This is a genomic window from Prosthecobacter sp., assembly GCF_046154365.1.
In the GTDB taxonomy this organism is placed as follows: domain Bacteria; phylum Verrucomicrobiota; class Verrucomicrobiia; order Verrucomicrobiales; family Verrucomicrobiaceae; genus Prosthecobacter.
The window spans coordinates 1-50471 of the sequence record NZ_JBJXFV010000083.1 but is presented as its reverse complement, the minus strand read 5'-3'; the positions used below and the strand labels follow the sequence as shown (position 1 = coordinate 50471).

Sequence of the window (50471 nt, the reverse complement as noted above, 5' to 3'; positions counted from 1 at the left end):
CCTCGACGATGTCATCAGCGAGCCCACCGGCGGCGCGCACCACAATCACCAGGCATCCGCCGATGCTTTCCGCAAAACGGTGCTCGGCCACATTGCCGAGCTCTCGAAACTCTCCACCCACAAGCTGCTAGAGGAACGTTACGCCAAGTTCCGTGCCTTCGGCGAATGGCAGGGGAAATAATTTCCACGAACAAAAACACATGGCCATCAAAGTAGGAATCATCGGAGCAGGAGGAATGTTGCAGTATCATGCCGCTGGCTTCCGCCAAGCAGGTGCAGAGATCGTTGCCGTTGCGGATCCAGCGCCCGGCGCGGCCGCAAAAGCGTCGGAGAAATGGAGCATCGCCCAAGCGTACGAATCCGTCGATGCCATGCTTGCGGAGTGTAAGGAACTCGACGCCGTCAGCATCATTGTTCCCAACAAATTTCACGCCCCGCTGGCACTCCAATGCCTCCAGGCGGGCAAGCATGTCTTCTGCGAGAAGCCACCCGCACTGAAGGCTGCGGAAGTTTCCGAGATGATCACCGCCGCTGACAAGGCAGGGAAAAAACTGATGTTCAACTTCAACAACCGTGCCCGGCCCGAGTCGCAAGCGATGAAGTCGTATTGTGAGGATGGCACCGTTGGCACCATCAACTCCGCACAGGCGAAATGGATACGCCGCACAGGAATTCCTGGCTTTGGCGGCTGGTTCACCACCAAGGAACTATCAGGCGGCGGCCCGGTTATCGACCTGCTGCACATGATTGACCTCGCGCTCTACTTCATGGGCTATCCCGAACCGGCGCACGTGCTTGCCAACACCTTCGACACCTTCATCACCGACAAGAATTTCAAAGGCCCATGGGGCATTCCTGACCGCGCCGATGGCACGAACAACGTGGAAGCCGCCGCCCACGGATTTGTCACCTTCAAGACCGGCCAAGTTCTCACATTGCAAGTCTCGTGGGCGGAAATGGTCATGCGCGAGGAAGTCTCCGTTGTTTTCCAAGGCACCAAGGCTGGCGGCAAGGTTGAGCGCCTCTTCGGTCGCGACGGCCTCGATGAAACTGCCATCGACACCTGCGAACTCTACGTCCAGGAAAACGGCCACAGCGTGAACCGCAGCATCACCACCCCTGCCTGCGAAGACATGGGCCGCATCGGCTCCGCCGCGAACTTCATCCACGCCATCGAAGGCAAGGCCACCGCGCTGAACACGCCGGAGCAAGCATTGCGTCTGATGCAGGTCATCGACGCGATTTATGCTTCCGCCAACACCGGCAAGCCGGTGTCGATTTGAGCAATGGCATTTATGTCTCCGATGTCGAAGGGCATCGGAGGCATTGTGGCTTCATTCGGCGCAGTCATAACCCCAAGAGTTTATGAGCATCAAGAGAATCGTGCCCGACATCACTTCGGAGCGTATGGATGACAGCCGGAAGTTCTATGGGGACTTTCTTGGCTTGGATCTGGCCATGGACATGGGTTGGATCTTGACGTTTGTATCCCCCAGCAATCCGACGGCTCAGATCACACTGATGCAGCCGTCTGCATCGGCCGTCCCCAATCCGAATATCTCCATTGAGGTTGAAGACGTTGGCGCCGTGCATGCCAAAGCTGTCGAGCTTGGCCTGCCCATTGTTTACCCGTTGACGAACGAACCGTGGGGTTTGCGTCGCTTCTTCGTGGCAGACCCCAATGGCGTGGTCATCAATGTGGTGACTCATCTCAAATAGCGAAGCCCGATGCCTTATGGCAAAGAAGACGATAGACTTTGAAGTGGTCCGGGAAATTGCCCTGGCGCTGCCCGATGTCGAAGAGGGCACCCTTCACGGCACCCCTTCATGGAAGGTGCGAGGGAAGCTTTTCACATGTCCTGCTATCCACAGCTCAGCCGAGCCCGGCACGCTTGCAGTTACTCGATTTCGAGCAGCGCGACCGATTGATCGCGGCTGCGCCGGGCATCTACTATGTGACGGACCATTACGTGAAGCATCCCATCGTGCTCGTGCGACTGTCGCGCATGAATCGGAAGTCCTTGCGGGATTTGTTGGGCCTGGCGTGGCACTTCGTGAGTTCACAGGACAAGCCACGTGGTCGCAAAGGCCGGAACGAGACCCGATCAAGCACACCCGAACGCCAACCCACAGCATGAAGCACAGCGTCACAGAACTCCCGTTCAACAGCTTTCTCGGCATCGAGATGGCTTCCGACCCGGCGCAGCTTCTGCGGCTTCCGGCAGGCGCGCAGTATCTCAACCATCTCGGCACCGTTCACGCCAGCGCGCAGCTTGCGCTTGCTGAGGCTTCCAGCGGCGAGTTTCTGCTGCGGGCGTTTGGTTCTGCGTCGGGCGTGGTTCCCGTCGTCCGCCGCCTCGAATCCAAGTTTCGCAAGCCAGCCAACGGTGCAGTCACACCCACCGTTTCCACCCCGCGAGAGACGCTTGAGCAGGTTCGCGCCGACCTTGCGGCCAGGGGCCGGGCGATGATCAGCGTTGCCGTCGAGCTTCACGACGAGTCCGGTGCGCACACGCTGTCAGCCACAGTCGAGTGGTTCATCACACGAATCTCCAATGCGACCGGAAACGTCTAACCAGTCAACAACATGGAATCGCACGCAATCCTCTTTGATCAGCTTGAGTGGCAGTCGCCGCAGGTAGGTGCGCGCTTCAAAGTCTTTCGCGATGGCTCCAGGCAGGTGCGGCTTCTCGAGTTGTCTCCTGAGTTCGTGGAGTCCCATTGGTGTGAAAAGGGACATGCTGGCTTCGTGGTTGAGGGTGAACTCGAAATCGACTTCTCTGGCCGTGTCGTTCGTTTTCCGCAGGGCTCGGCACTGATGATCCCCGCAGGCGCCGCGCACGCCCACAAGGCACGGGCAGTCACCTCCTGTGTTCTCCTTTTCCTTGTTGAGGAGGTTTCTGCATGAGCAGTGAAACACCGACAAAGGATCGCCATCCATGACCGCCTACGAACCACGCCCCATCCGCTTCCTCGACGTCTGGCATGTGGACGACTGGCGCATCAAACTTTACGGCATCGCTTACGCCCGTTCTCAGCCGCGTCCCGAGTTGGTTGCGGCCGCCCAGCGCATCGCATCGCAGCATCTTCGCTCATTGCCGTCCGGCCTTCGCCACTGCCATCTCGGCTTTCTCGGCGTTCACGACGGACGCACTTCCAACTTCGTTTTTCTCGATTTCTGGGCTGACGAAAACGAACTCCATCACCACGTCTTTGTCTCTCCCACCGCACAGCCCGACGAATTCACCTACGTCACGCCCACCGGCCTTTCGGGGTGCGTCTGGGACTTGCGCCTCCAGGCATTCGAGCGCGACGCGTGGGTTACCCACGTCCTGCAGCAGAGCGCATCACCCGATTTCGACGGCTACCTGGCAGCCACGCTCAACGCTGATGTCTGAACACAAATGAACCGTCTCCGCTTCTCCACCATCGCCCATCGCGATCATGTCTTTTGCAGTCCATTGAGTTCAGCCAAGGCCGACCAGTTGGTCGATCTGCTCGATTTGCCCAAGTCGGCGCGGGCGCTGGATGTCGGGTGCGGCAAGGCTGATCTGTTGCTCCGTGTCATTGCACGATACGGGGTGGCCGGGGTCGGCGTGGATCCGAACGCCGAACTCGTGAGAGCCGCGCGTGCCAGCGCTGAATCCCTTGGCATCAGCGGATGCGTGGAGTTGCACGAGGCTCGGGTGGCCGACGTGGCCTTGGAGCCTGAATCCTTCGATGTGGCGCTGTGCATTGGCTCCACTCACGCTTACGGCAAGTTTGACCAGGCTCTCACGGCTCTGTCGCATCTGGTGCGTCCAGGTGGTCAGGTGCTCATTGCCGATGGTTATTGGAAGCGGGAACCGGCAGCGGAGTATCTCGCGTTCCTCGGTGCCAGTCTGACGGACTACTACAACCATCAGGGCAACGAGTCCGCAGGCATCGCCGCCGGTTTGGTGTCGCTTTACTCGTGCGTGAGCAATGACGATGAATGGGACCACTACGAGGGGCTGTATTGCCTTTCGATAGAACGCTTCGTCCGCGACCATCCGGAAGACCCGGATGCAGCGCCATTTCGGGAGCGCATTCGTGCCTGGTGTGACGCCTACCGCCGCTGGGGCCGCGATACGCTCGGCTTTGGCTACTATCTTTTTGGCAAGCCGCGATAATCTCAGATGGATGCCTGTGTGGCACCTTCGACTTTCCAGTAGCATCACACACCTATGACCTCCACGCGGTGGTACCCAACATGAAACAGTCGCTCGGACAAATTGCGCTCGTCGTGCGCGACTACGATGAAGCTATCCAATTCTATGTGGGCAAGCTTGGCTTCACGCTGGTGGAAGACACCTACATTCCAGAGCAGGACAAACGGTGGGTCATCGTCGCTCCACCGGGCTCGGCGGAATCAAGGTTGCTTCTCGCGCGAGCGACCAACGAAGAGCAGGCGTCACGCATCGGCAATCAAACCGGAGGCCGGGTGTTTCTGTTCCTTTTCACCGATGACTTCTGGCGCGACTTTCACGCTTACAAAGCCCGGGGTATCGTTTTTGTGCGAGAGCCAAAGGAGGAGCGCTTCGGCACAGTGGCCGTGTTTGAAGACCTTTACGGAAACCTGTGGGATCTGGTGCAACCCAGAATCTGATGCCAATACACGCGGCAACACCGCCAACATTGCGCTGAATACCATGAACACAGCGCCTGGCAGAAAATGATGACAGCAACGGCAATGACACCATGAACACAACCACATCTCTTCTCTCCGCTAATCTCTTGTTGGCCGTCCCATTTCAGGCTGCGGTGCAACAGACCTTCACCACTGCGGACGGGGAGGCAGTGCAAGCCTACTTGCGCGAGAGCTACACGAAGGGAAACGCAGGAATGGTGATCGAGGTGCTGTACAGCACGGGCACACGCGTGTTCGCGGCCGGGAAATTGGACAATGGAAGAGCGGATGAAATCGCGGACGACCTTGGCTGCGCCTAGCTGAGACCGCCGCGATCCGAATTCAGTGACGCATCACCATACTTGGCTCGTGTGGTTGGTGTGAAGTCCAGCGGCGTCCACGCGGCATTGTTGGCTGATGATGCGACGACGGCTTCGATGAAGGCTATTTCAGCGACGGATTCCTCACTTATCCGGTCATTCATGGCGAACGAAGCTGCGAGGGTGAGAAGCGGGTCTCCGCATCGAACTCCGTGATGGCAGCGGCAAAGCCGCTGGAAAGTGGCCATCATCGCTCCGCGTGATGAGCGGGAGACTCGGCTCTCGCGAAAGGGGACGAATCGCTATTGAGTGCTTTTTGCTGCGGCCACGTCCTTAGCTCGTCACGCGGAGCGATGACGACTACTATGTTGCATCTTCAGGCTGCAAAACATCAACGAACCGCCTTACTCTTCAGGCCCCTTGCTCAGCCAGGGTGTAGCTGGTGCTGCGACCTCCGGCTTCGTTCTTGAGCAACACACCACGCTCGACCAAAACGCGAATATCGCGAAGTGCTGTGTCCTCTGAACACTTCACAAGCATCGCATACTTGGATGAAGTGAGTTTGCCCTCAAAGCCATCGAGCAGCTTGTTGATGATCTTGCGCTGTCGATCACTCACCGGCTGATGATTCAGCTTCTCCCAAACTCGGGCTTTGTGCAGGACGCCGGAGAGCGTTTCATCCGCTTTCGCGATGGCACGGCCCAAACAGCCCAGGAACCACTCCAACCAGAGAGTCACGTCGAGTCCGTTCCGCTGTCCGCGTTCCAGTTGGAGGTAATAGTCCTTCCTGTCAGCCTCGATCTGTGACGACATGCTGTAAAACCGCTCTGCCGTGCCGTCGGCCCGCGCCAGACCGAGATCCGCGATGGCGCGGCCGATTCGCCCGTTGCCATCCTCAAACGGATGGATCGTCACAAACCAGAAATGGGCCACGCCTGCCTTCACCACCGGGTCCACACGGTCCTGCGACTCGAACCATGCCAAGAAGGCCGTCATTTCTTGTTCTAGCCGTTCCGCAGGAGGCGCTTCAAAATGCACGTTCCCGCGACCTATCGGTCCAGAGACCACCTGCATCGCACCGGCTTCGATCGGACGCCAGGCTCCGACAGTGATGAGGTGCATGCCACTACGGCCCGTGGGGAACAAGGCGGCGTGCCAGCCGAACAGGCGTTCCGTCGTGAGCGGCTGGATGTAGCGCTGGGTCGCATCCAGCATCATTTCAACGATGCCTTCCACGTTCCGACTCGGCACCGCTGCCCCGGCGTATTCCAATCCCAAACGACGGGCGATGGAGGAGCGCACCTCTTCCGCATCCAGTTTCTCGCCCTCGATGGCACTGGATTTCACCACATCGGCCGTGAGCGTGGAAAGCTGCGCCTCCGAACGCAGCCGAAAGCCCAAACCCTCCATGCGGCCCAGCAAGCGCCCTTGGCGATGCCGGACATCCGCCAGCAAAGCTGACAGTCTCGCATCGTCCCAGGTGAGGTTCGGCCAATCGGCCAGTTCATGGATGTATCCCATAATCTCCGCTCTTTATGCGGTGATTGTAACGGATTTTCACCGCAATGGCAACATTCTCCGCGCATGATGCGGGGAATGGGCGCGATTTTCACCGCAAACACCTCGGACAACGGACCGGCTCTCAGCGACCCAATCGACCATCGTGTTAATTTATCCGTCTGCGTTAGCTGAGACCGCCGCGATCCGAATTCAGCGCTGCATCGCCATACTTGGCCCGCGTGGTGGGCGTAAAGTCGAGCGGTGTCCAAGCGGCGTTGTTGGCGGAGGATGCCACGACGGCTTCGATGAAAGCCATGCCAGCGACGCCTTCCTCGATCGAGGGATAATCCATGTCGAGAGGGTTGGCGGGCGTGCCGGCTTCGACGGCGCGGATGTGGTTGGTGAAGTTGCGGTAGATGTTAGCGAAGCCTTCCAGGTAGCCCTCGGGGTGGCCGGCGGGCGTGCGGGTGGCGGCGGCGGCGGCGCTGCCGAGGTAGCCCATGCTGGTGCGATAGATTTGCTTCGGTTGATCGAGCGAGGTGACGATCATCGTGTTGGGATCGAGCTGGCTCCATTCGATGCCGCCCAACTCGCCATAGACGCGAAGGGTGAGGTTGTTTTCGCAGCCGACGCTGATCTGACTGGAGTGCAAAACGCCTTTCGCGCCATTGGTGAAGCGCAGCAGCACGTTGCCATCGTCTTCAAGGCGGCGGCCTTCTTTGCCGAGGAAGATGGTGAGGTCAGCGGCGAGTTCTTTGATGTGCAAACCGGTGACGTATTCGGCGAGGTTGATCGCGTGCGTGCCGATGTCGCCCATGCAACCGGCGGCGCCGCAGATCGCGGGATCGACACGCCAAGAGGCTTGTTTTTGGCCGGTGTTTTCGAGCATCGTGGCCAGCCAGCCCTGCGGATACTCGACGACGACCTTGCGGAGGTTGCCCAGTTTGCCCTGCTCGATCATCTGGCGGGCCTGACGGATCATCGGGTAGCCGGTGTAGTTGTAAGTGACGCCGTAGAGTTTGCCGGTCTGCTTCACGATGCCTGCCAGTTCCTTCGCCTGTGCGAGATTGAAGGTTGCGGGCTTGTCGGAAAGCACATGGAAGCCGCTTTCGAGCGCGAGCTTCGCCGCCGGAAAGTGCATGTGGTTCGGTGTGACGATGGAAACGAAGTCCATGCGCTTGTCGGCAGGCAATGCGGCTTCCGTGCGGAGCATTTCCTCGAAATTCCCGTAGCAGCGCTCGGCGGGGAGGAAGAAATCAGCACCGCTGTCCTTGGACTTCTGCGGATTGGAGGAGAAAGCGCCGCAGACGAGTTCAGTCTGCTGGTCGATTGCCGCTGCGATGCGATGAACGCCGCCGATGAAGGCGCCACGTCCGCCACCGATCATGCCATAACGAATTTTCCGGCTCATAAAGTAGCTTGTGCTGAGTTTGTGGGTTGGAGTGAGAAAGGAGCGCGAGTGTGCGCAGCGCCGGGAGGCGGGTCAAGCGCAAGGATGCCCGTTCCCATCACGAGAAGTGCCGATGGCCGGACTCGAACCGGCAAGGGAGTTGCCTCCCAGCAGATTTTAAGTCTGCTGTGTTTACCATTTCACCACATCGGCGTGGGAATGACTGCGCCGCGAGTGTAGCGGCGATGTCGCGGGCCTCAATAGCTGAAAATTTCGCCGTCCTTGAAGAAGCGCTTCAACTCGACAGCGGCGGCTTCAGGGGAATCGGAGGCGTGAACGACGTTGGTCATCTTGTCGGTGCCGAAATCGCCACGAATGGTGCCTTTCGGCGCGATTTTGGAGTCGGTCGGGCCGAGGAGGTCGCGTACATGGGCGATGATGTTGTCACCGCAGATGGCGACGGCGATCACCGGTTTGCTCTTCATGAAATCGGCCACGTCGGGGAAGAATGGTTTGTCGGCGATGTGGGCGTAGTGCTCCTGGAGCAGTGCATCGGTGAGCTGGATCATTTTGCAGCCACGGATGCGGAAGCCTTCGTCTTCGAGACGCTTGAGGACTTCGCCGTTGATGCCGCGTGCGACGCAATCGGGTTTAAGCAGGATGAGAGTGGTTTCTTGGGCCATGGGGACGTTGGGGGGAAAGGGCGCGCACACTGCCGTCCGGCGTCCCATCCGTCAAGGCTGGGAATGTTTTGCCAGACGGAAACGCAGCGCTAGGCTCCGCCGCGCATGCCCGCCCGCTCGTTCGCCTTCTTCGACCTCGACCACACCCTGCTGCCCTTCGACACGCAGGCGTTGTTTTGCAATTTCGTGCTCAAGCGCGAGCCGTGGCGGGTGTTTTTGCATGGTTTGTTCGTGCCAGTGGCCCTGGCACGAGCCTGCGGCCTCGCCAGCACCGCCACGGCCAAGCGTGCCTTTTTGAGCTACCTGCGCGGCATGCCCCGCGAGCGGCTGGCCAAGTATGCGCGTGAGTTTGCCGAGGTCTGCGTGCCGAAATGGGCTTACCCCGATCTGCGGGCTGAAATCCTGCGCCACAAGCACCAGTATCGTGTGCTGGTGCTGAACACGGCGAGTCCTGACTTCTACGCGCATGCCATCGCGCACGCGCTTGGCTTCGACTACTGTGTTGCCACTCAGTTTGAGATCGGTGACAAGTTTCCTGGCATGCCCCGGCTCGTCACCGGCAACAACAAGCACGCGGCCAAGATCGCCGCGATGGAGGAAGCCGTCCCTGGCGTGGCCGAACTGACCGAGAAAGAGCGCTCCGTCTGCTGGAGCTATTCCGACAGTGCCGCCGACCTGCCGCTGCTCGAATATGCCGGCTTCGCCGTCCTCATTCATCCCTCAAAAAGCCTCGCGGCCATCGGCCAGCAGCGTGACTGGGCCATCCTGAACCCCGCCCGCCCGTATCGCACCAAAATGGGCGACATGTTCCGCGTGGTGCTGCAAATCCTCGGCCTGCATCCCGAGTGAGAGCGCCCTTGCTCAAGCCGCAGGTGCCACTATGATCCGCGTCGTCGCCAACGGGCACCCGTAGCTCAGTGGATAGAGCAGCCGATTTCTAATCGGCTGGTCGCAGGTTCGATCCCTGCCGGGTGCGCCATTCAACGTTGTCATGCCAGAAGCGGCCACATTCTGATTCATGGCGTCACAATCATGCTCTCCGCGCTGGCAGTCTGCTTCTGACGGTCGTCAAAGGTCAAAAACTCCGTGGCTCCGATTTCAAGAGCCAAAGCCACATGCAGCAAGTCCAGCGAACGCACCAGCAGCGTGCGGGCGTGTTTCCGGCTGAGACGGTGCGCACGCTGGAAGACCGCCCGCCACGACACCGCTGGCAGTGTGTAGCGCCCGCCTTGCACATGGCTGCGCAGCAGCAGCATGGCACGCACCGCCTGGGCGCGTGTCACCTTCTTGGTGGCAATGCATCGCCGGATGCCGTTGAGCATTTCCAGACGATGCAGCGGCGTGAAGATCAGCGGCTCCTGCATGCGGTTCACGATCTGCCAGGCCGCCGTTGTTTCTGGTTCTCGGATGTAGAGCTTCAACAGCAGACTGGAATCCGCATAGGCTGGCATCAGAACCGTTCCCCCCGCGATTTCTCCAGCTCCTCCGATGCGCCGATCACTGGTTCTGGAAAGATGGCCTCCAGCTCTGCCAGATGATCCTTCCAAGACCATGCGGGCGGGGCTGTAACGGTCTTTTGTTTCTCCGGCGGCACAAGCCGCGCCAGTTCATGTCCTCCGTCCACGATGGCGACTGTCTCGCCACGCTGAACGAGCGCCAACCATGACGGGAGGCTCTGGCCGAACTGTTGGAGGGTCGCAACACTCATGAGTTGAGAATACCCGGCGCAGGCAGAAGCGGCAAGGAACAAGTGAAGCGCTCAGTTTCGCGAAAAAGTGCTCCCGGTGGGATTCGAACCCGCAACCAAGGGATTATGAGTTCTCCTCTTGCCTGATTTAACCTGATAAGGCATGATAGGCTCTGAGCGTGTGTATCCTTGATAAATCAAGGCTTCCAGCGCCATCCATGTTATCAAGGATCATCAAACCACCGCCTGCCATGAACTCAAAAAGTGTCCAAGAAGTGTCCAAGCAGTCTTTGCTTGGACACTCCGCAGAGAAGGCCAGCAAAGGCCACGGATTCGGGAAAACGGATGTTCGCTATTGGCGTGCACGTCTTTTTCGTAGCGGTTACAGCCGTGGAGATGAGCGCCGGGAGGTGGCAGACTGGTGCATGAAGCTGGCGCATGCAGGGCGGCGGGAAACGCTGAATCTGCGCACGCCGAATCAGGCAGCAGCGGCACAGAAAGCGGCGGACATCTACCGCCAGCTTGTAGGGGAGGGCTGGGATGCGGTGCTGCTGCAATGGAAGCCCAAAGCCGTGCTGACTCCAAAGGCGGCGAGTGTGGGCGAGTTCGTGGAAGCTGTGCGGGCGGTGTCGGCAGCGCGGCCTTTGACCGTGTGGGAGTATTCCAAGTGCTTGCGGCGTCTCGCGGCGGATGTGGCGGGCCTGCCTCGTGATGATGCGGCGAAATGGGATGGCCGTTCAGGCGGTGCGGACAAGTGGCGCGAGAAAGTGGACGCGCTGCCGCTGTCCATCCTCACGCCTGAGAGCATTCAGGGCTGGCGCTTGGCGCGGCTCAAAGATGCGGGCGGGAATCCGGCCATGCAGCGAGCCACGAAAACCACCATCAACAGCACGCTGCGGAAAGCCAAGTCTCTGTTTTCGTCCAAGGTGCTCAAGTTCCTGAACGGTGCGCTGGTTCTGCCGCCGAATCCCTTTGCCGGTGTCGAGTTCTTTGAACGGGCTTCGATGCGCTATGAATCGAAAATCGACACGCCAGCGTTGATCGAAGCAGCGCAAACAGAGCTTGGCGGCATGCCTGAGAACGTGGAAGCGTGGAAAGCCTTTGTGCTGCTGATGTTTGCGGGCCTGCGGAAGAATGAAGCCGACAAGCTGCGGTGGGATTCGGTGGACTTCGCGGCGGGCCTGCTACGCATCGAAGATCATGAGCACTTCCAAGCGAAGTGCGAGGCCAGCAAGGGCAGCATTGAACTGGACGCGGAGGTTGTCGCCATGCTTCGCGGCTGGCGTGCGCTGGATGGTGCTGGCGTCTTTGTGCTGCGTTCAGCCGTGGCACCGCTGGCGAACGTGCTGCATTACCACTACCGCGCCAAGCGCACCTTTGACGCGCTGGCGGCTTGGTTGAAGTCCAAGGGCATCACGGCCAAGAAGGCGTTGCACGAGCTGCGGAAGGAGGCCGGTTCAATGGTGGCAGACAAGCACGGCATCTTTGCCGCCTCGCGCTTTCTCCGGCATGCAGACATCGGCATCACGAGTGCGCACTATCTGGACAAAAAGCAGCGCGTCACTGTCGGGCTTGGCGGGCTTCTCTCCGCGCCTGTGACTGTCTCCAACGTGACAGCCTTTCCCCTGCCTGTGAAGCAGGCCAAGCCAGCGAACACCAAACGCAAAAGAGCGTGATGAGCACGAATCGAAACAAACCGCGCACTCTGCGCTTGGATCACGAAACCGCCGTGGCGATGGATGACGCCTGCGAGTGGATGCGGGCCGTCTCGAATGGCCTGCTGTCAGACAGTCCCAAGGCGCGAGTGCGCCAAGTGAATTTTCTTCTTCGTGCCGCGCTTGAAGCCGTGATGAGCTACGAGCCAAGACCGGGAGGCAGGGAAAAGCTGTGCTGGCCTTTGGCCTTCACCGCACGGGAACGCACAACGGAGGAAAAGGAGCTGCATGAACTCTTGAGAACTGCGACGGCTCAAAGTGATGAAGCGATGACGCCATGAAAAGAAAGACATCATCGCCAAAGAAGCCACCGAAGGACGGCAAGGCTGTGTTGCCCAAGGCTCACTTTTCTGTGCCGGTTTTCACAAAGCCCGTTCAGGCCGTGTGGCTGGACATTGCGCAAGACATGCCACCTTGGTTTTGGGATATTGAGATGGCGGCGGCTATCCGCGCTCTGACCAATAAGGATGTTCACCCTTGGCTTTGGTGCCTTGCAGCCTTCATGTTTGAGTTTGAGCAGCAGAGCAGGCCGGGTGCAAAACGCTCCATGAATTTTTATGGGACACCAACTTTCCAGCACGCCATTTATCCGTGGATAGCGGATGATAGACGAGAGGTGATGGCGTGGCGGCAGCAATGGCTGGACAAAGGCGCGTGCGTTGGTGACGATGAACTGACCTTGGTGCCAATAAAGAAGGGCAAGCAGGCAGGGGAACCCTTCGATTTGTCGCCAGTATGGGAACGCGCATGCGCACGAGTGAGGAATGATCTCCAACGGGTGATGAATGCAGCCATTGCTACAGGGGATAACACCTTTTTTCAAAGATGGGGAGAGGCATGCGACGTGGTGGCGACACATGGCTTTGGAGCATACACTCTCAAAGGCCGCTTTACTTGGTGCGCTGGTGAAATCATTGGGGATGTGCGATGGCAAAAGCCGGATGATGAAGGAGAGCCGCAAACTCACAGCTCTCTGATAATCGAAATTTGCACGGCGCGTTTGACCTTCCGAATTGCGAACGGCAGGATTTCGACGGATACCGAAACAGCCGAGATCATTATTCAAATGAGAAGGCAGCAGGAGAAGATGCCCAAGGCGTATCTTGACGATCCGAAGGGCTATAAAAAGAGCCTCGCGGCGGAGGTGAGAACCTACTGCAAGCGGCTAGGCTTTTCGCGTGTGGTTATTGAAAGGCGGCGTGCCAAGGGCGGGCAAACAAAAGGCGGCTGATTTGTTTGCCGGGGCATCGTTGCGTTTAGCTGTCCTGACGTAACTTCATCGGGGTCATGCAGACCCCATCATCGAATCCAGTTTCATCTAAACCACGCGGCTTGTCCTACCAGCAAGCCGCTGAACGCCTCTCCATCTCTGCCGTCACATTGCGACGCTGGCGAGCTGTTGGCCGCTTCAAAGTGCGCGTGTATTCGCCAACGCTCGTGAGGATTCCCATCGAGGAAATTGAGCGGCTTGAAGCGGAGGCACTTGTTTAACCGGAGGCCGCATCATGAACAATAATCCTGATGGCGAACTGCCTTTGAATCTACCGCGAGATGCGGGCCGCGCTCTTTCCTCGCTTGAGCTGGCGCGTTTGAATTTCGCCGGCGACGGAAGCAAAGAAATCAAAGCCTGCGAGGCTGTGAGCAATGACGATGCACGCGGCCTGCTGATTGAATTCTTCTGCGATGCACGCCCGAACAACTGGCAAAAGCTGGTGCTGATGGTGGCACTGATGCGCTGGAAAATTCAGCGTGGAGACATGCGCCCCATCGGTGGCGACATCATCACGAACGCGGCCAAGTTCCATTTCCCTGAGTGCGAGGGGAACAATGATTTCCGTCTGCTGTATCCTCGCGCCCTTGCCATCGTCTGCCCTGAGTTGGTGAAATTGGAATTGCTGCGGATGGAAGATGATTCCAAAGCCAACGTGCTTTTTGACTGTGGCTGGCAGGCTCCTGATTCGGTGGACTGGCAGGCAATCAAGGCATGGGAACCGGGGGAGCAACGGGCATGAGCGCGGGCGCTTCCATTGCAGAGATCATGCAGGACAAAGACGCGCTGGCGTCTGCCTGTCTGGAGATGGCGGAACATCTGGAGACAGCGGCGGGGCGCTTTGATGACCCTGCCCTCCAAGAGCACGGAACGGGCTTTCTGCGCTTGCTGCCGCTGATGTGCGTCTTTCCCTCACCAGCATGGATGAAGGCGTTTGCAGCCATCCTGCGGAGGAAAGCGCGGCGTCTGGATGCGCTGCCTGGCTCCGAAGAAGAACTGGTGCGGGTGATGGGTGGAAATGCGGCCGATTTTGCAGCCTTTGACCGTATGCTTTTCGGGGAGGATGTCGGGCATGATTGATCTGGCCTTGCGGCAGCGCATCGCGGAGAGCCTGCTTGGCAGTGCGCTGGATGCGGACGGTTACGCGTCGTGTCCCGGCAAGGCGAAGCACTCGAATCGAGATGGCCGTCGTGATTTCAAAGTCTGGCTGGATGGCGCACCGTCTGGCAAGTGCGTGCATGATTCCTGCGCTGCGGAGGTGGACGCCTTCAATGCTGATTTGCGGCGGCGCATTGGCGCGGCGGAGAGCGGGGGGAACGGCTGTCCGCATCCTTCACCTTTGGGAGCCGTGGCACCGCTGCCAGTGCCGCCACGCGGGCCAAAGCGTCCGCCGTATGATCCGGCGGCATTGCAGCGCGTGGCGTCTCTGTGCGGGCGGGCGGTGTCGTGTGACTGGCTGGCGGAGCGTTCGCCCGTTCCCGTGCCGCCTGCGCATGAGCAGGGCATTGCCACGGCGGGGATCTTCATGGATGCGCTGTATGATGCCGGTGAACGTGTGCTGGTGTTCACCTCGCAGCTATCGCAGGGGGATTTTGTTTGGCATGCCGGGGCTGGTGGCTTGCGTCTGGCGCGTGAACGCGGCGTTGAGCCGGTGGCATCTGCCTTGCCGGAAGGAGCGGCGGAGGGCGTTTGGTTCCTCACGAATCCCGTGTGTGGAGAGTGGCGCATCAATGCACACGTTCACGCGGCGGGCGGCTTGCCACGATGGGGCAGGCGGCATGGCGAGTGCGTGACGAGCTGGCGCTACCTGCTGCTTGAATCAGACTCCGCGCCTGATGCGCTGTGGCTTCGCGCCTTGCTCGTGTTGCCGCTGCCCATCGCGGCCATCTACACAAGCGGCGGGCGTTCGCTGCATGCGCTCGTGAGGCTGGATGCAGGCGGTAAACTGGAATGGGATGCGCGGCGTGATGAACTGCTGCCGCTGCTGTGCTCACTGGGAGCTGATGGCGCGGCCATGAGCGCCGTTCGCCTCTCCCGCCTTCCCGGCTGTCTGCGACACGGCAAACGCGCCAAGGATGGCAGTCTGCAACGCTACGAGCGGCCTGCGCTGCAACGCCTCATCTACCTGAACCCGCGCCCGCCGATTGACGCGGCCATACTCGATTTCATCAAGTGAACGCACCTCCCAAAAAGACCGCCAAGAAAAAGCCGGAACTGCCACCATCGGACAGGATGCGCGTGATTCATGAAGTGGCTGGCGTGCCTGCCAGTGATGACCGCACCGCGCCGAAAGTGGACATCACCTTGCCGCTGTCAGAGCTGGCGCGGCACATTGGCGGCCTGCTGCATGACAAGCCGCTGTTCCTGATGAACGGGAGGCTGGTGCTGGTGGATGAAGATAAGGGCGAGATCGAAGAAATGGACGCGGTGACGTTTCGCTCATGGCTGGAAGAATACGCCGTTGTCGGAAAACCGAATGATGGCGAGTTCAAGGCCATGAGCATGAGCCGGGACACGGCGCAAGGCATCCTCGCCAATCGTGTCTTTCACAAGCAACTGCGGAAGCTGAACGGGGTAAACAAGGTGCGTCTGCCAGTGTGGGCGAATGATGAGCAAACCAAGGTGGAACTGCTGCCGCCTGGCTATCACGAGCGGAGCGGCATCTTGACCGTTGATCTGCTGCCTTACGATACCGGCATGGATGGCGGCGCGGCGCGTTCGTGGCTCCTGCAAATGCACGATGAATGCGCATGGGCGGAAGAAGGCGAGCTGAGTTTGAAGCGGAGCTTTTGCGCGCATCTGGCCTGCATGCTGACTGGCTACTGTCTGGAGATGTTCCCGCCTGAGATGGAGCGCATGGGCTTCTTTTACACCGGCAATCAGCGCGGCATTGGCAAGAGCACGCTGGCGCAATGTGCGCTCGCTCCCGTATTCGGGATGGTGGACGGCAAAGGCTACAAGCGAAACGAGGAAGCCTTTGAGAAGGTGCTGGACACCGCCGCGCATGAGGGCGGGCGCTACTTGTTCCTTGATAACGTGGATGGGAAACTTTTTTCCGGTCATCTGGCGCGGTTCATCACGCTGCCACGTTACAGCTATCGAGTGCTTGGCGGGAACAAGAGCGGCAGCGCGGAGAACCGGCGCGTTGTGGTGATGACCGGCAATGGAGCGCGGGCCATCGGTGACTTGGAAAGCCGCCTGCTGTGCGTTGATCTTTACCTTTCGATGGAAGCTCTTGGCCGCAAATACAAGCGGCCCATGACGTTGAAGAAGCTGAACGCGCCCGAGTCACGCAAGCAGTTCCTCGCGGCCCTGTGGGCGCTCGTGAGCTGGTGGAGTGAGCTGAACGAGTGCGCCCGCCTGCCTGCCACGCAAACGCGCTGCCCTGAGTGGGAGGCGATCATCGGCGGCATCCTGCTATGCAGCCACTTTGGCAATCCCTTCGCCAAGCCGCTGATGGGGATGGACGATCAAGGCGAGGCATGGCGTTCGTTCTTTGTGAAGCTGGCGGCAGACGTGGAATCAGGCCAGACGCAAATCTTTGAAGTGGGCGAGTGTATCGACGTGGCGAGGGATAACGATTTGCTGGATGACATGCTGCCAGAGGCGAAGGACGCAAACCGCGCCTTTGGGCATTATGTGAAGCGGAAGCATCTTCGCGGCTGGCAATTCATGGATGAGCAGAACCGCCGCTGTGAGTTCAAAAAGGCAGCGGATAGCAATCGCGGCTCCCGCTACGCTGTGACGGTGTTTGCAATCGAGGGTTGAGCTGTGCGCCTGCGGTGGCGGCTCCCCGCGCCCCTGATGAATAAAGGATGGCGCATCACTGCGGGCAGGCACGCCACGGCTGGCAGGCTACCCCACCCCTCCCCCCACTAAGGAATCTTTTACCCTCTGGCCTGTGCCCATGCGGGTATAACGTCCCCCACCTTTTTTTCACGAGACCCCTAAAAAAAGGTTTTGCCCCTTCACGTCCCCACTTTTGCCCCTTTGTGACACTGTGGGGGACGTTCTTTCCCTTTGTGAAATCGAAGCCGGGGGAAACGTCCCTTTGTGACACTCGCTTGCACCGCTGGCTTTGCCACCTTCGCCACGCATTGCCACTCTGGAAGCCTTGTATTTGCTTGGTTTGTGGCAAAGTGGTGATGAGGATGGTTATCTGAGAACTATTGAAGGGGAACCCATCACGGCAGGCCGTAACAGCATCGTAGGCGGGGAATCACGGGGGTAATTTGCCACTTTGCCACGATCCTTGGTTTTACGGGGCTTCCAGCGTGGCAATGTCGTTTCGGGCGTGGCATTCCGTCCCGTTCTGCCCATCGGCCTGCGGTGGCTGGAAAACCCGCCCTGCGGTGTAAAAGTGTCCAAGAAGTGTCCAAGCACACTTTTTTGCATGCGACTGAAAAAATGCATAAAGCATTGGTAATCAATGAGTGCTCCCGGTGGGATTCGAACCCGCAACCAAGGGATTATGAGTCCCCTGCTCTAACCGTTGAGCTACAGGAGCGTGCGCACGGAGTGCGCGGAGTATGCACGACGCTGGAATCGCGGCAACTGGTGATGTTGCCACTTCACGCGCCCCGCTCCGCTTCGAGGTCGAAGAGGAAGTCGAAGTCCTCCTTCTGCAGGAGCTGGGTGAAGCCGCCTTCGCCGAGGACGTTGCTGACCATGAGGTTTTTCTTGTGCTGCAGGGTCATGATCTTTTCCTCGATGGTGCTCTTGGTGAGCATGCGGTAGGCCATGACGGGCTGCGTCTGGCCGATGCGGTGGGCACGGTCGATGGCCTGGTTCTCGACGGCGGGGTTCCACCACGGATCGTAGAGGATGACATACGACGCGGCGGTGAGGTTGAGACCACTGCCGCCGGCTTTGAGCGAGAGCAGGAAGACGCTGGCTTTGTCGTCCTCTTGAAAGGCTTTGACGATGCCGGCACGATCCACACTGGCACCGGTGAGCCAGTGGTAGGGCAGCTTCATCTCATCAAGCTTCGTGCGGATGATTTTGAGCATCGAGACGAACTGGCTGAAGAGCAGCACCTTGTGGCCTTCGTCGTGCAGTTCCTGGAGCAACTCCAGCGTGGCGGTGAGTTTGGCGCTTTCTTCGTTCTCGGCGGTTTTGTCGATCAACGCGGGATGGCAGCAGATCTGCCGCAGACGCGTCAAGGCCTGCAAAATGGCAAAGCGGCGGCGGTTCACATTGTCGAAGCCGGAACTGCTGAGCACGAGGTGCTGCGCGCGTGCGAGTTCCTCTTTGTACAGCTCGGCCTGGCGGCCGCTCATCTCGCAGAGCATGTTTTCCTCGCTGCGTGACGGCAAATCGCGGGCGACCTGGCCCTTGGTGCGGCGCAGCAGGAAGGGACGCAGACGTGCGGCGAGGCGTTCGGAGGCACGCGGGTCTTTGCGGCGATCGAAATGGCGGTGGAAGTAGGCGCGCTCACCCAGCGCTCCGGGGGTGACGAAAGTCATGAGGCTCCACAAGTCGAGCAGGCGATTTTCGAGCGGAGTGCCGGTCAGCACGAGGCGGTTGTCGGCACGCAGCAGACGCGCGGCCTTCGCGGCTTTGGAGTCAGGATTTTTGATCTGCTGGCCTTCATCAAGAATCGCCGCGAGCCAGCGGATGGCCCCGAGTTCCTCAATGGCGTTGCGCATCTGCGCGTAGTTGACCACCAGTACGTCGATCTGCGTTTGGACCAGGTTGAAATCAAACATGTCGCGGTCATGCAGCACAAGCACGCGTAGTGCGGGCGAACCTTTTTTGAACTCCATTGCCCAGACATCGAGCACGGACTTCGGACACACGACGAGCACGGGCAGGTGCGGGCTGTCGGCTTTTTTGCGCGATCGCAGCCACAGCACCCAGGCGATGCTTTGCAGCGTTTTGCCGAGGCCCATGTCATCGGCCAGGATGCCGCCGAAGCGGTTCGAGGTGAGGTAGGTCAGGAAGTGATAACCTTCGATCTGATACGGCCGCAGCGTGACCGCAAGTTCCGCAGGCACCGGTGGGCGGGCATCGAGCTTCGCTTCCTCCATGCGCTCGACGATCTTGCCCCAGGCCTTCGGATTGACGATCTCAGCGGCATTTTCCTGCGCGAGCTGACGCCAGTGCAGGCGGTGCGTCTCGTTGCTGTTTTCATCGAGCTCAATGCCGAGGCGGTCGAGCAGTTGAATTTGCTCCTCGCTCAGCTCGATCTTCACGCGACGCCATGAACCATCGGCCAGCCGCACAAATTCGCCCTTCGCAGCGATGAGGCGGCGGATGTCGGCGGGTTTCAAATCTTCACCCTCAATGTCGAAGACGAGCCGCAGGTCCAGCCAGTCGATGCTGCCGGCCTGCGTGGCCTCCAGCCGCACGCGGGCGATGAGCGGATCGGCGAGGATGGTCTGCAACGCCGCATCCGCATTCAAGGTGACGTTGTCCGGCAGTTGCGAGGCCCAGTGGTGAAACACATCGGGAAAATCACGCGCCATGCGCATGCGCCAGCCGTCGTTTTCATGATCCCAGGTGCGGCGGAGCTGGTTCATCAGCGCCTCGGCATCGCGCAGAGCACGGCGGTCACGGCAGATGATGGCGTCTGCGGCTTCCTCCGGTTTTTCATCGTCCACGGGCTGCCAGCCGGAGAAGCGCAGCGTTTCGCGCACGCGGCCTTCGCCATCGACGGCCTCGGCCTTGAGCACGGTGAACTCCGCGCCGCTGGCGTGCGGCACTCTGGCCATGCAGGCGGCGGTGATTTTGACGCGCAGGTTTTCATGCCGCACGCGGCCCTGGATCGAGTCCGGCACCGGTACGTCGATCTCGCGCATGAAAGCGATGCCCTCCGGCGTGGCGAGCGCCTCCAGCGGCATGGTGATGCTGGCGTCGATGCGTGATTCATCATGCAGCCAGGCGGGGCCGTAAAACAGCGTGTCCGCGCTCAGATAAAACGTCTGCACACCACGCAGAATGCGCAGCGGTAGCGGGGCAGGGGAGCCGTCCGCGGTTTCGAGCTGCAAACTCAGCGTCAGCCCGTCTTCGCTCAAGCGTGCAGCCCAGCGCAGCGCTGCGGCGACGTGTTGGAACGGCGCTTCGTCCAACGTGACGAGGCGGTCATGCAGCGCCGGCTGTTGAAACACCGTGGCCAGCCATTGGGCGTGATGTTTCGACTCCAGCCGGAAGGAATCGTTCCAATCCTCCCCGCTTTGCCCGAAACAGGAGACCAGCAGCAGTTCTGCAGGCCCTGATGTCACGATCAGTCCTTCGCGGTACTCTTTGCGCAGCGCGATGAGCAGCGTGGAGTCCACATTGGAGAAAGGCGATGGCGTTTCGCCACCGAGGCGCATCTGCAATCGCGCATCATTCACCGTGACGAGCAGACGGAAGTCACACTCACGCCGTGGCTGAATTTGTGAAGTCTCGGTATCCTGCCGTGCGTCGATGAATTCGCGGATGCGCTTGCGCCACGTCGGCACCGTGCTGGCGTGCCGCCATTCGCGCAGCGCTTCGCGTGTGCCAGCGATGTCGGCCATGCCGCGCAGGAAAGCCGGTGGCGCGAGACCTTTGTCCGCCAGCGCGAGCGAGACGTAGTTCCAGAACTCCGTCAGATTTTTCGGCGCTTCCGGCCATAGCGGGACGGGCTCCATGCTCTGAATCGCCCACTTCGGATGCAGACGGACCATGTCCTGGTCAAAAATTTTGCCCGTGAGCCGCACGCGCTCGTAGCGCTTCTCCATCTTGCTCAGATAATTCTCCTCATCCGGCGTGAGCGGTCGGCCAAGCTTGGTGGTGAGGTTGTGCTCGAAGTCTTCTTCCTCCACCGGCGGTTTCGGCAGTGTGCCACGCGCGTCGCGGCGTTGCACCGCCACCAGGCTGGCGCAGAGGGCAAGATTTTCCAACGCCTCATCGCCATCGACATCGCTCTCGCCATGCCAGCCGTGATCACCCCGCAGCCAGCGCACCTGCGCGGCACATTGGTCGAGACGCACCTCCGCCATCATTTCATCTTCCAGCACATCGATGCCGATCACCGCGTCATCATCCACGAGTCGCTCGGCCTCCTGGCGCATGCGTTCATCAAACTGCAAAAGCAGGGCGGGAATGGAGTCGGTCAGGGAAGGCATGCGTGGCGGTCAGGCCCGCAGCGGTCGGCGGCAGGCGAACCGGAGTGCTAGCATGCATGAGGGGCTTTGGGAAACGCTGAGTGTGAAATTTCCCGTTTAAATTCTGCCGGTGACAATAGGCCGGGTTTGGTTACACTCGCACCATGATTGCCGCTGCTTCATCACGCCGACCACGCTCTGTGCCGCTGTTGCCGTTGGAGAATGGTGACATGCTCACGCTGACCGAGTTTCTCCTCCGCTATGAGGACATGACCGGGGTCAAGAAAGCCCAACTCATCGAAGGAGTCGTCCACATGCCCTCACCTGTCCGCATCGCCCACGCCGAGCCTGATGGCGTCATCCAAGGCTGGTTGTTCACCTATGCCGCCGAGCATGAGCTGAAAATCTTCCCCAATGCCACGCTGCTGCTTGATCCAGAAAACGCTTTCCAGCCAGATGCCATCCTCTGCACTGCGCCACAACCAGGTGGCCGCGTTTGGCTCAATAAAAAAGGCTATCTCTGCGGTTCACCTGAGCTGGTGGTAGAAATCGCCGCCAGCACGGCCTCGATCGACCTGCGTGACAAGCTACGTGTCTATCGCCGCTTGGAAGTGGCGGAGTACTTGGTGTGGCGCACCGCAGATCAGGAGATCGACTGGTTTGTGCTGGAAGATGGCCAGTATGTGAAAATGAAGCCTGATCGTCACGGCAAGCTGCGCAGCCGGGTTTTCCCAGGACTCGTCCTGGACTTGGCCGCTGCGCTGGCTTGTGACAAGGCGCGAGTGCTGGCCTCGCTGCGGCGCTAAAGGAGATGCTCGTCTCCGTTCTCACCCCTGAAGGAATCCTCACGCACGAAGGCGTGGCGGACACGGTGCATGAGAAAAAACTGGCCGCCGCAGGCACTGAGGCCGGATTGCTCACGTTGCTGGCCACCCAGCTTCTCACTGTCGAACTGGAACCGTCCTGGCGCTGGCTGCGTGACTGGGCGCAGCAGTTTTTCACGCGGCTGTGCCAGACGAAAGACGCGCTGACGACGACGGTGCCGTCACAGGCAGAGCGCGAAGCCTTCATTTCGACCACACCACCATTTGCGGGCGCGGAATACCTCACGGCGGAAGTTCTGGAGCGCTGGTGGCTCGATCTGGCGAATCACATCGCTCAAACAGCCACGCAGGGCGTTGAAGCATGGTTGCGTGAGGAGTGCCCCGCGTGGCATGTGGTCGGGCGCGTGACGTTTCATCTCGCGGAAAACAAGACGGACACGCAGCGGCCCTTCGCGTTCCTGGCGACGTTCACCGAGAAACTCAGCGCCAATGGCCAACCGCAGCATCTGCCGCTGGCGCGTGCCTTGCAGCTCTACGCCGGGCAGAAGGACCAAACGGCGTTGAATGCGCTGCTGGAGCCGGTGCGCATGGCGGCGGAGAAATCGAAGCTCATTCGTGAGTGGCTGGAGACGAAGCGCTTGTTTCAACCGCTGGCGATGTCATCCCAGGAGGCCTTTCGTGTGCTACGTGAGACAGCGGTGTTTCAGGAGAGCGGCATCGTCATGAAGCTGCCCGACTGGTGGCGCAGCGGCAAAGGTCCGCGGCCTGCCGTGTCGGTGACGATTGATGCGCCGAAGAAGACCTCCTTGCATGCCGGAGCGCTGCTCCAGTTCAAGATCGAGCACAGCCTCGATGGCGAGCCGTTGACCGAGGCCGAGTGGCAAAAACTGCTCAGTGCCGACACCGGCCTCGTTTCGCTGCGCGGCAAATGGGTCGAGGTCGATGGCGCACAACTTCAGCAGGTGATGGCGCATTGGAAAAAAGTGCAAAGCGCCACGGGTGAGGGCGGCCTCGGTTTTCTCGACGGCATGCGGCTCCTCGCCGGCTTCGATCCGCGCCAACTGGCCGCTGCCGATGACAGCACCGAGATGGTGCATGATTGGAGTGACATCGTGGCCGGAAAAAACCTCGCGCAACTGCTCGACCAGATGCGCGATCCGGCTGAGACGGCTCCGCCGCCCAATCTGCGCGCCACGTTGCGTCCGTATCAGCTCAAAGGCTACGCCTGGCTGCAATTTATGACACGGCTCGGTCTCGGTGCCTGTCTGGCTGATGACATGGGCCTCGGCAAAACCATCCAGGTCATCGCGTTGCTGTTGGAGCAACGAAACTCGCGACAGCGTCCTGGAGTGCGCCGGTCCTCCGGCGCTTTCGAAAGTCCCCAGGACTCCGCAAAGCTCCAGAGGACTGGAGCACTCCAAGACGCTGTCGCGCCTGCCTTGCTCGTGGTGCCAGCGTCGCTGGTAGGAAACTGGAAGGCCGAGGTCGCGAAGTTCGCACCCGACTTGAAGCTGTTCATCGCGCATCCTTCCGTCACCTCACGCGAAGGACTCGATTTGGCCGTCAAACACACCGCCGCAGCTCTGCGCGGCTGTGATGCGATGCTCACGACGTATCAATTCCTCCAGCGCACCGAAGCCTGGCAAACGCACCCGTGGAGTGTCGTCATCCTCGATGAAGCGCAGGCCATCAAGAACCCCGGCAGCGCCAGCACGAAGGCCGTGAAGCGGCTGCAAGCCACGACACGCATCGCGTTGACCGGCACGCCCGTCGAAAACCGTCCTGGTGATCTCTGGAGCCTCTTCGACTTCCTCAATCCCGGCCTGCTCGGCGGTTCCGGTGCCTTTGCCGATGCGGTGAAGCGCTGCGCCAAGTCCAGCGAAGGCTTCGCCCCACTGCGCCGATTGGTAAAGCCCTACATCCTGCGCCGGATGAAGACGGACAAGAGCATCATCACCGATCTGCCCGACAAGATTGAAACCAAGGCCTTCTGTGGCCTCACCAAGCGCCAGGCGACGATTTATGCCAAACTTGTCGATCAACTCGCGAAGATGCTCAAGGACGAGGACATGGAGCCGATCAAACGCCAGGGCCTCGTGCTCGGCTTCCTGATGAAGTTCAAACAGATCTGCAATCACCCAAGTCACTGGAACGGCGACGGCGCATGGAATCCCGAAGACAGCGGCAAATTCACCCGTCTCGCCGAGATTTGCAGCGAACTCGCTGAGCGCCGTGAGCGCGCGCTCATCTTCACACAGTTTCAGGAAACCTGCGATCCGCTCGCCCGCTTCCTCGCCACCGTGTTCGGTCGCGCAGGTCTCATCCTGCACGGCGGCACTTCGGTGAAGAAGCGTCCCGAACTCGTCGAGTCCTTCCAACAGCCCGGCGGCCCGCCCTTCATGGTCATCAGCGTCAAAGCCGGCGGCACCGGCCTCAATCTCACCGCCGCCAGCCACGTCATCCACTTCGACCGCTGGTGGAATCCCGCCGTCGAAAACCAGGCGACCGACCGCGCCTTCCGCATCGGGCAAAAGAAGAACGTCTTCGTCCACAAATTCGTCTGCCAAGGCACGATTGAGGAGCGCATTGATGCGCTGATCGAGGAGAAGATGGGATTGGCCCAGGATTTGATCGGTGATGGCGCAGGAGCGGAGAAACTGCTCACCGCGATGAGCAGCGATGAGTTGCTCAGCTTTGTCGCGCTGGATGTGAACTCCGTGGCGGAGTAAAGTAGCCGTCTCGCTCCGCGAGACGAGCTGAGAGCTGCCGCAAAGACGCCACGCCACCCAAGTTCGAGAGTTTTCCATGTCAGCGAGAGCGCATGGCTCATCTCGCGGAGCGAGATGGCTGCTTTCGTGTGCGCCGCTTGCCATCTTTTGCTTTTTTCTGACGTGGAAACGTGTAAACACACCGCCATGTGGTGGTCCTATGAAGATGTGCGCGAGCAAAAAGCCCGGCTGCAACGCGAGATCGCGAAGCGGAAGAAGCGTGGCGAGAAATTTGAAGTGCTGCCAGCACCGGCGGGGCAGAAAAAACTCTGCGCGACGTTTTGGGGCCAGTCTTGGTGCAAGAATCTCGAATCGTATCAGCAGTATGAGTCCCGCCTGCCGCGCGGTCGCAGTTATTTGCGCCAAGGGAAAGTGTACAATCTTAAAATTGCGGCGGGCAAGCTCAGCGCCGTGGTGGCAGGCTCAGAGCTGTATGACACGAGCATTCACATCCAGCCGCTGCCGAAGAAGCAGTGGCAGGAGATCGTGAAATCAGGCGCGGGACAGGTCGGGTCGATGCTGGATTTACTCGCGGGCAAACTCGGCGACGGTTTGATGCGCGTGCTGACCGACCCGCAGGACGGCTTGTTCCCGAAGCCGAAGGAGATCCGCTTTGACTGCTCGTGTCCCGATCATGCGGACATGTGCAAGCATGTGTCCGCCGTGCTCTATGGCGTGGGTGTGCTGCTCGACACGCAGCCCGAACTGCTCTTCACGCTGCGTGGCGTGGATCAGGCGGAACTGCTGTCGAATGCGAGCAGTGCCGCGATTACAGACCTCTCCGCGAACGCGGGTGATCTGGCTGGCGCGGATCTCTCGGCAATCTTTGGCATCGATTTGAGTGCGGAGACGATTCCGCCGGTCATTGAGGAATCCAAGCCTGTGAAAAAAAAGGCCGCGAAACCGAAGACGGCGAAGAAAGTGGCCAAGAAAACGAAGAAGCCGTGATGGCTCGCATCACGGCTGCGCCACCCACAACCTCGCGAGTCCTGTGGGTTGGAATTTTTCGGCGGGAGCAGTCAGTTCGAGTGTGACTTGAGTCTGGCGGCCATTTTTGCCAAGCAGGGTGACTTTACCGGAGATGGGATCGGTGGTGGGCTTGCGATCGCCTCCGGTGGGAGCGACGCGGATGCTGATTCCCTTCTTGAGTTGCTTCACCTGCGCCTCGCCTTCGTTGAACAGCGTGAGCACGAGTTTCGTGCCGCCAGATTCGTTGATGTAACCAGCAGCGCCTTGTTCGAGAATGCGGGCGTCGTGAATGGCTTTTTGCTCGGTCTGGAATTTGAGCAGGCTGTCGTCATCAAGGAAGACCTCCCAGGCTATGCGGGTTTTACCTTGGCCGATGCCGTGGGTCTTGGTGCGGAGTTTGTCGCTAACCTTGATGTCGGTGAACTTGGCGGGCTGGCCGGCCTTCCAATAGCGGGTCTCCTTGTCAGTCTCGATGACCACCCCCTTCTCGCGCACGAAGGTCATGTCGCCGTTGGCCCAGGTGGTGGTGAGTTTGCCGGTGGCGGCGTCGATTTGATCCACATGGAAGTATTCCTTGTGGCCGTTCATCATGTTCATCTCGTCCTGGATGTAAGTGAGCCACACCCACTCGCCCTTCTCGTTTTCATGCAGGCGGAAGATGGCGCGCTCACCGATGCGGAAGTCCTGCAAATCACCGTTCGTGGCGTGATGCAGCAGTTCGGCGTAGGGCGTGACGGTGAAGCTGACGACTTCATCGTTGCTCTCGCGGCGGAACTTCCCCGTACGGGTGACGAGATCGACGCTGATCAACTCGCCCCATGGGCGCTGCATTTTGTCGAAGGGTATGATGACCTTGCCGGGCGTGATCTTGAGCGCGGGCTTGGTGGGAGGCGTGTCGGCGGCGAAACCAACGATGGTGAAGGCGAGGAGGGTGGCGAAAAGCAATTTCATGGTGAGGGGGGGTTATTCTTTCCCGAAGAACTCTTCTTCCTTGGGCAGTGCGTTCACTTTCCAAGTGGGCGGGTAAAAACGCACGATGCGTTTCGGGCGGTAGCCTTCGAGCATCAGGTCCATCTTGAGTTTGATCTGCACGCCGCTGCTGCCGGGTTCGATGGGGATTTTCTTCACCTCAAGGATGCCGCCGGTTTTGCGGTCGTTCACGGGGTCGTAGGCCATAAGGGTGTCGCGGGCGACGGCAAGACCGCCGCGAGGATCATTGGTCGGTGGTGGCTCTTTCGGCGGCGGGGCGTTGGGGTCCACGCGAGTGAGTTCGTCGAAGAGCTTGGGATCGACGTTGCCAAAGAAGGTGACGGTGACGAGTTGCGGCTCGTCCTCGACGGCAGTGACCCAGCCGGGCAGGCCGCGCTCGCGGGTGTGGATGCGGTGGCGTTCGAGTTGATGCGCTGTGGCGCGGGCGCGGGCCGGTGCGTCGAGCCAGAGTTCGGTGATGCGGCCGGGGCCGTAGAGCGTGACCCAGGTGAGGTTGAAGAGAACGCTCTGGCCGGGTTGCAGGGCTTTGAGATCGGCGAAGCCGTTGCCTTTGAAGACGCGGGTGCTGGCGAGAAGATCGAAGATCTTCGGTTGGCCGCCTGGCAGTGAGGCGGTGAGTTTCATCGTGGCGAGGTCCACGCTGTCGATTTTCCAAAGCTGCTTCTGCCGCGCGTGATGCGTGAAGTCGTCCTCGATGCGGAAGCAGCGGCGGAAGTCGAACTCGGGGGTCTTGCGCCTGTAGAAGGTGTCGGGAGGCGGGGTTTTGTCGTTCGGATCGGCCATATAAAACAAACCGTGCAGATGCGTGCCCAGCGGGATGTCTTGCAACGCCGCCGGTGCGCCGTGATACCAGATGGAGCCATACGGCAGCAACCCCGCATCCAGCGGCAAGTCCCACACGCCGCGATCCTGGCTGTCATTGCGATCCACCCGAATCTGAAAGCGGCGCTCCATGTGATCGACACGAATGAGTTCGCCTGAGACGGCGTGCGCGGAGCCTTCCGGCGGGAACTGGCCTTCGACGAGCTGATACCATCCGGGTTTGTCGTCGAGCTTCTTGTCCTTGGGGTTCCGCTTCTTCTCGTCCGCCTTTACCGGCCCATCGGCATCGGTGCGGAACTTGGGTTTGTCCTCGGCGTGGAGGAGTGAGGTGAGAAAGCAGAGGACAAGAAGAAAACGCATAGGATTAAACCACAGAGTTCACAGCGGGACACAGAGTTTCACAAGGCACATTGCTCTGTGTTTCTCCGTGTCCTCTGTGGTTGATGTTCAGGCAACGATCTGTGAGATCGTCCGCACGCTGTCCTGGAACGTGTCCGTCTTTACATCGACGCGTTGCAGCATGGTGAGCAGCAGGTTGCTGACGCGGGCGTCGCCATCGACGGGGCGGGAGCAGATCTTGTAGTGTTCCTGGGCGTTGGTGACGTCGTATTTGCCGATCTTGGGCAGGTTGAAATCGACGTGCGTGCCGTGCTTGTAGCCGAGCGCTTTGCCGCCGGCGAGGATGGTGGGGAGGTTGGCGTTGCCGTGACTGTGGCCGTAGGCCATGCCGCTGCCCCAGAGGATTTGCGTGGTGTCGAGCAAGGGCGTGTCGCCTTCCTTGTGCTCCTTGAGCTGGTCGAGGAAGTAGCTGAGCTGGCCGATGAGGAAGGCGTCGGTCTCGGTGAGGCGGCGGAGCTGCTCGGGGTCGCCGTTGTGATGGCTGAGGCCGTGGCGAGTCTGGAGAATGCCGATCTCGGGGATGCCGCTGGCGTTGCCTTCACCACCGATGCCGCAGGTGATGACGCGTGTGGAATCTGTGCGCAGGGCCATGACCATGAGGTCGTAGAAGAGACGGTAATACTCGCCCGCCTCGGCCATGCTGAGTTTGCGCTGAAGACGTGCGGCTTCGGCGGCGGGCACGGCGGGCTTCGGCACGTTGAGCCATTCGTCGGCACGACGCGTGCGCTCTTCCACTTGGCGCACGGCGGTCAAATACTCGTCGAGCTTGTTGCGGTCCTCGCTGCCGAGCTTGTTGTTCACGCGCTTCGCGTCGTCAGCCACGAGATCAAGGATGCTGCCGCGACGACTGAGGCGGCGGCGAATGGTCTCTTTGCTGTCCTTCTCAACGCCGAAGAGCACGTTGAAAATCTGCTGCGTGTTCCGCTCGGCAGGAATTTGGATGCCGTCCTTCGACCACGCGAGCGAGGTGCCTTCGATGGCCATCTCCAACGACGAGAAGCGCGTCGCCGCGCCATGCACTTCGGCGATAAGCTGGTCGGTGGAGACGGTGTTGCGGAAGGCACCGCCATCACCGGGGACGTTCGCACCCGTGAGCCAGACCTTCTCGCAGTTGTGATGCTTGCCGATCACCATCGGGTGATGCAGACCGCTGATCGGCGTGATGTCGGCGCGGTGTTTTTCGAGCGGCATGAGCGGCTTCGTGAACTGGTAATCCGCGCCCGCTTTATCGATCTGCCACGTCAGTGTGTTCACGCCGTTCGGGATGTAGAGGAATACGCTGCGCTTCGGTTTCGACGGCGCGGGCAATGCGGCCATGGCATCAAGCAATGGCAGTGAGATGGAAGCGCCAAGGCCGCGCAGCATCTGGCGGCGGCTCATTTGCCAGCGGTTGAGATTGAGATGGGCCATGGACCTTGAAGTGGTGGAGCGTTATTCCGCCCTGAAAGCCAAGGCAGCGTAGTTCGCCAGACATCACGTTGACCACGGGCCAAGTCTTGCGCGCCCCCCGAGAACTCGTGGGGCGGATTTCATGCGGTTTTCGGCCAGCGACTTTGTCCTGCCATGCATTACTTGAAGATACCGAAGCAGCAGCCTTAGTGCGGTCGCAATGAATCAATATGAGATCATCGAGTTCTACCTCGACCTGGTGAGCAGGGCGCAGGAACGCGGCATTTGTTGCGCTATCACGAACGCAATGGCCTGCGTGGCCTTTGCGGTGGCCGAATCGACCAAAGACTGCGACCTGCTGTGCGATCCAGCGATGGCCGATAAGTTCCTCGCTCTGCTTGCCGAGAGCCGCCTTGGCGATTCGCCATGCCAGTATCGCGGCAACATCAGCCCGCCACTGGACGCCCGCTGGCTGAAAGGCGGATGGACGAGTCATTTCGAGTGGCCTGGCACGGATGGCTATCTGGATGTGTTTGGCATCGCTCCGCGTGCTCGTTCGTCGTGGTTTGACGAAATGATCCCACCGTATGTGCATCCTCACATCGTCGCTGACATGAAGCGCACTGGACGTGATAAAGACTGGCCGTTTCTGACCGCCCTGGGTGTCAAAATGGTCGAAAGCGGTGATCCGCGAGGCTGGCTGCACATTTATGATGAGGATCGGATGGCTGACCTGCTGGCTCGCCATCCAGTGATTCCATTTGAGGCCATCCAGGCACGTCCCTCGCTTCAAATGCTGCTGGATCGCAGCTCCGGCCTTGGAGCAGTTCTCCGACTTGAGCGGGCATTCTGGCAGGAACTCTCCAAGCGGCGTGTTTTGGAATATGAGCACCTGCTTCGGCCTTATCTTGCTGCTGTCAGAAAAGCTTCGGCTGGGAAAAACTTGAGCCTTCAGGAGGATCATCAACTTCGTGTGGCCTGCGCAGAAGCTCATTTGCCACCCATGCCGCTCAATCCGGAGATTTTGGCGGGCATGATCGAGTCGGCCAAGACAGAGGCGCTGTTTGGCATGAACCCGGAGATGGCCTCCTGGCTGCCCAATGTGATTCCAAACTTCACTTTGCTCATTCCCGGGCTACAATCGCCGTCATGAACGCCGCCAGTACCGCCGAAGAAAAGCCCTCCATCTTTGAGGACTATCTCCGCCGCGCCTTCGGCGATGAGATCGCCCGCGTGAGCAAGCTGCCGTTGATGGAACGCTATCGCTATGTCGCGTGGATGATCGACAATGGCCGCAAACACGGCGTGAAGCATTTGCGGGAGCCGCGTGGGGTAACGGAATAGATTCGATTGGCAATCGAATCGGCTTGGGACGTTCGGCTTCGAGTGCCACTCGAAGCTACCTCTTCAAAAACAGCTCCGAGCACACCAACGCCTCGACAAGGTCTCTCAGGCGATAATCCTTCGCCTTGCTCACGGCGGCGATCTTCTTCAGCTCATCGCGATCACTGAAACTCATGCTGCGGCGCAGGCCATACGTCGCGAGCTTTTCGATGAAGGTGTGATTGAAGGCGTCGATGTCATGTGCGAGCAGCTTCTTGAACTCATCGGCATCTTTGTATTCGCGCCCATCAGGCAGTTTGCCTGTGGCAGTCACCTTTGGGTTCGCGCCGACGCCGTCGGTGACTTCCTCGGTGCGCCAGCGGCCGATGGCATCGTAGTTTTCGAAGGCGAGGCCGAGCGGGTCGATCTTCGCGTGGCACGCGGCGCAGCTCGCATCGTGGATGTGGGCTTCGAGCTTCTCGCGGAGCGTGGCTTTCGGAGTGGCGGGATTCGTGGCGATGGGATCGACGTTTGCAGGTGGTGGCGGTGGTGATTTGCCAAAGATGGACTCCATGACCCACACACCGCGATGCACGGGGCGATGGCGCACGCCGTCGGAGGTGAGGGAGAGGATGGCTGCCTGCGTGAGCAGTCCGCCACGATGACTGTCTGCAGGGAGGCTCACGCGGACGAATTCATCAGCGCCGCTGATCGCCGTCGGCAAGCCGTAAAACCACGCGAGCAAAGGATTCATCATGCTCCAGTCGGAGTTCAGGAATTCGCGCAACGTGAGGCCGCTCTTGAGCACTTCGCGGAAGAAGGTCTGCGTTTCGCGGATCATGCTGTTCTCCAGCGCCTTGTCGTAGTCGGGGTAGAGTTTCTTGTCGGGCTGGAACATGCCGACCTTGCGCAGCCGGAGCCACTGTGAGCTGAAGGCATCCGTGAAGCGCTCCGAGCGCTCGTCTTTCAGCATGCGCACGACTTGGCGCGAGAGTTCGGCTTTGTCGTGCAGCTTGCCTTGCTCGGCGAGCGCGAGGAGTTCCGTGTCCGGCATCGTGCTCCAGAGCAGGTAGGACAAGCGCGAGGCGATCTCCCAGTCGTTGAGCGTGTTGCGCTGGGCGTTCTCGTCACCTTCCGCGAGGAAGAGAAAGCTCTTCGAGTTCAAGATCGCCAGCATCCCGGCCTTCACCGCGTCGCGGAACTTTTCCTTCGCCTCGAGTTCGCTCTTCACAATGGTCATATAGCCATCGATCTCCTCGTCTGTGACTGGCCGACGAAACGCCCGCCGTGCCAGTGTGGCGAGACAGTCGCGCACCTGCTGCATGTTGCCCTCTTCGGTTGGCATGTAGTCGTCGCGGAGCTTCTTTTCCTCGTCCGCAATGATCGGTCCCTTCCACGCAATGGAATCCATGATCAGAAACGGATAGCGCGGCTGGCCCTGCTCATCCGTGAGCTTCATTTGCCACGGACTGCGACCGATCTTGGTGCTGATGAACGGCACGTCGCCATGGCGGCCTGAGCGTGGCAGGTTCGAGGGGCCGGGCACATCGTTATACACCTCGATGTTCGGCCTGCCCTTCGGCAAGTGCGTGCGAAAAGTCACGGTGATAGGCTTGTCTTCATCGGCGACGATGTCCTGCTCAAACAGCACGCGGTCCAGTTTCGACTCATACACCTTCAGCCTGGGCGCACGGCCTTTGGGCGGCTTCAAGCCGCTGAGCGTGTAGCTGATTTCATAGACGCCGGCCTCAGGCAGTGGGTCTTTGAGCAAGGAGTAACGGAAAATATCGCCCGGCCACATCTCGTAGCGCACCTTGTCCAGCAAGCCGAGTTCACGCAGCCGTTCGCGATGCCGCTCGCTCACTTGCTCCTCATAAAGCACAGGCTTCGAGCCACCAAAGGGCGGCGCGGGTTTTGCGTTCTTCGCGGGTGGATCAGGATAGGCCTCGTTCAAGACCGTCTCCGCCGCCGCGAGATATTTTTCGATGTTCGAGGGCGACAGCGTCAGCACCGAGCCGATGCGCTCAAATCCATGCCACTCCGGGTCTTCCAGCAATGCGCCGGGGTCCTTGGCATCGTATTCCACGCCGATGAGGTCGCGCATGGTGTTCACATATTCGTCACGCGTCAGCCGGTTGAAGGTCACCTTCGCCCGCGACGCCATGCGTGCCGATTCGCCCTCCCTCATCTTCGAGGCGATCCACTCCACCACTCGCGCACTTGCCTCCGCCGACGGCTTCACCTTCTCCTTCTTCGGCGGCATCTCGCCCGAGTTGATGCGCTCCATGATCTCCAGCCACTGCGGATTGTTCTCAAAGCCCACCTTGGGCGAGAGCGTGTCGAGGCGGAAGTCGCCCTTCTGCACATCGGCGTCATGGCACTTCAGGCAGTGCTGCTCAAAGTAGGTGCTCACTTGCGGGTCGAGCGCGGCATGGGAGGCGGACGTCCACAGGGACAAGGCGGAAAATGGCAGCAAAAAGCGACGGGCGGGCATGGATGGGTCAATCACATACGCACTGGACGGAGGTGGCTATCAGCCGTCCGCCCCGTGTTTTCGGGGGGCCGAAATAAAACTCACAAATTCCCCGCGCAGGAAAAAGCGGGTCGTCTATTCTGCCAAACTGATCTCCTCTTTTTATGGCCGACTCCTCTGATTCGTGGTGGGCACGTGCGTTGCGCGCGTTGTTTGGGCAATTTCATTACCAGCCGCCGGACTGGATGCGACGATTCGCCAAGGCCGCCGACCATCAGGTTCACACGCATCCGGGGCGCTATGCGTCCGCCATCGTGCTCGTGGGCGTGTTGAGTGTGGTGGTGCCTCAGGTACGGGATTATTATGAGGCGCATCGTCCTCGGCCACGACAATTGGTGCAGGTGCGCGAGGTGCATGGACGGCTCTCGATGCCGGGCCTCACAAAGGTGGTGAAGGACAAGGCGCAGGTGCAGCCGCTCACGCTGTCGTTTGATGCCTCGCTGGCCAAACTGGATGCGATTGGCAAAGCGGCGGCGGGAGTCACACTCTCACCGGCACATGAAGGCACCTGGAAGTGGAGCACCGACAAGCTGCTCGTCTTCACACCGACGAAAGACTGGCCTGCGGGCCAGGAGTTCACCGTCAAACTCGACGCTGCGCAGTTGCCAAAGGAGGTTACGCTGAAAGAGGCGACCTGGAAGGGCATGACGCCCGCACTGAGCATCATGCCGGGCGAGTCGGAGTTTCAAATTGATCCAACCGATCCATCGCTGCAAAACGTGGTGGTCGGCTACAAGTCCACGCATCCGCTCGACAAGAAGCAGTTTGAGCAAAGTATCACGCTGGAGGTTGTGGGCGGCTCGAAAATCTTCGACTGGAAGGGGCAGAAACCGGACATGCTGTTCACGGTCGTCGAAGGCAAGGACCAGCGTGAGTTCTGGCTGCGCACGGCACGTATTCAGGTGCCGGCGAAGGAGGATTTCGTGAAGGTGGCGCTGCGCAAGACGATCACGAGCACGCTCGGCGGTCGTGCGCTCGGTGACGATCTCACGGTGAAGGTGCGCGTGCCGGACATCGACAGCGGATTCAAGATCACCAACGCGAACACGGAGATTTTGAAGACGGAGGATGGTGAGCCGGAGCAGTTTCTCTTTCTCAACACGGAGGGCTATGCCACGACGGAAAATCTGCTCAAACACCTCGGCGTGTGGCAGGAGCCGGAGGAGTTCACGATCAAGGATGCGCGTGGTGAGTCCGTGTCTCCCGCAGTGAACGATGTGACGGAGGATGTGCTGCGGAAGTATGCGCCGGTGACGTTGAAGGCGGTGGAACTGGAGCTGAGCGACGATCATCCCGCGACGACGCGGCATGCGTTCAAGTTCATCACCGAGCAGCAGGGGCGGTTGTTCGTGCGCATCACGAAAGGTGTCGAGGCGCTGGGAGGTTTCCGACTTGGCGGTGAGTTCCGCAGTTTTGAAGCGACGCCGGAGTTCCCGAAGGAAGTGCAACTGCTCGGAAAAGGCGGCATCCTGGCGCTGAACGGCGAGCGCAAGCTGTCGCTGCAATCACGCGGCGTGCCGTTTCTGCGCGTGGGCATGGCCCGTGTGCCGGCGCGGCAGGTGAATCATCTCGTGGTGATGACCGAGGGCGATTTTGCCAGCCCGCAATTCACCATGGGCGACAATTTTGATGAATCGAACATCGCCCGTTTCCTGCGCCGCGTGCAGCCGGTGGCGATGAAGAACGAGTATCAGGCCTGCTACTCGACGCTCGACTTTGCCAGCGCCCTGCAAACGCCGGACAGCTCGGATGCGGATGCATCGCGCGGTTTGTTCTTCCTCACGGCGGAAGGCGTGGAGCCGGTGGAAGACTCGAAAAAGCGCACGGAAGGCGATGACGTGGAGGATGACTGGCGGGTGATGGACGAAGCGACGACGAAGCGCTTCGTACTGGTCACCGATCTCGGCCTGATGGTGAAGAAGAACGCCGACGGCTCACGCGATGTGTTTGTGCAGAGCATCAAATCGGGTGAACCCGTGAATGGTGCCACGATCACGGTGCTGGCGAAAAATGGTGAGTATTTGCTGCAACAACAGAGTGCCGACGGCCATGCGCTGCTGCCGGATGTCGGAAATTTTCAGCGTGAGAAGCGTCCCGTGGCGATCATCGCCACGCTGGGCAATGATTTGTCGTTCCTGCCATTCGAGCGGCCGGATCGCCTGCTGGATTTCTCACGCTTCGACATCGGTGGTGTGCTGGCGTCGGAGAAGGAGGCGCTGGAGGCGTTTCTGTTCACGGAACGCGGCGTGTATCGGCCTGGGGATGAAATTCATCTCGGTGCCGTGTTGAAACGGCGTGACTGGGCCCCCGGACTCGCGGGTCTGCCACTGGAGGTCGATTTGATCAATGCGAAGGACGAGGTGATCGACACGCAGAAGGTCGTGCTGGCCGAAGACGGCTTCATCGACGTGAAAATGAAGACCGATGAGAGCGATCCGACCGGGCGTTACATCGCACGGCTCTATCTGGTGAAGAAGGATGACGAGGAAAAGCGCACGCGGCTGGGGCAGACCGTGTTCAAGGTCGAAGACTTCCAGCCGGATCGCATGAAGCTCGAAGTGAAGCTCACCGGCGATGAACTCGCCGGCTGGTTGCAGCCGCGTGACATCAAGGCCGATGTGTCGCTGCAAACACTGTTCGGCTTCCCGGCGGCGAAGCGTGTGCTGAAGGCGAAGATGGAGCTGAGTCCGGGCGATTTCGCCTTCTCACAGTTTCCGGGGTTCATCTTCCACAACCGGCTGCCTGCCGCTGAGGAGGATGAAGAATCTGAAGCGGGTCAGAAGATCAATCTGGGAGAACAGATCACGGATGACGCGGGCGAGGCGCAGTTTGATCTCGCGCTGGAGCGTTTCGACAAGAGCTGCTTCCAGGTGAGTTTGCTGGTCGAAGGCTTTGAAGCGGATGGCGGACGCAGCGTGCGTGGCGGGAAGAATTTTCTCGTCGCTGCGCTGCCGTATGTCATCGGCTACAAGCCTGATGTGAAGCTGGACTATCTGGGCAAGGACACGGTGGCGAACGTGCGCTTCATCGCCGCAGGGCCGGATTTGAAGGCATTGGCGCCGCCGGATTTGCTGGCGCGCATCATTCAGATCAAGCACGTCTCGGTGCTGACGAAGCAGGAGAGCGGCAGCTATGCGTATGTGTCCACACAGCGTGAGTCGATGGTGTCGGAGGCGCGTTTTGCGCTGCCAGTGGAAGGCGCGAACTACACGCTGCCCACGAATGCCGCTGGTGAGTTCCGACTTGAACTGCGTGATGCGGAGAACAACGTCGTGTGCGCCACGCCGTTCACGATTGTGGGCAAGGGCGATCTCGAACGCAGCATGGAACGTGATGCGGAACTGGAGATCAAACTCGCACGCGGCACCTGGAACAGCGGTGAATCGCTCGAAGCAAGCCTGAGCGCGACTTACACCGGTGCGGGCCTCATCACCGTCGAACGCGAACGCGTTTTGGGCTGGCAGTGGTTTAAGGCGGGCACCACGGCGAGCGTGCAGCACATCACGGTGCCGAACGACATCGAAGGATCGGCCTATGTGAATGCGTCGTTTGTGCGTGCGCTCGACTCGAAAGAGATTTTCACGTCGCCGCTGAGCTACGCGGTGGAGCATTTCGTGGCAAATCCCGACAAACGCCGCATCGAGGTGAAGATCGACGCGCCGGAGAAAGTGAAGCCGGGTGAGGTGATGAAGATCGGCTTCCAGGCCGCGAAACCGTGCCGGATCGTCGTCTATGCGGTCGATGCGGGCATTCACCAGATCACTGACTACAAGCTGCCTGATGCACTGGAGCATCTGAATCGCAAACGGGCGCTCGAAGTCGAGACAGAACAGCTCATGGACCTGATTCTGCCCGAATTTTCACTCATCGCGCAGCACAAGGCTTTCGGCGGTGATGCGGACAAGCCGCTGCGGCTCAATTTGAACCCGTTCAAGCGCCGCAAGGAGCCGCCGGTGGTGTTCTGGTCCGGTTTGATCGCCGCAGGCCCCGAACGTCGTGAAGTCAGCTACACGGTGCCGGATTACTTTGCCGGCAAACTCAACGTCATGGCCGTCACCGTCGCCGAAGATGGTGTAGGCCGTGCCGAAACGAGCAGCATCGTGCGCGGACCGCTGGTGCTGACGCCGAACGTGCCGTTCTTTGCCGCACCGGGCGATGAATTCACCGCCTCGCTTACTGTGGCGAACAATCTCGAAGGCGCGGACGCGAATTCACCGATCAGCATTGTGGCGCAGGTCACGCCGCATCTGGAGGTGATCGAATCGCCGCAGGGAGCGATCAATGTGGCCACCGGCAAGGAGGACACGGTGCGTTTCCGTGTGCGGGTGAAGGAGGAACTTGGCAGCGCGGAGATCACGTTCAAAGCCGAAGCGGCTGGGCAGGTGGTGCTGCGACGTGCCACGCTCAGCGTGCGACCGGCTGCGCCCTTCCTCACGCATGTGCAGAGCGGTTACTTCCGCGAGAACACGCATGAAGTGAAGGTCACGCGTGAGATGTTCCCGCAGTATCGCAAGCTCCAGGCCACCGGATCAGCGCTGCCACTCGGTCTGACACGCGGACTGGAGTCATATCTGCATGAGTATCCGTATGGCTGCTCCGAGCAGATCACGAGCCGGGCGATGTCACGCCTGCTGCTCGCTAAGGAAGTGGACTTCGGTTTTGATGCGGCGGATTCGGCGCAGCAGCTTGATGTGGCGTTCAGTTTGCTGCGCAGCCGTCAGCACTCGAACGGTGGCTTCGGCTACTGGGATTCGGACGCGAATGCGGGCGTGGATTATCTCTCGGTCTATGTGACGCGCTTCCTCACCGAGGCGCGTGATGCGGGACATGCGGTGCCGTCGGCATTGCTCGAAGGCGCACGCAAACGCATGCAGCAGATCGCACGCAGCACGGTGAGCGGACTTGATGAGGCTTCGATCCAGGCGGCGGCGATTTACCTGCTCACGCGGCATGGTGAGAACACGTCCACGTTTGTGTTGAACCTGCGTGATCATCTGCGGCAGAAGCATCAGGAGGCGTGGCGCACGCATGTGGTGTCGGCGTATCTGGCGGGCACCTATGCGCTGCTGCAACAGAAGAAGGAAGCGACGGTGTTGATGCAGGATTACTGGGCGGCGGTGCGGAAAGGCAAGGCGGTGGATGGCTGGCGTGGCTGGTATTATCTCGATCCGCAGGTGAGCCAGGCGGAGGGCTTTGCGGTGGTGTGCAAACACTTCCCGGAACTGGCCGGGAACTTTGGCTATGACGATCTCGCGGTGATCACGGAGCCGCTGGCGCGCAATCGCTTCAACACAATCAGCGCCGCCACGACGATCCTGGCGTTGAAGGCGTATTCGGATCTGGCGAAGCAGTCGGGTGTGCGCGTGTCGTTGAGCGAACTGTCGCGTCAGGGCGGTGTGCCGAGCATTTTGGTGCCGGAGACGACAGGTTTGATCAAGAGCGACTTCAGCGCACAAGCAGGAGGCTTGCGCTTTGGTCTCGCACAGGGCGGTGGTCGCGATCTGGGCGCGTTTTATCAGGTGACGGAGGCCGGTTTTGACAAAGGCGTGCTGACACAACGCATCGCCGACGGTCTGGAGGTCTTCCGCGAAATTTTGGGCGCCGATGGCAATGCGGTGGCGAAACTGAAGGTCGGCGAAGGGGCGTTGGTGCGCTTGACCGTGCGCAATGTTTCGCCGGATGCGTTGAACAACATCGCCGTGCTCGATTTGATGCCCGGCAGCTTCGAACTGGAGCCGAACGGCCTCAAACCCGGCCGTGGCACGATGCCGGGCGCGGATTACGTCGATGTGCGCGAGGATCGAAACGTGTTCTTCTGCGGTCTGGGCAAGGGCGAGGTGAAAACCTTCGCCTATCGCATCAAACCGATCGCTGCGGGCAGTTATGTGATTCCGCCGGTGTTTGCGGAGAGCATGTATGACCGCGGCATCAAGGGGCGTGATGGCGGTGGCAAGGTGAGCGTTGAGTAAAACGTCATGCACGAGCAGCAACAGCGGTCTGATTCCGGCCCCTCACCCGACCTCTCCCCGAAGTTGATCGTGGAGCAGCCGAGTCAGGGGCGGGGAGAGGGGGATCGTTTTGAGGCACTTGGAAATGCTGGCAGTTGTAAAAGCGGCTCCCCTCTCCCCGCCGAGCGTGGCGATGGTTGGTCGGTTGCCTTCGGGGAGAGGTCGGGTGAGGGGAATGGCAGAAGATGGCGACGGAGCAGGCGTTTGGCGTGCTGGATAGGTGGATTGTTGCTGGCTGCGGCTTTGATCTGGCTGCTGTTGCCGAGGCCGGAGCTGTATCCGTCGGAGTTTCGTTTTTCGCGGACGCTGGAAGATCGCAACGGGCGGCTGCTGCATCTGGCGCTGACGCCGGATGGGAAGTATAGCCGCTTCACGCCGCGGCAGGAGATCAGTCCGGCCTTGATCGAGGCGACGCTGACGTTGGAGGACCGGCATTTTCATGAGCATCCGGGGGTGAATCCGCTTTCGTTGCTGCGTGCGGCATGGGGAGTCGTTTCGGGTTCGGCTAAAGGCGGAGGATCGACGATCACGATGCAGTTGGCGCGATTGCGCTACGGTTTGCACACGCGCACGCCGTGGGGAAAGGCTTGGCAGATGTTTCGCGCGGTGCAGATGGAGCGCCATCACACGAAGGACGAAATTTTGGAGGCTTACCTGAATCAAGCGCCCTACGGCGGCAATGTGGAGGGTGTGGGCGCGGCGAGTTTGCTGTGGTGCGGTAAACCCGCGCGTGAACTGACGATGCGCGAGGCAGTGGCGCTGTCCGTGCTGCCGCAAAGTCCGACGACACGGCGTCCGCGTGCGAGCGGTGAGAATGCGAGTCTAGCGACAGCGCAGCATCGACTGTGGGAGCGTTTGCGCGAGGAACGAGGCTTCCCTGCCGATCCGCTCGACGCGGCGTTTACGCTGCGGCAGTTGCAGCCGGTGCCGCGTGAGGCACCGCATCTGGCCCGGCGGTTGTTTGCGGAGAAAGCGGCGGATGATCGCATCAGTTCCGGCGTGCCGGTGCGCTGCACCTTGAACGCGGAGCGTCAGCGCGGCGTGGAGCAGGCAGTGAATGATTATGTGGCGCGCAAGCGTGAGGTGGGCATCACGAATGCGTGTGCGTTGCTGGTGCATGCGCCGACACGCGAGGTGCTGGCCTATGTGGGGTCGGGCCGCTTTCTGGACAGCACGATTCAAGGCCAGGTGGACGGCGTGATGGCGCGGCGCTCGCCCGGATCGGCATTGAAGCCGTTTATTTATGCGCTGGCGATGCAGGAAGGGCTGATTCATCCGCACACGTTGCTGCGGGATGGACGCATGGCCTTTGGCAGCTACAACCCGGAGAATTTTGATCGCCATTTTGCGGGGCCAATTTCAGCGCAGGACGCGCTATATCACAGCCGCAACATTCCAGCGGTGACGTTGGCGCAACGACTCGCTGCACCGGGCTTGTATGGCTTTCTCAAAGATGCCAGTGTGGCGTTGCCTCGGCCTGCGGAGTTTTATGGACTGGCGCTGCCGCTCGGCGGTGGCGAGGTGTCGATGGAGGAGCTGGCGGAATTGTATGCACTGCTGGCGAATGATGGCTGCACGCGGCGGGTGCAGTATTTCAAAGATGGAGCGGCGATGACTGCGAAGTCATTGCTGACGACGGAGGCACGCTATCTGACGCGGGAGATGCTGCGCACGCGTGAAGGTGAACCGGCGCTGGATGATCCCGCAGTGACATGGAAGACGGGCACGTCGCATGGCTTTCGCGATGCCTGGGCGGCGGGCATTCGTGGCGACTATGTGCTGGTGGTGTGGATCGGAAACTTCAATGGCAAGGCGAATCCGGCGTTCATCGCGCGTGAGTGCGCCGCGCCGCTGTTGTTCGAGACGTTTCGACATCTGCGGCTGCCGATGAAGCGTGAGACGCCGCCTGCGGGCATCGAGCAGGTGGAGTTGTGCGCGGTGTCGGGCCAACTGCCGACGCCGCACTGCCAGCATCGCGTGCCGGGCGGCTTTATTCCCGGTGTGTCGCCGATCACGCCGTGTGACATTCATCGCGAGGTGCTGGTGGATGCGGCGACCGGGCTGCGAGTGGCGCGTGATGATGGAAAGCGCGATTTGAAGCGCGAAGTGTATGAATTCTGGCCGCCGGATCTGCTGGAGATGTTCAAACTGGCCGGTGTGCCGCGCAAAACGCCGCCGCCGCTGGAGCCGAGCGCGGAGGCGCTGGTTTCTGCTGATGCTGCAGCCGTGCCGAAGATTGTGTCGCCGCGTGCGGCCTTGATTTACACGTTGCAAGCCTCGGATGCGAAGCGGCAGGCGATTCCGCTGCGTGCGGACACGGCTCCGGGGGTAAATCGCGTGTTCTGGTTTGCCGGATCACGCTTTCTTGGTGCCAGCGATCCAGCAACGCCAGTGATGTGGGCTGCCTCCGCTGGCAAGTGGCGGGTTCATGTGCTGGATGATCACGGACGCAGCGCTGCGGTGGAGGTGCGCGTGGAGATGGTGCCGTAAGAGCGCGGAGAGGGTGGGATTCGAACCCACGGTGAGAATTACCCCACGCCAGTTTTCAAGACTGGAGCCATAAACCACTCGACCACCTCTCCTGGTGCCGCGTTGCGGAGCGGCGATAGTACGCAACAGGCGGCGGCATGCCAAGTGGAAGTTTGCGCAGGATGATGCAAGTCGGGATTGATCAATAACGCGGTGGCATTCATGATCGGCGCGCATGATTCACGCGACCGCCCTGATTGACCCAAGAGCCCAAATTGACCCTTCGGCCGAAATTGGCCCGTATGTGGTGATCGACGGGGCGGCTGAGGTCGGTGCGGGATGCAAGATCGAGGCGCATGCGCAGCTCGTGGGGCATGTGGTGGTGGGGGAGGGGACGTGGATCGGGCGTGGGGCGGTGATCGGTGGAGAGCCGCAGGATTTGGGCTTTGATCCCGCCACGGTCAGCAGTGTGGTTTTGGGCAAAAAGAATGTGATTCGCGAGCATGTGACGATCCACCGCGGCAGCAAGCCTGGCGGGGTGACGCGGATCGGGAATGAGAATTTCCTGATGGCGACCAGTCACCTGGCACATGACGTGGTCCTGGGAGACAAGAACATTCTGGCGAACGGTGTTTTGCTGGCCGGACACATTCATGTGGGGAGCCACACATTCCTCGGCGGCGGGGCGGTATTTCACCAGTTTCTGCGCATCGGGGATTACTGCGTGGTGCAGGGGAATGGGGCGTTCAGCAAGGACATCCCACATTACTGCTGCGGGGCGAGGCGCCTGAACCGGATCACGGGGATGAATGTAGTCGGGCTGCGGCGTCAGGGGTTCACGGCAGAGGACCGGGGGGCGATCAAAGACATGTTCCAGCTTTTGTTCTGTTCTGGCATGAACCTGAAGCAGGCAGCGGAACAGGCGGCGGCGCAGGAATGGCCGGAAAAGGCCCGGCGGCTGCTGGAGTTCGTGCAGGCACCAAGTAAAAAAGGCATTTGTCCGGTCCGTCCTAGTCGTGAAGATGACTGAACTATTTGGGATGAAAAAAGTCCGGCTTTTTCTTGTCACCGGGACGCCAGTGGCCTATTGAAACAGCCAACATTACCTGCTTTCGCGGGCCGATGTCCTCCCGTGCTATGAACTTTCCTAGATTTTGCGTGACGGTCTTTGTTTGCGTCTTGGCGGCAGCCGGGATAGCGAACGGACAATCCCTCCTCGACAGCCTCACGACCGATCTGAACATCCGAGGCTTGGCGACCACGATGGACCCTGAAACAGGGGTCGTCACGGTCACGGGGGATGTGCATATCTTGTATGGCGATGTCGAAATGCGCAGCGGCAGCGCGCAGTACAACCAGACGACTGGCGAGGTCGTCGCACGCGATGGCGTGACGATTTGGAAGGCAGGCACGATTTATCGTGGCGATTCGATCACTTATAATTCGATCACCGGGGAGATGTCGGGGCATAATGTGATTTCTGGCATGCCGGCGGGCTCGTCGGGGATGAGCGCTTCAGGCACATCATCGGGAACGCCCAAGTCTGCGGGGATGGTTTTCTTTAAAGCTGAAGATTTCCACTCGGAGAGCAAATTAGCAAACCGGATTGATGCTACGGGCGTCTCCTTCACATCGCATGATGTGCAGAATCCAAATTTCCGTATGGGGTCCAAGGAACTGACGGTTTACCCGGGGGACAAGGCCGTGTTGCGCGATGTTAAGCTGTATGCGGGTGATACACCTTTCTTCTGGTTGCCGAAGGTCACCAAATCATTGAATGATGATTCAGGTTATCGTTTCAGCCCCGGTTATCAGAGCCGCTGGGGGGCTTTTTTGCTGACGCAATACGCAGTTCAGCACGGGGACCATACTTTTGCGAAGTACAAATTCGATCTGCGCAGCAAGCGCGGCGTGGGCGGTGGCGTGGACTTCATCTCCATGCGCCACCGGGGCAACATGCAAAACTTTGGCGTTTTGAAGCTCTATGCGGTCAGCGACAACGCCGTGTCAACGAACTTGGCGGGCAGCACGCGCTTTCCGGTGAACCAGACCCGATATCGGGCCAATTTCCAACATCGCATCTACCTCCCCGGCCCGGATGTTAGCACTTGGTACTTGGATTTTGACCTCAACAAGATCAGCGACATCCATTTTTACGAGGACTTCTTTTTCAACGACTTCCGCACGGACCGCGAGCCTGATAACCTGGTGTCCCTCATTCACACCAATGATGCCTACGTCGCCACCCTGATGGCCAAGTTCAAGATGAATGACTTTTACCGCACGACGACGCGTCTGCCGGAGTTGTCATTCGATTTTGTGCGCAGGCCCTTGTTTGGTTCGGGTATTTTTCACCAAGGCACAATCACTGCCGGTGTTTACAACGAAGTTGTGGGCAGGCAGGAGCAGGATGAACTGCTGCGGTTGCAGATACTGGGGGCGGGCGGCTTGGGGGTCGTGCTGGCGGATCCACTGGGAACCGCTCCGGCCTCCTATCTGAGCTTGGTCGGGCGACCAAGGAATTCGGCATTAACCGGGACTGATGTCGCGCAAGGGCTTGGAGTCATCGGCAGCAGGCTGCAGGAGCCGGATTTTACCCGTTTCCACACCTATCACGAGCTGCTGTATCCAAAGACGTATCTGGGTTGGCTGAATGTGACGCCGCGAATTGGCTTCGGCATGACCAGCTATGGCAGCATTGACGGCAGCACCACCGGGTTGACGAGCTTTACGCGTGGCATCCTTCACCTGGGGCTGGATGTTTCCTTCAAGCTCACCAAAACCTGGAGTGATACGCAGGTGCCATCATTCGGGATCAACGGCATCCGCCATGTCTTTCAGCCCTACTTGAACTATTCCTATCTGGACGCCACCCAAAATGCCGGACTGCCGGCCATCGACAGGCTCTCGCCCACCACGCGGCCTCGTTCCATCGATGTCCTCACGTTCACCGCCGTGGACAGCCTGCGCTCATGGAACGTGGCGCGGCTTGGTTTCCGCAATCTGTTGCAGACCAAGCGTGATTACACCACCAGCAACGGCAACGGCAACGGCAGTTTCCTTGGCACGCTGGAGGGTGGTGACAGTCAGACTTACACTTGGGCGGGCATGAACACCTATGTGGACGTGTTTGGCAAAGATCCCGAGTTCACACGCAGCCTTTCCAACCTGTACAATGAGGTGTTCTGGCGTCCGGTGCCGTGGATCACTTTGAAGTCAGACCTGCAACTGCCCATCGGCAGCGGGGTCGGCAGCTTTACCGAAGCCAACAACGGCATCATCTGGCTGCCGACTCGAAACACCTCCTTTGAGGTCGGGCACCAGCACATTTCCGACCATCCCTTCTTTCAGGACAGCAGCCTGCTTTACACCCGCGTTTATGCACGCCTGACAGACAACTACGGCTTCAACATGAACCACATCTATGAGGGGAGTGACGGCACGCTACAGTTCCAGAGCTATAGTCTTTCACGTGACCTCAGCAGTTGGGTGGCTTCCATCGGCGTGATGGCACGTGACAACCAAGGCGGGGCTGCCGATTTTGGCATCCTGCTTTCCTTCACACTCAAAGACTTCCCGCAGCTCAACTTCGACCTCGATGTCGATCCGAACCCCACCGGTCGCGGCGGCAAGCAGTAGCGGCGGTTGGGATGCACGCCTGCTCGTAAAAATTTCAATATTACCGCATGTGCGGGTGTGCGGGATCTTTCGAAGTCCGCAACCCTGCTGTGGAAGGCATCACATGCCGCCGCTTTTGGCGAGGAAATTGAGCGCCAAGGTGGCGACGGCGAGGATGAAAACTAACCAGGCAAGAGGCATGACGTGAGGGGGATTGAAGTCGAAGTTTTTTTGGGCAGACGTATAGCTCAAGGAATCGGCAGCAGGGTGTCTTTGAACTTGTTGGTCCAGACACCGGTCACGATATTTTTGCTTTCCCAATCCTGCTTGTTGGCGGTTGGCACCATGATGGGAGATTCGCCGGTCGGATCAGATTTGACCGCATCCGCGCCAAACATCTGCACCACCATCAGAATAGCCGAGAGCACGAAGCAGATTACCGAAAGCGGCACCAAACCGGCCTCAGGATCTTTTTCCTCATAGAACTGTTCTGCGTCAGCTGCGGCGCTGCGTTTCACAGGAGCGCTCGGCGGTGCCGAGATGGACGGGCGCTGCATGGCCTGCGTAGGCTGCAGTTTTACCGTGGCTTTGGGCAGCGGTGCTGTCGGTCCGCCGACCATGGGGCCGGTGCCTGCTCCAGGCGGGCGTGGTCCCCCGGCTGTGGGTTTTTGCAGTGCAACGGTGGGGGCGCCGGTTTCGGTGCGCGGGGGCGGTGCCGCTGGATTTTGACTGAGAGGGCGGGTGGCAGCGGGCAGGCCAGCCATGGGGGGAGGGGCGGGTCTCGATGCCGTAGGTGCTCCGGGTGGTTTCGGAGCCGTGGGCGGAGCGATCGGCCGGGCCGGGGGAGGCATCGAGCCGGAGGGCGCTGGAGCCGTCGGCGGGGGCGATGAAGCCACGGGAACGGCGGAGGTGGTCTTCTTCGACGGCGGCGACATCGGCGGCGCAGGCAGCTTCACCGGCGTGGTGCTCGACTTGGGCGCGGGCGGTGGCAACGGTGCCGAGGGCAGTTGAATCGGAGCCGTGGCCTTTTTGGCCATCATCGGCACCACGGAAGTGGTGTTCAAGGACGCCGGAATTCCTCCCGTGGCCGGTGAAATAGGTGACGTGGACTCGCGTGGCTGGGTGACCCCCGCCCCAGGGCGGCCACGCAGGGTGATGCGCACGGTTTCTTTCTTCAGCGGGACTGCGGCGGTCTTGGGCGTCGAGCTGGGTGGCGTATTATCGGGGTCGCTCATGGTTTAAAGGATACGGAAAGTGGGAAAGAAACAGATTCGGATAATTCCGGCCACATTTAGCGAAATTTGCCCCCATGCGTCAATCCCTTTCTCCTCATGTCTTGCAATTGTCCGCCCGGCGATCATTAATCAGCCCCTCAGGCGGTGGCAACCACTCCGCCAGTCCTTCCTCGCATGAACATTCTTGTCACTGGCGGAGCCGGTTTCATCGGCTCCCACACCGTCGAACGCCTGCTGCGCGATGACGCGGGGCAGATCACCATCCTCGACAGCCTCAACGACTACTACAATCCGGCGCTCAAACGCGAAAACCTCCGCGCCCTCGGCCCCAAGGTGAAATTCAGCCTGGGCGACATCACCGACCCTCTGTTTGTGGCCGAAACCTTCGACGAGGGCCGTTTTGATGCCGTCATCCACCTTGCCGCCCGTGCCGGCGTGCGCCCGTCCATCGAGCAGCCCGAGCTTTATATCGACACGAACATCAAAGGCACCTTCAATCTCCTCGAAGCCGCCCGTCGCACCGGCGTGAAGCACTTTGTCTGCGCCAGCAGTTCCTCCGTCTATGGCGTGAACAAAAAGGTGCCCTTTGCCGAGACCGACCCCATCCTCCAGACCATCAGCCCCTATGCCATGACCAAGATGGCCGGCGAGCAGATGTGCTCGAACTACAGCCACCTCTACGGCATCAAGACCGTCAACCTGCGCTTCTTCACCGTCTATGGTCCGCGCCAGCGCCCCGACCTGGCCATTTCCAAGTTCACCCGCCTCATCGAAGACGGCAAACCCATCGACAAATTCGGCGATGGCACCACCCGGCGTGACTACACCTTCATCAACGACATCGTCGATGGCATCATCGGCTCTCTGAACTACCGCACCGGTCCGATCTGCGAGATTTTCAATCTCGGCGGCTCGCAGAACGTCTCGCTCAACGATCTGATCACCACCATCGAGCAGGCGCTCGGCAAAACAGCCACCATCAACCAGCTCCCCGACCAGCCCGGCGACGTGCCCATCACCTCCGCCGATGTCAGCAAGGCGAACGCGTTGATTGGCTTCAAGCCGACCACCACCATCGCCCAAGGCGTCCCCAAATATGTCGAATGGTTCCGCGACATGCGCTCACGCGGCATTGCGGTGAACTGAAATCAGAAATGCGGCGCTGACACCGTGCCGTCCTCGATCTCCTGGCGCTTCTTGCGCACGATGCCGTCGGCGATCTCCAGCACCATCTCCTCCAGCAGCAGCCGCAGATGGCTGCCGGGGCGGTAATCGGCGGGCGCGATGTGTTTCACGCGGTCGGCCAGGCCGTTGAGCTGGTAGCATTTGCGGAAGCTGCTGCGGTTCGTCTCGTCGGGATTGTAAACCGCCACCGCATGACCGCCGTAGCGCTTCATCAGCGTGAAGCACGGCACGTCCGTGGGGCCGTCGCCGACATAGATCATGTGCTGGAAGGGAATGGGCCGCAATTCCGGTGCCATATGATCATTCACATCCTCGTGCGGCTCCAGCATGCCTTTGTTGATGCGAAAAATGTACTGCGTTTTCGTCGTGTGGCTGATCACGCGCTTGGGGAAGGTGATACGGCCGTTTTTGTCCTCGCCGAACTCGCAGCCGAAGATGCGCTTCACGAACGGCGCCAGCGCCGAGCCGTCCAGCAGCGCCTTCAAGCCGCTGGAGATGATGTAGTGCTCGACTTTCACGCCCAGCAGCCGGTGCTGGTCGTTGAGCACGGCATTCAGCTCGCCGAACAGCTCAGGCACCCCTTTGTAAAAGCGCAGTTTCTCACCCAGCTTCCGCAAGTCCTCATTGGTGGGCCGGTCCATGTCCAGGTAGTCCAGCATGCACTTCAGGTAGGCCAGTTCGCCGTCGTAGCCCTCCGTATCGACGAGTTCACGGCTGCGCTTCCAGAACTGCCCGGGATTGATCCCGAAGTGCGGGAACAGCGTCTCATCCTGCATGTAAGTGGGGCTGAGCGTCTGGTCGTAATCGTAGATGATGCCGATGGTGGTCTGTTGGGAAGCCATGGTGGGAGTTTGCGATGGTTGGCGGTGGTTGGCAATCGTTTGCCGTTGTTTGGAACAATCGCCAACCACGGCAAACCATTGCCAACAATTGCAAACCTCAGACCAGCGCCTTCAACGCGCCAGAGAGTGTCAGATGCGCGAAACCGTAGCCCATCTCCGTCGCAACGCGAGGAATCACTCGCTGTCCGCCCAGCAGCATCTCCTCCGCCATGCCGCGCAGCAGGAGTTTCAGCGCAAACGCTGGCGCATGGAAAAACGCCGGGCGTTTCAGCACCGCAGCCAGTTGTTGCGTGAACTCCGCGTTCGTCACTGCCTCGGGCGCACACAAATTCACCGGTCCACGCACGGATTCGGTCTCAATCGACTTCAGGATGAGGCCCACCGCATCGTCGATGTGAATCCAGGCCATTCCCTGCGTTCCAGCTCCCAACCTGCCACCAAGTCCGAGACCAAACACACGCTTCAACAGCGGAAACGCCCCGCCATCGGTGCCAAGCACCATGCCGGTGCGCAGCAGGATCACCCGCATTCCGAGTGATTCCGCACGCAGCGCCGCTTTCTCCCAGCCCGCGCACACATCGGCCAGAAAACCCTCGCCACGCGGAGCACTCTCATCCACCAGCTCCGTTCCGCTGTTGCCGTAGAATCCCGCTCCTGACGCGCAAACCAGCGCCTTGGGCCGGTTCTCCGGCTTCCATTTTGCCAGATGCGCCACCAGCGCCTCGGTGAAGTCCACGCGGCTTTTCCAGATGCGGTCACGCTTTTCATGTGTCCAAAATCCCAAGAGCGATTCACCCGAAAGATGCACCAGCGCATCGAGTTTCGTCTCAGGCAGCGCATGCGGTGCTTCTTTAGGCTGAGTCAAACCCGATCCCAGCCTGCGTGAATACGCGACCACTTCATGCCCTTGCTTCCGAGCAGAAGCTGAGAGGTGCCTGCCGATGAAGCCCGTCGCTCCTGTGATGCCGATGCGCATGAGAACTTTAGTGAGTAGTGGGAACCAGCACTTCATTGCGCCGCATGAATCCCGGCGTCCATGGCGGATCATAGTAGGCGCTGAAGGGGGCACCGGCTTCCATGAGCTGGTTCTGCTTCATCCACACCCGCAGCTTTTCCATGGACTGGGGCTCGCTGTCCTTCGTGCGGCTGCCGCTGAAGCGCAGCACGGCCACGCGCTGTGCCTTCATCGTGTCCACAATGACCTGGGCAGAGGCCGGAGCGGGTGTGGCGGCCTGGTGCTTCTCTGGCACCACAAAAGCCATTTTCCCATCCACCATGAAGACCGGCGTCGTCATGGCGATCTTTTCTTTCGCCACGTTCCCGCCGTCGATGTAGCGGAAGAGGCGCATGAAGCTCGAATTGTCCGCATCCCGAGCCGTGGTGGCGATTTTTAGCTCGGGATACTCGCGAATTTCGAAGTCTCCGTCTGTGCGGATGACTTTGTAAGGTGCCGTTTCGTAACCCGAACGCGATGTGACGCACGCAGTGATGCCGAGTGCAGCTCCGATGGTGACGAGGACCCAAGTGAACCATTTTTTCATGCTGGGGATACGCTTTGAGCGGGATTCGGGCTGTCAGGAAATGTCGGCAAGGCTGCCATGGGTTGTTGTTTGCAGGTGGAGGCTCGCGGCAGCGTCCTGGAGTGCGGCGGCCCTCCGTCGCTTTCGAACGTCCCCAGGCTCACGGAAAGCTCCAGAGGGCTGGAGCACTCCAAGACGCTGCCGCGCTCATTTCATGTTACAATGCGTGGTAGCATTCGGCATGCCGTCTTGTTTTCCCCGAACTCAGGAGTACCGCACTTTGTGATCAAGG

At 60.0% G+C, this 50471-nt stretch carries 45 protein-coding genes, 4 tRNA genes and 1 pseudogene; 31 read left to right on the top strand and 19 right to left on the bottom strand.

Annotated features, from left to right (window positions below; genetic code table 11):
- From ACKVY0_RS11075 to ACKVY0_RS11030, 10 genes and pseudogenes are all read left to right on the top strand, one after another.
- Window positions 1-181: pseudogene (locus ACKVY0_RS11075) on the top strand (acetyl-CoA carboxylase carboxyl transferase subunit alpha); the annotation flags it as partial.
- Window positions 182-200: 19 nt separating this feature from the next.
- Complete coding sequence (locus ACKVY0_RS11070) at window positions 201-1283, top strand: Gfo/Idh/MocA family protein (protein ID WP_409214878.1); 1083 nt, start codon at window positions 201-203, stop codon at window positions 1281-1283.
- Between the two features lie 82 nt (window positions 1284-1365).
- Window positions 1366-1719, top strand: coding sequence for a VOC family protein (locus tag ACKVY0_RS11065; protein WP_409214877.1), 354 nt, complete (start codon window positions 1366-1368; stop codon window positions 1717-1719).
- 173 nt (window positions 1720-1892) lie between these two features.
- Complete coding sequence (locus tag ACKVY0_RS11060; protein WP_409214876.1) at window positions 1893-2138, top strand: hypothetical protein; 246 nt, start codon at window positions 1893-1895, stop codon at window positions 2136-2138.
- Entirely contained in the window at window positions 2135-2575 is a 441-nt protein-coding gene (locus tag ACKVY0_RS11055; protein WP_409214875.1) for a PaaI family thioesterase, read from the top strand. Before ACKVY0_RS11060 ends, ACKVY0_RS11055 begins: the two co-directional genes overlap by 4 nt.
- A 12-nt stretch (window positions 2576-2587) precedes the next feature.
- A complete protein-coding gene (locus ACKVY0_RS11050) occupies window positions 2588-2908 on the top strand; it encodes a cupin domain-containing protein (protein ID WP_409214874.1) in 321 nt (106 codons plus the stop codon).
- Between the two features lie 31 nt (window positions 2909-2939).
- Window positions 2940-3398 (top strand): isochorismatase, encoded by a 459-nt coding sequence (locus ACKVY0_RS11045; RefSeq protein ID WP_409214873.1) that lies wholly within the window; start codon window positions 2940-2942, stop codon window positions 3396-3398.
- 6 nt (window positions 3399-3404) lie between these two features.
- On the top strand, window positions 3405-4151 hold the full coding sequence (locus ACKVY0_RS11040) for an SAM-dependent methyltransferase (RefSeq protein WP_409214872.1): 747 nt from the start codon (window positions 3405-3407) through the stop codon (window positions 4149-4151).
- Window positions 4152-4231: 80 nt separating this feature from the next.
- Complete coding sequence (locus tag ACKVY0_RS11035) at window positions 4232-4627, top strand: VOC family protein (protein ID WP_409214871.1); 396 nt, start codon at window positions 4232-4234, stop codon at window positions 4625-4627.
- Window positions 4628-4719: 92 nt separating this feature from the next.
- Entirely contained in the window at window positions 4720-4968 is a 249-nt protein-coding gene (locus tag ACKVY0_RS11030; RefSeq protein ID WP_409214870.1) for a hypothetical protein, read from the top strand.
- Here the strand turns inward: ACKVY0_RS11030 and ACKVY0_RS11025 are convergent.
- The 5 genes from ACKVY0_RS11025 to ndk all read right to left on the bottom strand — a co-directional run bounded on the left by ACKVY0_RS11025 (window position 4965) and on the right by ndk (window position 8541).
- Window positions 4965-5132, bottom strand: coding sequence for a hypothetical protein (locus ACKVY0_RS11025; protein WP_409214869.1), 168 nt, complete (start codon window positions 5130-5132; stop codon window positions 4965-4967). The two genes, ACKVY0_RS11030 and ACKVY0_RS11025, sit on opposite strands and share 4 nt — an antisense overlap.
- A 247-nt stretch (window positions 5133-5379) precedes the next feature.
- Window positions 5380-6489, bottom strand: coding sequence for a Fic family protein (locus tag ACKVY0_RS11020; RefSeq protein WP_409214868.1), 1110 nt, complete (start codon window positions 6487-6489; stop codon window positions 5380-5382).
- A gap of 163 nt (window positions 6490-6652) precedes the next feature.
- Window positions 6653-7879, bottom strand: a complete 1227-nt coding sequence (locus tag ACKVY0_RS11015) for a Gfo/Idh/MocA family protein (protein WP_409214867.1) — start codon at window positions 7877-7879, stop codon at window positions 6653-6655.
- A gap of 107 nt (window positions 7880-7986) precedes the next feature.
- A tRNA-Leu gene (locus ACKVY0_RS11010) sits at window positions 7987-8071 on the bottom strand.
- 44 nt (window positions 8072-8115) lie between these two features.
- Window positions 8116-8541, bottom strand: coding sequence for a nucleoside-diphosphate kinase (gene ndk, locus ACKVY0_RS11005; protein WP_409214866.1), 426 nt, complete (start codon window positions 8539-8541; stop codon window positions 8116-8118).
- Between the two features lie 105 nt (window positions 8542-8646).
- On the opposite strand from ndk, the gene ACKVY0_RS11000 reads away from it, so the two are divergent.
- On the top strand, window positions 8647-9390 hold the full coding sequence (locus tag ACKVY0_RS11000) for an HAD family hydrolase (protein WP_409214865.1): 744 nt from the start codon (window positions 8647-8649) through the stop codon (window positions 9388-9390).
- Window positions 9391-9444: 54 nt separating this feature from the next.
- Window positions 9445-9520 (top strand) — tRNA-Arg (locus tag ACKVY0_RS10995).
- A 37-nt stretch (window positions 9521-9557) separates the two neighbouring features.
- Here ACKVY0_RS10995 and ACKVY0_RS10990 read toward each other — a convergent pair.
- Complete coding sequence (locus ACKVY0_RS10990; protein ID WP_409214864.1) at window positions 9558-9992, bottom strand: type II toxin-antitoxin system VapC family toxin; 435 nt, start codon at window positions 9990-9992, stop codon at window positions 9558-9560.
- Window positions 9992-10249 (bottom strand): type II toxin-antitoxin system Phd/YefM family antitoxin, encoded by a 258-nt coding sequence (locus ACKVY0_RS10985; RefSeq protein ID WP_409214863.1) that lies wholly within the window; start codon window positions 10247-10249, stop codon window positions 9992-9994. Before ACKVY0_RS10985 ends, ACKVY0_RS10990 begins: the two co-directional genes overlap by 1 nt.
- Window positions 10250-10653: 404 nt before the next feature.
- Between ACKVY0_RS10985 and ACKVY0_RS10980 the strand changes: the two genes are divergently transcribed.
- From ACKVY0_RS10980 to ACKVY0_RS10945, 8 genes are all read left to right on the top strand, one after another.
- Window positions 10654-11904 (top strand): tyrosine-type recombinase/integrase, encoded by a 1251-nt coding sequence (locus tag ACKVY0_RS10980; RefSeq protein WP_409214862.1) that lies wholly within the window; start codon window positions 10654-10656, stop codon window positions 11902-11904.
- Entirely contained in the window at window positions 11904-12224 is a 321-nt protein-coding gene (locus ACKVY0_RS10975) for a hypothetical protein (protein ID WP_409214861.1), read from the top strand. The genes ACKVY0_RS10980 and ACKVY0_RS10975 overlap by 1 nt, the downstream gene beginning before the upstream one ends.
- Window positions 12221-13174, top strand: coding sequence for a hypothetical protein (locus tag ACKVY0_RS10970; RefSeq protein WP_409214860.1), 954 nt, complete (start codon window positions 12221-12223; stop codon window positions 13172-13174). The genes ACKVY0_RS10975 and ACKVY0_RS10970 overlap by 4 nt, the downstream gene beginning before the upstream one ends.
- Window positions 13175-13230: 56 nt before the next feature.
- Window positions 13231-13434, top strand: a complete 204-nt coding sequence (locus ACKVY0_RS10965) for a hypothetical protein (protein ID WP_409214859.1) — start codon at window positions 13231-13233, stop codon at window positions 13432-13434.
- A gap of 98 nt (window positions 13435-13532) precedes the next feature.
- On the top strand, window positions 13533-13955 hold the full coding sequence (locus ACKVY0_RS10960; RefSeq protein WP_409214858.1) for a hypothetical protein: 423 nt from the start codon (window positions 13533-13535) through the stop codon (window positions 13953-13955).
- A complete protein-coding gene (locus ACKVY0_RS10955) occupies window positions 13952-14293 on the top strand; it encodes a hypothetical protein (RefSeq protein WP_409214857.1) in 342 nt (113 codons plus the stop codon). The genes ACKVY0_RS10960 and ACKVY0_RS10955 overlap by 4 nt, the downstream gene beginning before the upstream one ends.
- Window positions 14286-15389 (top strand): hypothetical protein, encoded by a 1104-nt coding sequence (locus tag ACKVY0_RS10950; RefSeq protein ID WP_409214856.1) that lies wholly within the window; start codon window positions 14286-14288, stop codon window positions 15387-15389. Before ACKVY0_RS10955 ends, ACKVY0_RS10950 begins: the two co-directional genes overlap by 8 nt.
- Complete coding sequence (locus ACKVY0_RS10945; protein WP_409214855.1) at window positions 15386-16981, top strand: hypothetical protein; 1596 nt, start codon at window positions 15386-15388, stop codon at window positions 16979-16981. The genes ACKVY0_RS10950 and ACKVY0_RS10945 overlap by 4 nt, the downstream gene beginning before the upstream one ends.
- A gap of 666 nt (window positions 16982-17647) precedes the next feature.
- On the opposite strand, the gene ACKVY0_RS10940 is transcribed toward ACKVY0_RS10945, so the two are convergent.
- Together ACKVY0_RS10940 and ACKVY0_RS10935 are read right to left on the bottom strand one after the other, a co-directional pair.
- Window positions 17648-17720: transfer RNA gene (locus ACKVY0_RS10940), tRNA-Ile, on the bottom strand.
- A gap of 64 nt (window positions 17721-17784) precedes the next feature.
- Window positions 17785-21306, bottom strand: coding sequence for a DEAD/DEAH box helicase (locus tag ACKVY0_RS10935; protein WP_409214854.1), 3522 nt, complete (start codon window positions 21304-21306; stop codon window positions 17785-17787).
- A 143-nt stretch (window positions 21307-21449) separates the two neighbouring features.
- On the opposite strand from ACKVY0_RS10935, the gene ACKVY0_RS10930 reads away from it, so the two are divergent.
- From ACKVY0_RS10930 to ACKVY0_RS10920, 3 genes are all read left to right on the top strand, one after another.
- Window positions 21450-22091 (top strand): Uma2 family endonuclease, encoded by a 642-nt coding sequence (locus ACKVY0_RS10930; RefSeq protein ID WP_409214853.1) that lies wholly within the window; start codon window positions 21450-21452, stop codon window positions 22089-22091.
- Window positions 22092-22096: 5 nt separating this feature from the next.
- Window positions 22097-24838, top strand: coding sequence for a DEAD/DEAH box helicase (locus ACKVY0_RS10925; protein WP_409214852.1), 2742 nt, complete (start codon window positions 22097-22099; stop codon window positions 24836-24838).
- Window positions 24839-25024: 186 nt separating this feature from the next.
- Window positions 25025-25825, top strand: coding sequence for an SWIM zinc finger family protein (locus ACKVY0_RS10920; RefSeq protein WP_409214851.1), 801 nt, complete (start codon window positions 25025-25027; stop codon window positions 25823-25825).
- Between the two features lie 9 nt (window positions 25826-25834).
- On the opposite strand, the gene ACKVY0_RS10915 is transcribed toward ACKVY0_RS10920, so the two are convergent.
- The 4 genes from ACKVY0_RS10915 to ACKVY0_RS10900 all read right to left on the bottom strand — a co-directional run bounded on the left by ACKVY0_RS10915 (window position 25835) and on the right by ACKVY0_RS10900 (window position 29942).
- Window positions 25835-26797: a hypothetical protein gene (locus tag ACKVY0_RS10915; RefSeq protein WP_409214850.1), complete on the bottom strand. Its 963-nt coding sequence runs from the start codon at window positions 26795-26797 to the stop codon at window positions 25835-25837.
- Between the two features lie 12 nt (window positions 26798-26809).
- Window positions 26810-28018, bottom strand: coding sequence for a hypothetical protein (locus ACKVY0_RS10910; protein ID WP_409214849.1), 1209 nt, complete (start codon window positions 28016-28018; stop codon window positions 26810-26812).
- Window positions 28019-28105: 87 nt separating this feature from the next.
- Window positions 28106-29437 (bottom strand): DUF1552 domain-containing protein, encoded by a 1332-nt coding sequence (locus tag ACKVY0_RS10905; RefSeq protein ID WP_409214848.1) that lies wholly within the window; start codon window positions 29435-29437, stop codon window positions 28106-28108.
- A complete protein-coding gene (locus ACKVY0_RS10900; RefSeq protein WP_409214847.1) occupies window positions 29379-29942 on the bottom strand; it encodes a hypothetical protein in 564 nt (187 codons plus the stop codon). The genes ACKVY0_RS10905 and ACKVY0_RS10900 overlap by 59 nt, the downstream gene beginning before the upstream one ends.
- Window positions 29943-30059: 117 nt before the next feature.
- On the opposite strand from ACKVY0_RS10900, the gene ACKVY0_RS10895 reads away from it, so the two are divergent.
- The gene (locus ACKVY0_RS10895) at window positions 30060-30599 is read left to right on the top strand and encodes a hypothetical protein (protein WP_409214846.1); all 540 of its coding nucleotides are present in this window, start codon (window positions 30060-30062) and stop codon (window positions 30597-30599) included.
- A complete protein-coding gene (locus ACKVY0_RS10890; protein ID WP_409214845.1) occupies window positions 30596-30790 on the top strand; it encodes a hypothetical protein in 195 nt (64 codons plus the stop codon). The genes ACKVY0_RS10895 and ACKVY0_RS10890 overlap by 4 nt, the downstream gene beginning before the upstream one ends.
- A 55-nt stretch (window positions 30791-30845) precedes the next feature.
- Here ACKVY0_RS10890 and ACKVY0_RS10885 read toward each other — a convergent pair whose 3' ends face one another.
- Window positions 30846-33263, bottom strand: a complete 2418-nt coding sequence (locus ACKVY0_RS10885; protein WP_409214844.1) for a DUF1592 domain-containing protein — start codon at window positions 33261-33263, stop codon at window positions 30846-30848.
- 143 nt (window positions 33264-33406) lie between these two features.
- Between ACKVY0_RS10885 and ACKVY0_RS10880 the strand changes: the two genes are divergently transcribed.
- Window positions 33407-39271: an alpha-2-macroglobulin gene (locus tag ACKVY0_RS10880; protein WP_409214843.1), complete on the top strand. Its 5865-nt coding sequence runs from the start codon at window positions 33407-33409 to the stop codon at window positions 39269-39271.
- A 282-nt stretch (window positions 39272-39553) separates the two neighbouring features.
- Window positions 39554-41800 carry a penicillin-binding protein 1C gene (gene pbpC / locus ACKVY0_RS10875; protein ID WP_409214842.1) on the top strand — a complete coding sequence of 749 codons (2247 nt, stop codon included), beginning with the start codon at window positions 39554-39556 and terminating at the stop codon, window positions 41798-41800.
- 5 nt (window positions 41801-41805) lie between these two features.
- On the opposite strand, the gene ACKVY0_RS10870 is transcribed toward pbpC, so the two are convergent.
- Window positions 41806-41892, bottom strand: a tRNA-Ser gene (locus ACKVY0_RS10870).
- Between the two features lie 122 nt (window positions 41893-42014).
- On the opposite strand from ACKVY0_RS10870, the gene lpxA reads away from it, so the two are divergent.
- Entirely contained in the window at window positions 42015-42809 is a 795-nt protein-coding gene (lpxA, locus tag ACKVY0_RS10865; RefSeq protein WP_409214841.1) for an acyl-ACP--UDP-N-acetylglucosamine O-acyltransferase, read from the top strand.
- Between the two features lie 128 nt (window positions 42810-42937).
- Window positions 42938-45418 (top strand): LPS assembly protein LptD, encoded by a 2481-nt coding sequence (gene lptD, locus ACKVY0_RS10860; protein ID WP_409214840.1) that lies wholly within the window; start codon window positions 42938-42940, stop codon window positions 45416-45418.
- Between the two features lie 227 nt (window positions 45419-45645).
- Here the strand turns inward: lptD and ACKVY0_RS10855 are convergent, their stop codons facing one another.
- Entirely contained in the window at window positions 45646-45915 is a 270-nt protein-coding gene (locus ACKVY0_RS10855) for a hypothetical protein (protein ID WP_409214839.1), read from the bottom strand.
- A gap of 244 nt (window positions 45916-46159) precedes the next feature.
- On the opposite strand from ACKVY0_RS10855, the gene ACKVY0_RS10850 reads away from it, so the two are divergent.
- Window positions 46160-46408, top strand: a complete 249-nt coding sequence (locus ACKVY0_RS10850) for a hypothetical protein (RefSeq protein ID WP_409214838.1) — start codon at window positions 46160-46162, stop codon at window positions 46406-46408.
- A gap of 398 nt (window positions 46409-46806) precedes the next feature.
- A complete protein-coding gene (locus tag ACKVY0_RS10845; RefSeq protein WP_409214837.1) occupies window positions 46807-47778 on the top strand; it encodes an NAD-dependent epimerase/dehydratase family protein in 972 nt (323 codons plus the stop codon).
- A 2-nt stretch (window positions 47779-47780) separates the two neighbouring features.
- Here the strand turns inward: ACKVY0_RS10845 and ACKVY0_RS10840 are convergent, their stop codons facing one another.
- The 3 genes from ACKVY0_RS10840 to ACKVY0_RS10830 form a co-directional block, all read right to left on the bottom strand.
- Complete coding sequence (locus ACKVY0_RS10840) at window positions 47781-48659, bottom strand: HAD family hydrolase (protein ID WP_409214836.1); 879 nt, start codon at window positions 48657-48659, stop codon at window positions 47781-47783.
- Window positions 48660-48756: 97 nt separating this feature from the next.
- Window positions 48757-49635, bottom strand: a complete 879-nt coding sequence (locus ACKVY0_RS10835; protein WP_409214835.1) for a TIGR01777 family oxidoreductase — start codon at window positions 49633-49635, stop codon at window positions 48757-48759.
- Between the two features lie 7 nt (window positions 49636-49642).
- Window positions 49643-50200 carry an SOUL family heme-binding protein gene (locus ACKVY0_RS10830; protein ID WP_409214834.1) on the bottom strand — a complete coding sequence of 186 codons (558 nt, stop codon included), beginning with the start codon at window positions 50198-50200 and terminating at the stop codon, window positions 49643-49645.
- Between the last annotated feature and the right edge of the window lie 271 nt (window positions 50201-50471).

What these genes read in the sequence shown, in the direction of transcription:
- ACKVY0_RS11070 (WP_409214878.1), top strand. Translation starts at nt 201, where the DNA reads ATGGCCATCAAAGTAGGAATCATCGGAGCAGGAGGAATGTTGCAGTAT.
- ACKVY0_RS11065 (WP_409214877.1), top strand. Translation starts at nt 1,366, where the DNA reads ATGAGCATCAAGAGAATCGTGCCCGACATCACTTCGGAGCGTATGGAT.
- ACKVY0_RS11055 (WP_409214875.1), top strand. Translation starts at nt 2,135, where the DNA reads ATGAAGCACAGCGTCACAGAACTCCCGTTCAACAGCTTTCTCGGCATC.
- ACKVY0_RS11050 (WP_409214874.1), top strand. Translation starts at nt 2,588, where the DNA reads ATGGAATCGCACGCAATCCTCTTTGATCAGCTTGAGTGGCAGTCGCCG.
- ACKVY0_RS11045 (WP_409214873.1), top strand. Translation starts at nt 2,940, where the DNA reads ATGACCGCCTACGAACCACGCCCCATCCGCTTCCTCGACGTCTGGCAT.
- ACKVY0_RS11040 (WP_409214872.1), top strand. Translation starts at nt 3,405, where the DNA reads ATGAACCGTCTCCGCTTCTCCACCATCGCCCATCGCGATCATGTCTTT.
- ACKVY0_RS11035 (WP_409214871.1), top strand. Translation starts at nt 4,232, where the DNA reads ATGAAACAGTCGCTCGGACAAATTGCGCTCGTCGTGCGCGACTACGAT.
- ACKVY0_RS11030 (WP_409214870.1), top strand. Translation starts at nt 4,720, where the DNA reads ATGAACACAACCACATCTCTTCTCTCCGCTAATCTCTTGTTGGCCGTC.
- ACKVY0_RS11025 (WP_409214869.1), bottom strand. Translation starts at nt 5,132, where the DNA reads ATGAATGACCGGATAAGTGAGGAATCCGTCGCTGAAATAGCCTTCATC.
- ACKVY0_RS11020 (WP_409214868.1), bottom strand. Translation starts at nt 6,489, where the DNA reads ATGGGATACATCCATGAACTGGCCGATTGGCCGAACCTCACCTGGGAC.
- ACKVY0_RS11015 (WP_409214867.1), bottom strand. Translation starts at nt 7,879, where the DNA reads ATGAGCCGGAAAATTCGTTATGGCATGATCGGTGGCGGACGTGGCGCC.
- ndk (WP_409214866.1), bottom strand. Translation starts at nt 8,541, where the DNA reads ATGGCCCAAGAAACCACTCTCATCCTGCTTAAACCCGATTGCGTCGCA.
- ACKVY0_RS11000 (WP_409214865.1), top strand. Translation starts at nt 8,647, where the DNA reads ATGCCCGCCCGCTCGTTCGCCTTCTTCGACCTCGACCACACCCTGCTG.
- ACKVY0_RS10990 (WP_409214864.1), bottom strand. Translation starts at nt 9,992, where the DNA reads ATGCCAGCCTATGCGGATTCCAGTCTGCTGTTGAAGCTCTACATCCGA.
- ACKVY0_RS10985 (WP_409214863.1), bottom strand. Translation starts at nt 10,249, where the DNA reads ATGAGTGTTGCGACCCTCCAACAGTTCGGCCAGAGCCTCCCGTCATGG.
- ACKVY0_RS10980 (WP_409214862.1), top strand. Translation starts at nt 10,654, where the DNA reads ATGAAGCTGGCGCATGCAGGGCGGCGGGAAACGCTGAATCTGCGCACG.
- ACKVY0_RS10975 (WP_409214861.1), top strand. Translation starts at nt 11,904, where the DNA reads ATGAGCACGAATCGAAACAAACCGCGCACTCTGCGCTTGGATCACGAA.
- ACKVY0_RS10970 (WP_409214860.1), top strand. Translation starts at nt 12,221, where the DNA reads ATGAAAAGAAAGACATCATCGCCAAAGAAGCCACCGAAGGACGGCAAG.
- ACKVY0_RS10965 (WP_409214859.1), top strand. Translation starts at nt 13,231, where the DNA reads ATGCAGACCCCATCATCGAATCCAGTTTCATCTAAACCACGCGGCTTG.
- ACKVY0_RS10955 (WP_409214857.1), top strand. Translation starts at nt 13,952, where the DNA reads ATGAGCGCGGGCGCTTCCATTGCAGAGATCATGCAGGACAAAGACGCG.
- ACKVY0_RS10950 (WP_409214856.1), top strand. Translation starts at nt 14,286, where the DNA reads ATGATTGATCTGGCCTTGCGGCAGCGCATCGCGGAGAGCCTGCTTGGC.
- ACKVY0_RS10935 (WP_409214854.1), bottom strand. Translation starts at nt 21,306, where the DNA reads ATGCCTTCCCTGACCGACTCCATTCCCGCCCTGCTTTTGCAGTTTGAT.
- ACKVY0_RS10930 (WP_409214853.1), top strand. Translation starts at nt 21,450, where the DNA reads ATGATTGCCGCTGCTTCATCACGCCGACCACGCTCTGTGCCGCTGTTG.
- ACKVY0_RS10925 (WP_409214852.1), top strand. Translation starts at nt 22,097, where the DNA reads ATGCTCGTCTCCGTTCTCACCCCTGAAGGAATCCTCACGCACGAAGGC.
- ACKVY0_RS10920 (WP_409214851.1), top strand. Translation starts at nt 25,025, where the DNA reads ATGTGGTGGTCCTATGAAGATGTGCGCGAGCAAAAAGCCCGGCTGCAA.
- ACKVY0_RS10915 (WP_409214850.1), bottom strand. Translation starts at nt 26,797, where the DNA reads ATGAAATTGCTTTTCGCCACCCTCCTCGCCTTCACCATCGTTGGTTTC.
- ACKVY0_RS10910 (WP_409214849.1), bottom strand. Translation starts at nt 28,018, where the DNA reads ATGCGTTTTCTTCTTGTCCTCTGCTTTCTCACCTCACTCCTCCACGCC.
- ACKVY0_RS10905 (WP_409214848.1), bottom strand. Translation starts at nt 29,437, where the DNA reads ATGAGCCGCCGCCAGATGCTGCGCGGCCTTGGCGCTTCCATCTCACTG.
- ACKVY0_RS10900 (WP_409214847.1), bottom strand. Translation starts at nt 29,942, where the DNA reads ATGACTCGTCCATCCGCCTTTCAGCCAGCGGGCGTCCAGTGGCGGGCT.
- ACKVY0_RS10895 (WP_409214846.1), top strand. Translation starts at nt 30,060, where the DNA reads ATGAAGCGCACTGGACGTGATAAAGACTGGCCGTTTCTGACCGCCCTG.
- ACKVY0_RS10890 (WP_409214845.1), top strand. Translation starts at nt 30,596, where the DNA reads ATGAACGCCGCCAGTACCGCCGAAGAAAAGCCCTCCATCTTTGAGGAC.
- ACKVY0_RS10885 (WP_409214844.1), bottom strand. Translation starts at nt 33,263, where the DNA reads ATGCCCGCCCGTCGCTTTTTGCTGCCATTTTCCGCCTTGTCCCTGTGG.
- ACKVY0_RS10880 (WP_409214843.1), top strand. Translation starts at nt 33,407, where the DNA reads ATGGCCGACTCCTCTGATTCGTGGTGGGCACGTGCGTTGCGCGCGTTG.
- lpxA (WP_409214841.1), top strand. Translation starts at nt 42,015, where the DNA reads ATGATTCACGCGACCGCCCTGATTGACCCAAGAGCCCAAATTGACCCT.
- ACKVY0_RS10850 (WP_409214838.1), top strand. Translation starts at nt 46,160, where the DNA reads ATGGGGGGAGGGGCGGGTCTCGATGCCGTAGGTGCTCCGGGTGGTTTC.
- ACKVY0_RS10845 (WP_409214837.1), top strand. Translation starts at nt 46,807, where the DNA reads ATGAACATTCTTGTCACTGGCGGAGCCGGTTTCATCGGCTCCCACACC.
- ACKVY0_RS10840 (WP_409214836.1), bottom strand. Translation starts at nt 48,659, where the DNA reads ATGGCTTCCCAACAGACCACCATCGGCATCATCTACGATTACGACCAG.
- ACKVY0_RS10835 (WP_409214835.1), bottom strand. Translation starts at nt 49,635, where the DNA reads ATGCGCATCGGCATCACAGGAGCGACGGGCTTCATCGGCAGGCACCTC.
- ACKVY0_RS10830 (WP_409214834.1), bottom strand. Translation starts at nt 50,200, where the DNA reads ATGAAAAAATGGTTCACTTGGGTCCTCGTCACCATCGGAGCTGCACTC.